The sequence below is a fragment of the Flavobacterium sp. SP2 genome, from assembly GCF_057626655.1.
Window position 1 is genome coordinate 57,672 of the sequence record NZ_JBVHBT010000001.1, and the last position, 57,671, is coordinate 115,342.

A 57,671-nucleotide genomic window follows, 5' to 3' on the forward strand; every position below is an offset into this window, starting at 1 on the left:
GAACATGCGTAAATCACGTTTCTTTCAAAAAGACGCTTACATTTCTGTAGATTATTTAGACAAAATTTGTGAAGTTGTAAAAATGAAAGAAGCTCCAGAAGTTCCAGGTGATTTTGACATGATTTTACAAAATGCAGAAGGCGAAAAGAAACAAATTTATTTCAACAATCCAGATGTTGCTCCAAATAATGCCATTTTGGACGAATTGGAAACTTTTGCTGATGCAATAAATAATAATACCACTCCAATTGTAACTTTAGAAGATGGAACTGAGGCGTTGCGAGTTGCTTACATGATTATTGATTCGATGAACGAAAAGTAAAAATGAATTTATCCCAAAACCTGATACATGAAATAAAATCTTTAATTGCGAAAGCGAAAGAAGGTGCAATTCGTTCGGTTGATCACCATCGAACGGTTATGTATTGGCATATCGGTGAACGAATTTTCAACGAGGAACAACAAGGAAAAGATAGAGCTGATTATGGTAATTATTTAATAAAATATTTATCGGAGCAACTACAACCTGAATATGGTAGTGGGTTTTCTGTAAGGCAATTAGAACGCTATAGACAATTTTATAGAACTTTTCCAATTGCGTCCACACTGCGGACGCAATTGAGTTGGTCGCATTACAAATTACTTTTAGGAGTTGACAATGAAGATAAAAGAGAATATTATATAGCAGAAACCGCAAAAAATAATTGGTCAGTTCGTCAAATGGAACGACAAATAAACAGTCAATTATTTGAACGATTATTATTGAGTAATGATAAAGAAAGTGTTTTGGCTATTGCCAGAAATGAAGTTACTCCTACCAATCCAAATGAAATTATAAAAGATCCATTAGTTTTAGAATTTTTAGGATTAAAACGTGAAAGCGCTTATTACGAAAAAGATTTTGAACAAGCCATAATTACTAATCTGCATGATTTTCTTTTAGAACTTGGAAACGGATTTTCATTTGTTGCAAGACAAAAACGAATTCATTTAGATGGAGATGAGTTTTTTATAGATTTAGTTTTTTATAATCGATTGTTACAATGTTTTGTTTTATTTGAAATTAAAACACACAAATTAACCCACGAAGATTTAGGACAACTTCAAATGTATGTGAACTATTATGACCGCGTTGAAAAAGTAGCACACGAAAAACCAACAATCGGAATTTTACTCTGTGCTGATAAAAACGATGCCGTAGTAAAATACTCATTACCAGAAAACAACAATTCGATTTTAGCAAGTCAATACCAATTATATCTTCCAACAGAAGAACAATTATTAACTGAAATTAGACGAGAAATAGAAATATTAAAAAATACAAACTAAACAAAAATAATGAAAACAATAGCTGTAATAGGCGCAGGAACAATGGGTAACGGAATTGCCCACACTTTTGCACAAAGCGGTTTTACCGTAAAATTAATCGATGTTTCCGAAAAATCTTTAGAAAAAGGAATAGCAACAATTGCTTCCAACTTGGATAGAATGGTTGCTAAAGGAACCATTACTGAAGACGACAAACACAAAACCATCGGAAACATTATCACTTACACCGACATAAAAGATGGCGTTGTTGGAACTGATTTAGTAGTTGAAGCTGCCACAGAAAATGTAACGTTGAAACTAAATATCTTCAAACAATTGAGTGAAATTTGCGATCATAATGTGATTTTGGCTACCAATACTTCATCAATTTCTATAACTCAAATTGCAGCGCAAGTTGTTCATCCTGAGCGTGTAATCGGAATGCATTTTATGAATCCGGTGCCGATTATGAAATTGGTTGAAATCATCCGTGGCTATTCGACATCAGATGAAGTGACTAAAATTATCATGGAACTATCTGTAAAATTAGGGAAAACTCCAACCGAAGTAAACGATTATCCAGGATTTGTTGCCAATAGAATTCTGATGCCAATGATTAACGAATCAATCGAAACATTATACAATGGCGTTGCCGGAGTTTCTGAAATTGATACCGTAATGAAACTAGGAATGGCGCATCCAATGGGACCATTGCAATTAGCAGATTTCATCGGATTGGACGTTTGTCTTTCCATTTTAAACGTAATGTACGATGGGTTCAAAAATCCAAAATATGCTCCTTGCCCACTTTTAGTAAATATGGTAATGGCTGGAAAATTGGGTGTAAAATCGGGTGAAGGTTTCTACGATTATTCTGAAAGCAAAAAAGCAGAAAAAGTTTCTAAACAGTTTAGCAAATAAAAGTCGTTGGTACTTAGAGTCCTCAGTTTATAACTATTACCAACTAAAGACTAAGGACTAAGGACTAAGGTCTAAGTACTAAAAAAACTATAAATGAGCAAAATAATCCCTTTCAAAGCCGTTCGTCCTACGCCAGACAAAGTTGGTTTGGTGACTTGTAGAAACTACGATGATTATTCGCCAGCGGAATTGGCTTCGTGGTTGGATTTCAATCCGTATTCTTTTCTGCATGTCATAAATCCGGCGTATGTACACTCGCAGAAGATTACTTTGGACAAACGTTTTAAAGGAGTTTCGCTAAAATATCAGGATTTTAAAAACGACGGAATTTTTATGGAAGAAGACAAAGCTGTTTTCTTTTTGTATGAAATTGAGACTAAGAATCAGTCGTTCACAGGAATTGTTGCCGGAACCTCGATTGAAGATTACAAAAACAATATCATCAAGAAACACGAAGATACGTTGCAATATCGTGTGGAATATTTTAAGGATTATTTGCAGCAAACCGGTTTTAACACCGAACCCGTTTTGATAACCTATCCAGACAATCTAGAAATAAATTCATGGATTTCTAAAAAGAAAAAAGAACAACCGATTTATCATTTTTCAACTACAAATAAAGAAAAACACACGCTTTGGAAAATTGAAACTGATGCCGAAATAGCTTGGTTAGAAAATCAATTTGAGAACATTCCAGAATTGTATATTGCCGATGGACACCACCGCTCGGCTTCGGCAGAATTATTGTACGATCAAAATGTAGCTTTAGGAAATCAAAATCTAAATAATTTCATGAGTTTTCTAATTGCAGAAAGCAACGTGAAAATCTATGAATTCAATAGAATCATTCGTGATCTAAACGGAAATTCAAAAAAAGATTTTCTTGACAAATTAGAAGAACATTTTATTATTAAATCGAAAGAGCAAGAATTATGGAAACCCCAAGATAAATTTGAATTTGGAATGTATCTTGACGGTAGTTTTTATGCGCTTTTTTACAAGCAAGAAAACAATAACAATTTCAATGGCAACTCCAAAAATCAAAATAAAATATTAGAAAATCTCGATGCTCAAATTTTATACGATAAAGTTTTGCAACCCATTTTAGGAATTGACGATTTACGAAACGACGAACGCATTGAATACATTCCCGGAAAACAATCTATTTTAACGATAAAAGAGCTGGTTGACGAAGGCGAATTTGAAGTAGGATTTATGTTGTTTCCATCGGATATTTCAGAGATTAAAGCATTGGCAGATAATAATTTAATTATGCCTCCAAAATCGACTTACATTGAACCAAAGTTTCGAAGCGGATTGATGGTTTATGAGTTATGATTCATCACGAAAGAAACATATATTTTAAAAAATATAAGGTAATTTTAATTTTTTTTATACCCTTATTTCAATTTGCTTTTGCACTTTTTGGAATATTAAATGGAGTTATTATTACCATTATACCATTTTTGGTATGTATTGGTCCAAACACAATATGGACGTTAAATTTTATCCATTTATTCAAAAAAGACGCTCCATTAATTATTAAAAAAGATGAAATATATTTTTCGGTAATAAATTTAAAAATAAAAATCTCTGACATAAAATTTGTTAGTTACTTTTATGGTAAAAGTTTATTGGTGGAAATCGATTTAAATAATTATTCAAAATATAAAAAACAATTATCTAAAAATGTGATTGGATGGTTATTAATTCTTAATTATAAATTTATGAAGAAAAATTCAATTTTTATTAATGTTTCAATTTTAGACATTGATCGAAGTGAATTAACGAAACTTTTAAAAAAAAGTATACCCAAAACGAAAATAGTATTATAAATGTCAATTAAAGAAAACTTACTCAAAATAAAATCCCAACTTCCAAATCAAGTAACGCTTGTCGCGGTTTCTAAAACCAAACCAGTTACCGATTTAATGGAAGCGTACAATGCTGGTCAACGTATTTTTGGTGAAAACAAGATCCAAGAAATGACCGATAAATGGCAAGAAATGCCCAAAGATATTCAGTGGCACATGATTGGTCACGTTCAAACGAACAAAGTGAAATTCATGGCAGAATATGTGAGTTTAATTCATGGTGTCGATAGTTTGAAATTAGTACAAGAAATCAACAAACAAGCTCAAAAACACAATCGAGTAATTGATTGTCTGCTTCAAATTTACATTGCCGAAGAAGAATCTAAATTTGGATTGGATGAAAAGGAACTTGATGAAATTCTGAATTCTGATGATTTTAAAAATCTGAACAATATCAAAATCGTTGGTTTAATGGGAATGGCAACATTTACCGATAATCATAATCAGATAAAGAAAGAATTTGACAATTTGAAATCGATTTTCGATAAAAACTGTCAGCTGAAAACTGAAAACTGCCAACTGAACACTGTCTCAATGGGAATGTCTGGCGATTACAAACTTGCAATTGAATGCGGAAGTACTATGGTTCGAATTGGAAGTAGTATCTTTGGAAGCAGAAAATAAATTCAAAAATCAATTGCAATTACAATATCAAAAGTCAATTTAAAAAATAGAAATGGAAAAAAACAACGTTTTCAATGATAAAATTTTCAATTTTGAGGATAGATTGGTTCGTTTTGCAGGAGAATGTATTTTCTTTACAAGAAATTTGAATAAATCTTATGAAAACGAATACTATAAAAATCAGCTTATTAGGTCTTCAGGAAGTTCTTCTCTAAATTTTGGAGAAGCTCAAGGTACAATTAGTGATAAAGATTTTGTTTTCAAAGTAGGTTTATCTTTAAAGGAATTAAAAGAATCTAGAAATTCACTAAAAATATTAAATTATATAGCAAGCTGATGAAAATAGTAGATCATCGCTTTTAAAAGAAGTTGAAGAATTAATTGCAATTGCTTCAAAAATGATAATTAACAAAAAATAATTCAATTTCAATAGCAATGGCAGTAGCAAAAATCAATATTTAAACTTTTTATAATTGAATTTGATTTTTGACATTGATATTACTATTGAATTTTGATATTGCCATTGAATATGTACGCAATTCTCGACATAGAAACCACCGGAGGACAATTCAACGAAGAAGGAATTACCGAAATCGCCATCTATAAATTTGACGGTCACGAAATCGTAGATCAATTTATAAGTTTGGTAAATCCCGAAATTCCAATTCAACCATTTGTAATCAAGCTTACTGGAATAAATAATGAAATGTTGCGATTAGCACCAAAATTCCACGAAGTTGCCAAACGAATTATCGAAATAACCGAAGGTTGCATCATTGTGGCGCACAACGCTGTTTTCGATTATAGAATCTTAAAAACAGAATTCCGCCGTTTGGGTTACGATTTTCAGTCGAAAAATCTTTGCACGGTCGAATTATCTCAAAAATTATTACCCGAACAACCTTCGCACAGCTTAGGAAAACTAGTTCGAGCATTGGGAATTCCAATGTCAGACCGCCATCGAGCTAGCGGCGATGCCTTGGCAACAGTAAAATTATTCAAAATTCTACTTGAAAAAGATGTCGAAAAAGTAATTTTAAAAGAACTAATCAAAACCGAAGTCGAAAAAGGAGTCATTCCAAAATTTAGAGACATTATCGACACTTTGCCTTCAAGAACTGGAGTTTATTACATCCACAACGAAAAAGGAACCGTAATTTATATCGGAAAAAGTAGAAACATTAAAAAACGTGTCAATCAGCATTTTACAGGCATCACCAATAAATCTAAGAAAATTCAACGCGAAGTTTTCTCTGTTACCTACGAAGAAACAGGAAGCGAACTCGTAGCACTTTTAAAAGAATCAGAAGAAATAAAGGTAATTAAACCCATACACAATCGTTCGCAACGCAAATCAATTTTTAACATTGGTCTCTATTCGTTCAAAGATCAAAATGGTTATCTCAATTTGAACATTCAAAAAATCGATGGACGAAAAAAAGAAATTACCGCTTTCACCTCATTAAACGAAGCTAAAAACGCATTGTTCAGAATTACTGCGCATTACAATTTATGCCAAAAATTAACTGGATTATACGAAACAAAAAACGAATGTTTTCAACATAAAATAAAAGAATGTAACGGCGCTTGTATAGGAAAAGAAAGTCCTGAATTGTATAACGAAAGAGTGCAAGAATTCATAGATCAAAGTAATTTTGAATACGACAACATGCTAGTAATCGACCGCGGTAGAAACGTAAGTGAACGCAGCGCAATAGTCATAGAAAATGGCGTTTACAAAGGCTATTGTTTCTACGATTTAAACTATCAAATTACAAATATTGCAATTTTACAAACCATTTTAATCCCGATGCAGAACAATCGCGATACTAAAAATATCATTCAGAGTTACATAAGAAAAAGCAAAACCATAAAGATCTTAAAATTTTAATTTTTTTAAGAAGCTAATCCAGCTATACGTTGCAAGTTTTTAAAAAGAAACACTATTTTTCTACAACCAAAAACGTGCTTCTGTGGTCGCAGTTTTTGGTCAAGAAAAATTAGCATTTCTTTCCAAAAAGCTTTCCTCTTCTATCTGGGCTAAACCAATCGAATAAATAACAACAATTGAATTATTTAATAACCATTATCGGTCCAACAGCAATAGGAAAAACAGCCTTAAGTATTGCCTTGGCGCAGCATTTTAAATGCGACATCATTTCTTGCGACAGCCGACAGTTTTTTAAAGAAATGAAAATTGGTACCGCAGTTCCAAGTACTGAAGAACTTCAAGCGGCAACACACCATTTTATTCAAAATAAATCTATTTTTGAAAACTATACCGTAGGCGATTTCGAAAAAGAAGCTATTGCAAAACTAGACGAATTATTCCAGCAAAATAACGTTCAAATAATGGTTGGAGGTTCAGGATTGTATGTAGATGCGGTATTGAAAGGGTTTGATAGTTTTCCAGAAATTAATTCTGATGTGCGAGATCAAGTCAAGCGCGATTACGAAACTTTGGGCATTGACTATTTACAGAAAAAACTACAAGAATTAGATGCTGATTATTTTAAAGTACTAACACAAGACAATCCGCAAACACTTCAAAATCCGCAACGGATGATGCGTTTTTTAGAAGTTTGTGTTGGCACTGGAAAACCGTATTCTTCCTTTTTAAACAAAGACAAAAATAGTAGAAACTTCACTCCTATTATCATTGGATTGGAAGCCGACAGACCAATTATGTACGACCGAATAAACCAACGAGTAGACATCATGATTCGAGAAGGATTGGTTGAAGAAGCTGAAAAATTATATCCATACAAAGATCTAAATGCGCTTCAAACAGTTGGATACCGAGAATTATTCCACTATTTTGAACACGAAATTACCTTAGATTTTGCCATCGAAGAAATCAAAAAAAACACAAGAAGATTTTCCAAACGCCAAATAACTTGGTTCAAACGCACCGAAAATACAACTTGGTTTGACTATTTAGAAGAAAGACAAAACATCATCAAGTATTGCAACAAGGTTATGAAATAATTATATTTTCTATTGCTACGCAACCTTTGAAAATAATAGCCAACTTTAAAGAAAAGTTATGAAAAAAATTGTACTATTTATTTTTATTATTTCGCTCCAATCCTGCACTGTTCCTTATGATGCGGAAACAAGATTACTGTTTGAAACGCAAATGGTCGATTCTAATGAAAACCCAATACCCAATGCTACTGTAGAAATTCAAGTAAGCAATGGAAGCGGATTTGGATCTAGTTCTGAAATAATCAACTCGGGCACAACCAATGAAAATGGTACTATCCGTTTAGGTTTTCCTTCGCCAGTTTTCGACAAAGGATATGAAATTCAAATAAGTTCAAGTAACAATGAAAATTCAGGATTTGTACCATTTTCAATAAACAATCTTCTTTTGGATAATTTTTCAGATTTTAAACTTACGATTCCTAAAATTTATAGATTGACAGTAGACGAAGGCGTTTCTGTAAACTATAGTTTTTTCACCTCAAATCCGAATAGGAAAATAACTTCTTTTACAGTAGTTGGAATTTATACGCCATCATTTTCAAATTATAGTGAAAATGATGAAACGTCCTATTTTGTTGATTTTTATGCTAAGAAAAATCAAGTTGTACAAATCCAATATCAATATGAAGATAAAATAACCGGAGTAATTGAAACGGTAAACCAAGAACTAACAGTAGTTGAAGAATCGTTAAGTATCAACATAAATTACTAGTATGAAACTAAAATATTTAACTTTCGGAATTAGTGTGTTTCTAGTTTTTCAAAGCTGTTTTTCACAAAAAAACAACAATACTGCAACATCAGAATTTATCTTTAAAACCTCTCTTGCTATGGGAGCAATTTATCCAATAGAATTCGGGGAAACTGCTTTATCGGAAGCTCATTCTTCAAACTTAGGATTTACAACAACTGTTGGATTACTTCAATATAAAGGTTTTACAGCAGGTTTAGGACTTGACTATATACAGTATAAAGTTGAAAACAAACAAATTATTGGCGATTATGAAAGTTCAGTCCATAACTCATACTTTATAACAATAAATTATGAGTATCCATTAACAAGTAAGTTTTCCTTAGCACCTAACATTGGTTATGGTACATCCAATTTAACAATTAGAAAAGATGCCAAAAACCGTGGTGCTCAAGATGGCAAAGAATTTCGATTGGGTTCGTCAATAAATTATAATATAAACAATTACAATGCCTTCTGTTTCTCAATACTTTATGTAAACAATACTTATAATGTAAATGCAAATGAAAGTATTAAAGATTATTTTAAAAAATCAAATAGTATTCAGCTGGGAATTGTGTACAGAATTAGATAAAAATTAAAAATACAATTAGATAAAATGCCGATTTCAAATAAATTTACTTCTATCCTATCACAAGATTGGGAAATTAACTTTTTGCAATGTTACCCTAATGGCTATCTAAAATACACCGATTTATGCAATATTTTACAACTTACAGCAGGCACTCATGCCGAACTTGGCGGAATAAGTTTTAGTGATATGCAGCAATTTAATCAAGCATGGGTTTTGAGTAAAATGAGGCTAGAAATCAAAAAACTTCCAAAATGGAAAGACGTAGTTACTGTAAAAACTTGGATTAAAAATTTAGAAAACTCTCGTTCAACACGATGTTTAGAAGTTTATCTTAACGATGAAAAAATTGTAGGTTGTGAGACGTTTTGGGCTGTGTTCAACACCACTTCAAGAAGACCCGAAATTCTAGCTTTACCGCACGAGCATTTTGAAAAGTTTCCTGAAACAAATGCTACCGCAAAAAGTTTTTCAAAAATAGATTTACAACAACAATTTGAAAAAATTGGAGAAAAAGTAGTTTTATTATCAGATTTAGATATTGTAAATCATGCTAATAGCGTGAAATATTTAGAATGGTGTTTGGATTATTTAGACTATGAATTAATCAAAAACCAAATGATTAGCAGTTTAGAAATGAATTATCTAAAAGAAATAGCACTACATGAAAAAGTTACAATTGGAAGAAATGAAACAACATTTGCAATTAGTAAAAATGAAAAAATAGGCTTCGGATTACAATTAGAAATTACTACATAAAAAAAGCTCCAATTTCTTGGAGCTTTCTACTTTATTTCTTTACTACTAGTCTAAATCCTTCACCGTGAATGTTTAGAATTTCTACGTTTTCGTCTTCTTTCAAATATTTTCTTAATTTGGCAATATAAACGTCCATACTTCTTGATGTGAAGTAGTTATCGTCTCTCCAAATTTTGGTTAATGCTAATTCTCTTGGCATCAAATCTTCAACATAAATAGCTAGCATTTTTAGCAATTCATTTTCTTTAGGAGACAATTTGATAGGCTCATTTCCAGGAAAATTCAAGAAACGCAATTTAGAATTTAAGTGGAATTTACCTATTTGAAATTCAAATTGCACGTTCTCAGCTTTGGTTTCAGATGATTTTCTTTGCATAATAGCTTTGATTTTCATCAATAAAACTTCAGAATCAAATGGTTTATTTAAATAATCATCTGCTCCAACTTTATACCCTTTTAAGACGTCTTCTTTCATGGTTTTAGCCGTAAGGAAAACTATAGGCACCTCTTTATTTTTCTCACGAATTTCTTTTGCAAGAGTATAACCGTCTTTGTAAGGCATCATAACATCTAGAATGCACAAATCATACGTGTCTTTTTTGAACTTTTCGAAACCTTCCATACCATTTTTGGCAAGAGTAACATCAAAGTCGTTAAGCATTAAATAATCTTTTAGAATGGCTCCAAAATTTTGATCATCTTCTACAAGTAATATTCTTTTATTTTCTTTTTCCATGGCCTTTTTAATTTATCAATGGGATTTTTATTATAAATGTGCTTCCTTTTCCTTTTTCGCTTTCGACAAAAATTTGACCGTTGTGGTCGTCAATAATTCGTTTAACATACGCTAGTCCTAATCCGTGACCTTTAACGTTGTGAATGTCTCCAGTATGTTCACGATAGAACTTTTCAAAAATTCTTTTTTGAGCTACTTTACTCATTCCTGCGCCTTGATCCTTTATTTTTATAACTATAAAGTCCTTAATATTTTCAGTATAAATATCAATAACGGGTTGTTCTGGCGAATATTTTATAGCATTATCTAAAATATTAACAATAACATTTGTAAAATGAACATCGTTTAACAATATTGTAGTTCGAGTTGCATCGAAATGCGTTGTTATTTTACCTTGTCTATCTTCAACAATTAAATTTACGTGATCAATAGCATCTTCAATAATATCTTGTACGTCTTGCGACTCTTTACTGATATCTAATTCTTTTTTCTCTAATTTTGATATTCTCAATACATTTTCAACCTGAGCATGCATTCGTTTATTTTCGTCACGAATCATCTGTAAATATCTGAATATCTTTTCTTTATCGTCAATTACTTTTGGATTTTTAATAGCATCCAAAGCCAAATTAATGGTTGCAATTGGCGTTTTAAATTCGTGCGTCATGTTGTTAATGAAATCGGTTTTTATTTCAGAAATATGACGTTGTTTTATCAACTGATGCAAAGCATTAGCATAAGCTATGATTATGACTAGTGTAAAAACTATTGATAATAGTGTAATTGCTAGTATTTCAGAGAATAAAAACTTTTTCTTTTGTGGAAACGACATTAATAATTGGTATTTATTATTTCCGTCGTTATCTATAAAAATCGGAATTGAATAGGTTGAATACTTATCAAAGTTAAAACGATCTGACTTAATTTTAGTAGCTAATCCATTGCTGTAAACATTAAATTCAAAGGGTGTTTTAACCCCATATTCGTCCAATTCGGTACTTAAAAGTTTTTGCAGTTTTTCTTTAGAAACGCGTTCCTGTATTGGAAAATCTGATGCTCTATCTTTGTAATAGATTTCAAATTGAGCACTATTTAGTACATCTAACGCGCCAGATTTTTCAATTGTTACATCAGGAATCGCTTTATTTTGGATTCCAGTATTGTCAAATGTATTGTTGTTGAAAATTTCGGTTTTTCGTTTTGCACTAAAATTTTTAAATTTTACACTGTCATTATTTTTGTCAAAGAACGTCGAAAATATATCGTAATCTTCAGAAATTATACTATTAGAATAGATGATTGTTTGATTGGTTTTTGCATTACGCTGGTAATAACCATATTCTAGTAAATCTTCCGTTTTTGGCTGTTTTTTAGTAGAATCTTTAGCTTTATTATATTTATTATAAAAAGCATAATATTCTTGTTTTTGTAGTTTTCTTGCAACATTTCCTAAAACTTGTTTTACGTGAAATTTAAACTGCTCTTCGTTATTTTCTAACGACTTGTTAAACCAGTAAACTTGCACTAATATAATACCCAACAAGGATAGGCTCATTAAAACTACCAGTAATCGAAAAACAAACTTATTCATCACAACAAAATTAGCATTTTAACATTTAGAGTGTTAATGTATTAACCAAACATTAACATTGAATGTAAAAATTATTTATTTTTCAATAAAATAACAATTTCGTCTACTTGTTTTTTAGTTTCGGTAAAATCTAGATTGGAAATTACATAGTGACTTCTTGCAATACGCTCTTCATCAGAAAGTTGGTTGTTTATGCGCTGGAGTATTTTTTCTTTGGTTGTTTTATCTCTTCTCAAAACTCTATCGATACGAGTTTCTAAAGGTGCCGTAACTGTAATAATTTTATCACAATCTTTATAACTTCCGCTTTCAAAAAGTATAGCAGCTTCTTTAACAACTAAAGGAAATTTTTTATGATTTTCAAGCCAAGAATCAAAATGCTTTTTAACAGCTGGATGTACTATTCCGTTAAGGAGTTTTAATTTTTCTGGAGTTGCAAAAACTATTGAGGCTAATTTATCTCTGTTCAATATAGCATTATCGAGTACTTCTTCACCGAAAGCAGTAGAAATTTGCTGAATTATTTCTGGAAACTCCATAACTTTTTTAGCTTCCACATCTGAAATGTATACAGGAATTCCAAGCGAGTGCATATAATTGGCAACTGCTGTCTTACCACTTCCTATTCCACCAGTAAGACCAATAATCTTTGTTTTTACTTGTGTAGGATTTACAATTTTATTTATTGGCGCAATAAGTGTATCCATTACTTTCTCAACCGATTTATGCATAGGTGTTTCTTCTTTAGCATCTGAATGCAAACTTTCAGAAAAAGTAGTAGTGTTATTTATTTTGAAAAATAATTTTGGAAATGCCTCTTGCGGAGATTTTCTTAAAATATGAATTTTAAAAAATGACTCTAAGAAGCCGAACCCATAACCAAAAAATTGTTTCCATACTGCAATTATCGAATACAAACCAATAATTAAACTTTTATTTTGAATACTAGAAACCACAAAAATTACTATAAAATAACCAAAATATAATTTTAGAGGAATGTCAATTAAAAAAATTAGTAAGATTGCAGAAAGTAGGAATCCAAGAACAAAAAGAGTTGGAAACCAAAACGTAATTTTGCTGTATTCTGGATACCATAGGTTTAAAATAGGTCTTGCTTTTCCAAATTTAGAAACTTGAACTGAAAATTTTTCCCAATCAATTCTTCGTTTGTGATAAACGTATGCATTAGTAAACAATCGAGTTTCATAGCCTAATTTCCAAAGTCGTATACTTAAATCGGGATCTTCACCTGGATGAATGTTTCCAAAACCACCTGATTTTATGAAGGCTTGCTTAGAAATTCCCATATTGAAACTTCTAGGTTGAAACTTAGTTAACTTTTCGGAACCACCACGAATTCCTCCAGTTGTAAGGAACGAGGTCATTGCAAAATTGATTGCTTTTTGAATTTTAGAGAATGATTTTAATGCTTTGTCTGGTCCACCAAAACAATCTACGTAGTTTGCTTTCAATTCTGTATTGACTTCTGATAAATAATTCTCAGGAATAATACAATCTGAATCGAATATTAAAAAATAATCTCCTTTCGCTTTTTGCATTCCAAAATTTCGGGAATCTCCTGGTCCTGAATTTTCTTTATAGTAATAGGAAATATTTAATTTTTGTTTAAATAATTCAACAACATCTCTACAATTAATTGTCGATCCATCTTCGACAATAACTACTTCAAAATTTTCTTTATACGTTGATAAAACTAAACTTTCAAGAAGTTCGTTGATTTCGTCTGGTCTATTAAAAACTGGAATAATAATTGAAAAATACATTCATAAAAATTTTAACAAAGATAGTACTTTTATAAAAAACAAAAGTCCCACTTTCGTGGGACTTTAAGTAGATAAGATTATAAAAAATTATTCTTTTATAACTTTAATTGTTTTTGTTAATCCTTCAGCAGTCACATTTACCAAGTACGTTCCTTTCGGAAGGCTTGACATATCAATTTGACTTTCATTAGCATTAATTACTTTAGACAACACTTCTTGTCCTAACAAATTATTAATTTGAACTTTAGAAATAGTTTGAACGTAAGATAAATTCAACACATCTCTAACTGGATTAGGGTAATAGCTAAAGTTATTGGTGTCAAAAGAATTTGTTGCTAATGTATTAGTAGACGCTCTTAAACAAAACGTTCCAACAGCGCTTGCAGAATAACCAGATACTCTAACATAATAGGTTTGCCCTGCAGTTACAGCAGCATTAGTTATCAATGAATTATATGAAGAGCCATTAGATAAAACTGTATTTCCACTATCTTGATCGCAAGCAATCAAATTAAAAGATCCACAAGTACCTGAATATAAAGCAATTTCAGTATCAACTAGCGTTCCTCCTGTAAAGTCTGTAGAAACATCTATTGTACCTACACCAGCTGGAACAACGAATGAAAACCAAACATCATTTTGACCATAGTTAAAACAAGTAGGATTTGCAACCCCAGAATTTGTAGCAGAAACGTTCGTTCCGTTATTATTAGTTCCGTTACAGAAACTATCATCAAATGTCAAAACGCTTGCATTCGTGCACTCATCATTTACTGGTGGCGGTGGTGGAGTTCCAACACAAATATTAAATGTAGCAGTTGTAGGTGTTGTACCGTATGAATTTACTCTTACATAATAAGTTTGACCTATTACTAATCCTGATGGATTACTAGTATCTGGATCAGAACAAGAATTTGGAACTAGAGTCAAAGTACCACAATTTCCAGTCCAAAGAGAATGAGCCATATCAGTAAAGTTACTAACACCGTTTAATTGTATTCTATGAGTTGTTGCTGTTGCTACAAAAGAAAACCAAACATCATCATCTTCTGCACCAAAACATGACGCTGCATCAACATTAGATGGAGTTGCAGCATTAATAGTTCCTGCAGTTTGAGAAGTACAAGCTAAATCAGTGTTAACCGTTAGTGCGATTGCACCAGAACATTCGTCATTTGCAGGAGGATTTGGTGTAGTTGTAAATGTAAACGGACCAGTTAATAAACTAACACCATTTGTTGTACAGTCTGCTGCAATGTAAATATCATAAGTAGTTGAAGCAGTTAAATTACCTATTACAAACGGATTAACTTGAGTTACGTAAGTTGGCGTTCCTGTTGGAGCTGGCGCACCTGTAGGAACCACATACAAATTCCACGACAATTCAGCACAACCAGTTGTCCAACCAATTGTTGCAGAATTAGCGGTAACTGCAGTAGCTGTTAAAGCAGATGGTTGCGGACAAGCAACTGCCGCTGAAACTGTTACATCGTAATCTTCTGTTTCTCCGTAACCATAAGAAGCACATGGATTAATTGCATTTCCATCTGTAAAAAATACATCTCTAACTCGCATTCTATGAGTTCCCAATGCAGGGTTACAAGCAAGTGTAATAGGAAATGTTGCACTACCGTTAGCCCCAATTGCGGTTGTTGTAAAACCAACTCTTTCCGACGTTCCAAAAACTCCGTCATCATTGTAATCAATCCAAACTGCCACATTTTGACTACCATAGGTACCAACAGAGACACTAATATTGTAGGTAGACCCAGCTTGTAAGGTACCAGTATAATTTGGTTGTCCTGTAAAATAAGTGTATGCAGGATTTACCGCACTAGTACCGGTATTATTTGATAATGTTGTACCTGAAATTACAATATTAGAAATTAAGTCTCCACCCGTTTTACCAATTGTATATACTGGAAGACAGTAGCATGAAGTTGGAGAAGAAACACCCACCATAACTGGTGTACTAGTTCCTACAGCAGAAGTTGTAGCACAAGTAACAAGACATCTGTAGTATGTAATAGCGGTTTGAGTTGCTGTATAAGTACTTGACGTTGATGCTCCAGTTGCATTAGAATAAGCTATCCCATCAGCAGAAGTTTGCCATTGATAGGAAACCCCTGAACCATCTGTCAAGTTTTGTAACGATAGCGTAAATGGTACATTTGAACACGCTGTAGCTTGTGGTGCGATTGTATTTCCTGGTGTTGGAGTTCCAGTACATGCCGCTGGTGGTGTCCAAATGTAAGTTAAACCTGATGCTGGAAAGATTGTCGCTGTTAATGTGCAATTTGAGTTATTAGCAGTACCTGAAGTACTGTTCGTCCAATCTGCAGTAGTTGTTCTATTATTAAAAATAGTATTTGATGTACCTCTTAATCCAACCTGACGCGTTCTTCCAGTTGCATTTTGAGTCATCGAACCATAAACTACATTAATTTCATTAGATGTTTCGAAGAGTCTAATTTGGAAATTATAATCATCTCCACCTGGATTTGTAAAGTCATAACTCTTGTAACTTTTCCATTGTACAGTAAAGACTCTGTCTGGTGCAGTACCAGAGGTAATATAGCTCAATTCACCTGTAGTAGTGTTTCCTTGTAAATCTCCATTAAAAGCTGCAATTACATTATTACTTCCAAATTCATCTGAAATGGTAGTATAACTATTATTTACAGTTCCACCAAGTGCAATAAAACCATTTGATTGAATACCTACTTGAGTGTAAGTAGTACCTCCAAAAACAAAACTAAAACCAATTGGGATGTTATTGAAAGACGAGTCATCATTGGTAGCAGTTCCTAAAACTGTACCACCTGTAACTGGATCATATAAATCTACTGTTTGTACGAAAGAATTTAAATTGATATCCTGACTGTAACAGTAATTAATATATCCAATTAATAAAAAACATAAAAGGGTAATTTTTTTCATGAATAATGAATATTTAGTTAATTGGCGCTAAAAGTACACAATTTTTATATTTTTTTAGAAAAATTTAGCAAACAAATTTTATAAAAACAAAAATCTTATGATTTTGCTTGATTATGAAAAAATCAAATTACTTATAAAATTGAATAGAAATTATTACAGTATTTTAGAATACTAATTCTAATAACTTATTTTTATTAGTTAATTTTAGCAAAAAAAACTCGCAATGATGTTGCGAGTTTTTTAATTTATTTTTTTTATAATCTGAATCGATTATTTACGAGTAGTAAATTCTTAGGTTATGCTTTCAATGGAAACTACTTCATTAGTATCTTTTAAATAATCAACACCTTCAAATCCAAATCCAAACAGATTAAGGAAATCCTGCTTGTAACCATTTAAATCTCCAATTTCTGGCAAAGATTCGGTCGTTGCTTTTTCCCATAACGCAGCAACTTGTTCTTGCACATCAGATCGCATTTCCCAATCATCAATTCGTATTCTACCATTTTCATCGGTTGGAATAGCGTTACCAGTAAAAACTCTTTCTTGATATAAACGCTGAATTTGTTCAATACACCCTTCATGAATTCCTTCAGCTTTCATAATTTTGTATAACAACGAGATGTATAAAGGGATAACTGGAATAGCTGAACTTGCTTGGGTAACCAATGCTTTATTCACCGACACATAAGCTTTACCCTCAATAGATTTTAAACTATCTGAAATTTGAAATGCGGTAGCTTCAAGATGATCTTTCGCTCTACCGATTGTTCCTTTCCTATAAACAGCTTCAGTTAAGGATGGTCCGATATAAGAGTAAGCAATAGTTTGCGCTCCATTAGCTAATAGATTTTCAGTTTTTAAAGCTTCCATCCACATAGCCCAATCTTCTCCGCCCATTACCGCTACAGTATTGGCAATATCTTCTTCGTTGGCAGGTTCAATAGAAACTTCTGTAACGTTTCCTGTATGAAAATCAACTGTTTTATTAGTATATTTTTGTCCAATAGGTTTTAAGGTTGATCGATGTAAAACACCTGTTTCTGGATGCAATCTAACAGGTGAAGCCAAACTGTAAATTACTAAATCTACCTGACCTAGATCTTTTTTTATTAAATCTAGAGTTTGTTGTTTAATTTCTTTAGAAAATGCATCTCCATTAATACTTTTAGCATATAAACCAGCTTTTTTAGCTTCTTTTTCAAATGCTGCAGAATTATACCAACCTGGTGAAGCCGTTTTTCCTTCTGTTGGAGGTTTTTCAAAGAAAACACCTATTGTTGAAGCGTTAGAACCAAATGCACTTGTAATTCTAGATGCCAATCCAAATCCAGTCGATGCTCCAATTACTAGTACTTTCTTAGCACCATCGATTGCTCCTTTTGATTTTATATATTCGATTTGATTTTTTACATTCTGTTCACATCCGTCGGGATGAGATGTTAAACAAATAAATCCTCTCATTCTTGGTTCAATAATCATATATTAAATTTTTAGATAATTAAATTTTACTTCTATACAAATATACTTGTATTTTTTAGTTCAGCAATTCCTTGGCATGAATTAAAGCCGAATCAGAAACATTTGATCCAGAAAGCATTTGTGCAATTTCGATGATGCGTTCTTGTGGTGATAGCAGTTTTAATTCTGACTGTGTCTGATTATCTGTTACTGTTTTAAAGACTTTAAAATGTGATTTTCCTTTTCCTGCTATTTGCGGTAAATGGGTAATTGCAAAAACTTGCATATTGAGACTCATTTGTTTCATTATTTCACCCATTTTATGAGCAATTTCACCTGAAACCCCAGTATCAATTTCGTCAAAAATTATAGTCGGCAACATTGAATATTGTGACAAAACTGCTTTTACTGCCAACATAATTCTAGACATTTCTCCACCTGAAGCCACTCTTTTAAGCAATCCAAAACTTGAACCCTTATTGGCAGAAAATAAAAATTGAAGTTCGTCTTTTCCATTCGCAAAAAAATCTTCACTTGGCAAAATTTGAATATCAAATCGTGCATTTTCCATTCCTAACAGTTTCAAAATATCAGTTAGTTTTGACACTAAAATAGGAATTGCATCAATCCGTTTTGACCTAATATTTATAGCTAAATTATTAAGTTCTTCCTCTATTTGTGAAATTGAGGTTTGTAGCTTTTCAATTTCAGATTCTAATGTAACTACCGATACTGCTTTAGAATCCAACTCATTCTGTATTTCCAATAATTCGGAAACTGTGGTCACCTGATGCTTTTTTTGCAACGAATAAATCAATTGCAGTTTTTGATTTGCCGCTTCTAAAGCTTCTGGATTACTGAAAATAGTCTCTGATAATTGATTTAACTCTTTTTCGATATCATCAAACTCAATTAAAACACTCGAAATTCGTTCGGATATTTGTTGATAATCAGGCGAAAAACTAGCTATTTTTTGAATAGAATTTTTGATTTCTTTTAAATTTTCAAGAATGCCAATTTGTTCATCATTTGCAATTGCTAACGATTTAATTAGATTTTCTTTTATAAATTCAACATTATTAAGTTTTTCAAATTCGCTTTCTAGCTCTTCTTGATCGTTGACTTTCAAATTGGCAGAAAGTAATTCTTCTAATAAAAAAGCATTGTAATCTTGCTCTTTTAGAACTGTGGAAAGAAATTCTTTTTTGGCTTTTAGTTCAGAATTTGCTTTTTTATATTCTTTTAACTTTGATGAATATTCTGAAATTAATTCAAAATTTGATGCTACTGCATCAATAATTTGAAATTGCATTTTTTCTTCAGAAAGTTCATGCGTTTGGTGTTGCGAGTGAATATCTAATAAAAAATCGCTTAAAGATTGGAGTTCTGCTAAATTTACAGGAGTATCGTTTATAAAAGCTCTAGATTTACCTGAAGGCAAAATTTCTCTACGAATGATGGTATCATTTTCATAATCCAAATCATTGGCATCAAAAAAAGATTTCAAACTATAATTTTCAATATTAAAATGTGCTTCAATCACACATTTTTCTTCTTTATTTTTTAAGGAAGTAAGATCAGCACGTTTTCCTAAAACCAAACCTAAAGCTCCTAAAAGAATTGATTTTCCCGCACCTGTTTCGCCTGTAATAACAGAAAATCCATCGGAATAATCGACAGATAATTTTTCAATTAATGCAAAATTTTCGATGGATAAAGATGTAATCATTTCCTAAGTTTATGTATTCTATTATAATTTAATTTTAGACCATTTACTAGAATTGGTAGGAGAAATTCGATTTAAATTATCAATTAGATTTGAAATTGGCACAACTGGACCACCTGAAAATATGGCAACTATTTCATCTGATTTTGCATCAAAAAAAGTTCGTAATAAGTAGGAATTGGGTCTTACTGTGTATAAAGCAGTAAGCATATCTAATGATTCAAGTATTCCAGTCTTAGCTATTTTTACATCATTAGCCATTTGATCAATTCCATTAAAATGATATTGAAACAATGCCTCACGATAGGATTTAAAACTTGGTGACAAAATATCTGTAATAATAAAATAACGGTTTTGATTTCCATCTGCTTGACTCCAACCTTTATAACCGCCTTGAGCAGCTACATTAAGAATGTTTTGAGTAATTTGAAAAACTTCGTCTCCGCCATTTAGTTTAAAAGTTTCTAAATCCAATCCAATAATTAAGGTACTGTAAAAAGCGATAACTGAAACCAAATTAGATTCGTATCCGTTCGGATTGTAATTTAAATTTTCAAATTCAACATACTTAAAGTTGAAGTCTTTATCATTTACATTCAATACCGGTGTTGAAAAAGTGGAATTATAACCCGGTCGAGACGATTGTACTTGAATTGAAGCGCTAAAATTATTAGAATTGTACTCGTTTATCGTAATAAACATGGAGCAATTTATTTTCTCGCTATTTTTAAATTTCAAATCGGTCCATGCCGTTTTATTAACTAAATCGTTAAGCGAAGTTTCTAAATTTTTAAATATCTGATTGTTTACATTGGTAACTTTTGCTGCATTAACAGTTACCTTACATTCAAGTTCTTGAGCAAAAACTGAATTGAAACAAATAAATAGAATAAAAATTAAATAACTACGCATTAAAATGTTGTATTACTTTGTTAAGAATATCATTTGAAACCTCTTCCTTACTTTTCAAATCCATTGGTTCAATATTAAAATTAGAATCAATGAAAGTAATTTTGTTTGTAGGCTTACCAAAACCTGCGCCTTCATCTTGCAATGAATTTAAAACTATCAAATCTAAGTTTTTTTTCTGAACTTTTAACTTAGCATTCTCAATTTCATTTTCTGTCTCTAAAGCAAAACCAATCAAAAACTGATTTTTTTTAATTGCTCCCAGTGAAGCTAAAATATCTTTCGTTTTTTCTAGTTCAATAGTAAAATCACAATCGTTCTTTTTTATTTTCTGATTGCTTACATTTTTAGGTCTGTAATCAGCAACCGCTGCTGCTGCAATTGCGACATCAACGTTGTTGTAATGAAGATGACAAGCATCATACATATCTTGAGCTGAAACAACTCTAATCAACGTAATATTTGAATTTGAAATAGTCAAATTGCTTGGTCCAGAAATTAAAATTACCTCTGCTCCATTTTTGGCTGCTGCATTTGCTATATCAAAACCCATTTTACCAGACGAATGATTTCCTATAAAACGCACAGGATCTATTGCTTCGTATGTTGGACCGGCAGTAATTAGTATTTTTTTTCCTTTTAAGGGTAATTTACTTTCTACATCGGCTTCCAAAAAAGCAATAATATTTTCTGGTTCAGCCATTCTTCCTTCGCCTGAAAGTCCGCTCGCAAGCTCTCCAGATTCTGCTGGAATGATGTGATTTCCAAAATCTTGTAATGCTTTGAATGAGTTAAGAGTTGAAGGATGTTTGTACATATCCAAATCCATTGCTGGAGCGAAATACACCGGACACTTTGCCGATAAATAAGTTGCAATTAAGAGATTATCACAATTACCATTTACCATTTTAGACATCGTATTTGCAGTTGCCGGAGCAATTACAATTAAATCTGCCCACAGACCAAGTTCAACGTGATTATTCCATTCTGCATTTTCATCGTTTTCATCGTAAAATGTGGAATGAACCGGATTTTTAGACAAAGTAGATAATGTTAACGGAGTTACAAAATCCTTAGAAGCAGGTGTCATGATCACTTGGACATGTGCACCTGCTTTTATAAAAAGTCGTACCAACGAAGCTGTTTTGTATGCAGCAATTCCACCAGAAACTCCTAGTACTACTTTTTTGCCGCTTAAAACTGACATTGAATAGCTATTATTTATTAGTATCTCTGTGGTAAATCTTACCATCCATCCACTCTTGCACCGCTAGTGCGTGTGGTTTTGGAAGTTTTTCATAAAATTTAGATACTTCGATTTGCTCTTTGTTTTCAAAAACTTCTTCTAAACTATCGTTATAAGTAGCAAACTCTTCTAACTTATCAATTAATTCTTTTTTAATTTCAGAATTAATTTGGTTTGCTCTTTTAGCCATTATAGTAATTGCTTCGTAAACATTACCGGTCGGTTCTTCAATAACTGTTTTATTATAAGTTATTGTATTTACAGGAGCATTTGTTTTTTTTAAATCCATGATTTATTATTTAGAAAATTGTTTTAAATCGTTCTCAATCTTAGCCAATTTTTGGTCGACTTCTTTTTTATATTTAGTATCTGCTTTAAATTTAATCAATCCTTGATACGCATTTTGGGCGTTCAATAATCTTTCTTTCATTTTATCTGGTACGCTATTGATTGCTAAAAGGTAGGCTGAATCAAATTTATAATACAAAGCGTCTTCTTTGTAAGGTGTTCCAGGATAATCAGAAACAAAATTATCTAAGGCAATTATAGCCGACTTATAATCGGAAATAGTATTGTATTGCTTTGCGTTTTCAAATACTTTTTTCTCAAGCTTATTTCTTAACTCTTTAGCGATAACATTAGCTTCAGCAGTATATGAAGACTCTGGATATCGATCAATAAATTCTTGTAACTTATCAATAGCTTTGAAAGTATCTACTTGATCAATGCTGTATACTGGCGATAGCTTTGAGTGACTTTTGGCTCCCAAAAAGAAGGCTTCTTCTGATTTCTCACTTTTTGGATAACTCGAAGCAAAACTTTCAAATTGATAGGCTGCAGTATAATATTGTTCGGTTTTGTACAAAGCCTGAGAATACATATAAAACATTTTTTCTGCTTGAGGCTTTCCTTTGTAGGCAGGTGAAATCTGCTCAAACAATCGAATTGCTTTTTCGTATTTTCCTTTTTCGTATAATTTTGTAGCTACGTCAAATTTTACAGCCACATCTTCTGACTTTATTGCCTTTTGGTATTCGTTACAAGACGAAAACACTAGTAAAACCGTTAATAATGCAAAAAATTTCTTCATTTTTTTATTTAAGTGGGCTACTTTTATTGACACGAAGTCTTTAAAAAAGCAACTGCAAAATTAGTTAATAATTAGTTACAACAAAATATTTTTTTTACTTGTTTTATTTTAATGATTAATTCATCAATTTATTAGTGAAATCAGCTAATTTATTTGCCAAATTTTCATCAACATTAACAAGCGGTAAACGCACTGTATTTTCTGAAAGTCCCAATGTTTTATGCACTTCTTTGATACCAGCCGGGTTTCCCTGTTCGAAAATCATGTCAATAGCATCAGCTAATAAATAGTGTAATTTATAAGCTTCATCAACCTTGCGCTGTAATCCTAATCGTACCATATCTGAAAATTGTCTTGGAAATCCTTCGCCAATTACAGAAATCACTCCGCTTCCACCAGCTAAAATCATTGGTAAAGTAATCATGTCGTCACCAGAAATTACTAAAAAATCTTTTGGAGTTCCATGAATGAGCTTCATAGCTTGCACAATATCGCCTGCCGCTTCTTTTATAGCGACAATATTTTTAAAATCAGTAGCCAATCTAATTACAGTACTAGGCAACATATTACTTGAGGTTCTACCTGGAACATTATAAAGTATTATTGGAAGTTTTGAAGCTTGAGCAATCGCTTTAAAATGTTGGTAAATTCCTTCTTGAGTTGGTTTATTGTAATAAGGTGAAACAGACAATATGGCTTCAAAACTAGATAAATCTCTAGTTTTAATTTCTTCTACAATTTCATGAGTATTATTTCCTCCTATTCCTAAAACTAGCGGCAAACGTTTATCATTGGCTTTTACAACTGTTTCAATAACAAGTTCTTTTTCATCTTTAGACAGCGTAGCATTTTCGGCAGTGGTTCCAAGAACTACTAAATAATCTATTCCGTTATCAATTTGAAAATTCACAATTCGACGAAGAGCGTCAGTATCAACTGAAAAATCTGTTTTGAATGGTGTTACAAGTGCAACTCCAGTTCCAATTAATGATTGCATGTTTAAAGTTTGTTTAGTATTTTTAAATATTTAAATAATTCTTCTGTAAAGATTTTATAATTTTCGGCATTAGTATCAATCATGAAATGGTTCAGTCGTTTATCAACAGATGAAAAACCAACTTTAAAATCGGCTTTCGAATGGTGAGTAACTAACAATAATGCAGCTTTTTCAGTATCATAATAACTTATCAGCATGTCAAAATTTTGATTTATAAAATCAGTAACTACTGCTGTTTCAAATGAGGCATTCCATTTCAAATCTTTAAAACTAAATGCTGGATAATCTATAACTTCGTTTTTCTTTATGGTGTTTTTAAATACCAAAATAGAAATTGCTTCTTCTTTTATTCCATTTGAAACCAACTGTTTTATAAGACTTTCCTTTTCATAAAAATAGGTTTCGTCAAATACTATTCCTATTTTTTTTATCGAACTTGTTGAAGCAACATGATTTACATTTGATAACCTTTTCTTAACATTTTTTTTTGTCAAAAAATCCTTTATTTTACTCAAAAACATAGTACTTTTACTTGGTTGACAAATTTAATTAAAATAAGTTGCATTACAGATGGTAAATCTAAAAAACTATAACGTTGTACCGAAACATTTTGTTTTATTATTAACATTTATACTGCTAGTTTCTTGTGGAAAACAAAACTACACTATTTCTAAAATTGAAGGGACAAAAGTATCCATTACAGAGAAACAACCTACGAACACTACCATTGAAAATTTCATAAAACCTTACCGAGAACACATCGACAAAGATTTAAGCGAAGTTTTGGCCTATTCGCCTGAAACATTAGAAAAAGCTAAAGGTGAATGGCAAACTAATATTGGCTCATTTTTAGCAGATATTACATTAGAAAAAAGCAACAAGATTTTTACATCCAGAGAAAAAAAGACAATTGATATTTGCTTACTAAATCATGGTGGAATACGAAGTATTATTCCAAAAGGTGATGTTACGGCACGAACTGCTTTCGAAATAATGCCCTTTGAAAATAGTGCAATTGTAGTTGCATTAGAAGCTGAACAAATAAAAGAGATTGCAAATTATATTGTAGCCGAAAAAAAACCACATCCACTATCCGGTATGAGTTTCACTATTGATAAAAATAATGAAGTAAAGACTATTTTGATTCAAGGAAAACCATTAGAAAACAATAAGATATATTATGTAGTAACTTCAGATTATCTATCGAATGGTGGCGATAATATGAATTTCTTTAAAAAAGGAAGTCAAAAATTCGACTTAGATTACAAACTTAGAAATATTGTTATTGATTATTTCAAAGATGTTGATACTTTAAAAATCAATAAAGACATCAGAATTACTAAGGAAAACTAAGCTTTTAAAGTTATAAAAACATGAAAAGAAGAGACTTTATACAAAAAACTACAGCAACAACAGCTTTACTTGCATCAGGATTATCACTTAGTAGTTTTGCAAAAACAGAAGACATTAAACACATTACCATTCTTCATACCAACGATGTTCACAGTTATATTGATCCATTTCCTGTCGATCATCCGAGAAATCCAAATATGGGTGGTGTAGCTAGAAGAGCAACTTTAATTGACGCCGTTAGAAAAGAAAATCCGAACGTGCTGTTACTCGATGCAGGCGATATTTTTCAAGGAACTCCGTATTTTAATTACTATGGTGGTGAATTGGAATTTAAACTGATGAGTATGATGCAATACGACCTTGCCACCTTAGGAAATCATGATTTTGATAACGGTATCGACGGTTTTCTAGCACAATTACCTCATGCTAAATTCGATTTTGTCTCAGCAAATTATGATTTTAAAAATACCGTTTTGGACGGAATTGTAAAACCTTACAAAATTATCGTCAAAGACGGTGTAAAGATTGGAATTTTTGGGCTAGGAATTGAATTGGAAGGATTGGTTGATAAAAAAAATTACAAAGAAACAATTTATCTTGATCCGGTTGAGAAAGCTACCGACATGTCTAGAATACTTAAAGAAGAACAAAAATGTGATATTGTAATTTGCTTGTCGCACATTGGTTTCAAATACAAAGAAGATCCTAACAAAATCTGTGATATTTTGCTTGCCCAAAAAACAAGAAATATTGATTTAATTCTTGGTGGACACACACACACTTTTTTAGACAAACCTGTAATTGAAAAAAACCTTGACGGAAAAGAGGTTCTAATTAACCAAGTAGGTTGTTATGGATTAAACTTAGGTAGAATTGATTTTTACTTAACGAACGACAAACAAATTGTAGCCAATGGTAAATCAATTATTGTAACGTAATTATATATTCATTTTACTTAATTGATTTTTTTCTTCACCAAGAATGTAGTGTACCAAGAAAAAGTACGAAACCATTTGTACCGAAAAATGAATAATATCAAATGTAACTAACTTGAATTCAAAAGTATAAATAACGTAAAAAATATCTGATAATAAAATACAGATAACATATATAAATAAACACAAGTTTGCTATTGTAATTCGGTTGATGCACTTATAGGCAACTACAAAAACCAAAAGCAATATAGAAATACCAAAAGTTCCTATTTGAAAACGAAGTCCAATGGACAAATCTTGCAATAAATCCATTATTGAAAACCACAAATAAGTTAGCAAACTAGCGGTTAATGCAAGTGATACTGAATTCAATAAATTGTATTTAAAATTTACTTTATTTTTTAATACTATATAAATTAAGATGCAATTACTAATAAAAAACGGTACTAACATAAAATATAGTTCGCGATTCAAACCCAATAAGGTAATTGATTCTCCAACATAGCAAACAAACATCAGTACAGAAAAAAGAATCGAAATTTTCTTGGATTTTACAAAATAGTAAAAGTAAATAGACGGAATAATAAATGGTTTTGATAGCAGCATCAATGTAGCATCACCAATAATATTTGCGATTATTGCTAAAGTACAGACTGAGAAAAAAACTAGTATTCCAATTTTACTACTACTCATTAATCATTGTTATAAATTCATTTTCTGATACAATTCGAATACCAAGCTGCGTCGCTTTTTCAAGTTTGGCTGGACCCATATTTTCTCCTGCAACTACAAAATCAGTTTTGCTAGAAATCGAACTTCCCACTTTACCACCATTATCTTCAATAGATTTTTTTAAATCATCACGAGAAAATTGTTCAAAAACGCCCGAAACCACAAATGTTTTTCCAACAAATTTATCGGTCGCGTTTGGATTATGCTTTTCAATAATTTCAAATTGAACTCCAAAATTCTTAAGCCTTTCAATTATTAGTTTGTTGGCATCATTCTCGAAAAATTCAATGACACTCTGCGCAATACGCTCTCCTATTTCGTCAACTAGAACCAAATCCAATAACGAAGCTTTACCTAATGCATCGATATTTTTATAATGTTTAGCCAACTTTTTAGCAACCGTTTCACCAACATATCGAATACCCAAAGCAAACAATACATTTTCAAACGGAATGTTTTTAGAATTCTCAACACCTTTTACCAAATTTTCAGCACTTTTTTGAGCCATTCGTTCCAACGGCAAAATATCTTCAACCGTCAATTCATACAAATCGGCATAATCTTTTACTAAACCATTATTAAAAAGCAATGCTACAGTTTCGCCACCAAGACCGTCTATATCCATCGCTTTACGTGAAATAAAATGCTGAATTCTACCAATTATCTGCGGTGGGCAACCATAAAAATTAGGGCAAAAATGATTGGCTTCACCCTCTTTTCGAACCAATGCTGTAGCGCATTCTGGACAGTGTGTAATATATTGAGTAGGTTCTGCTTGATTTCCACGCTCGGCAACTGCTATTATTTTAGGAATAATTTCACCACCTTTTTCTACAAAAACACTATCGCCTACTCTTATATCTAATTTTTCAATTTGATCGGCATTGTGCAACGAAGCACGTTTTACAATAGTTCCAGCTAGTTGAACCGGCTGTAAATTAGCCACTGGAGTGATTGATCCTGTACGTCCAACCTGATACGAAATAGAATTTAATATTGTGGTAACTTGTTCAGATTTAAACTTATATGCAATTGCCCAACGTGGCGATTTTGCAGTATAACCTAATTCATCTTGATGATTAAAATCGTTTACCTTAACCACAACTCCATCAGTTTCATAAGGAAGATTGTGACGGTGTTCATCCCAGTAATTTATAAATTCAAATACTTCATCGAGATTATTAGCGAGTCTAGACTCTTTTGGAACTTTAAAACCCCACTTTCGAGCCAATTCAAGTCCTTCAAATTGTGTGGAAAAAGGAAGATTATTTCCTGTAATAAAATATAACAAACATTCCAACGGACGTTTTGCCACTTCAGCACTATCTTGTAATTTTAAACTTCCTGATGCCGTATTTCTCGGATTTGAATAAGGAGTTTCTCCAATTTCTATCAAATCCTGATTCATTTTTTCAAAACCGTCAAATGGCAAAATTATTTCACCGCGAATATCAAATTTCGTAGGAAAATTGCCTTTTAATTGTAACGGAATTGACTTAATAGTCTTGATATTACTCGTCACATCATCACCTTGAAAACCATCACCACGAGTAACTGCACGTAGTAACTTTCCGTTTTCATAGGTTATTGAAATTGATGCGCCATCATACTTAAGTTCGCAAGTGTATTGCAAGTTTACGTTTCCTAAAACTTTCTGAATTTTAACTTCCCAATCCTGTAAATCTTCTTTGGAATACGAGTTGTCCAAGGAGTACATTCGATGTTCATGAACAACTGTATTAAAATTTTTAGTAATTGCACCACCAACACGCTGTGAAGGAGAATTTTCATCAAAAAATTCTGGATGTTTGGCCTCTAATTCTTGAAGTTGCTTAAGCTTTAAATCAAACTCAAAATCGGAAACCGTTGGTAAATCCAGCACATAATAATTGTGGTTGTGTAGATTAAGTTCCTCACGTAAATCCTGAATGATTTTTTGAATATCCATAAAATTAAAATAGATCAGTAAACAATATTTGAGACCAATTTAGCTATTTTATTTTAAAAAAATGTAGTTTTATTTTTGAATAATTCCATTAATTTGATTGTACAATTGTCCATCACTTAAAATCGCACCATCGTTAATTAATTTAAAAATAGATTCTTCACGTTCCTCATTATAGTCTTTTTTTCCTACTACTATTTCTACACTATCGGTAAAAATGTTATCGCTCAACCATTGTAAACCATCTTTATTAAGAAAATCTACATTTGTATCCAACGATTTCAAAATAATAGAACGTAACTGTACTTCTTGACAATGAAAAAGAAAAATATGATTTTTAGAAAAGTGCTCTAAAAACTGAGCGCTTTTTAAAACTCCTTGCCAAACCAAGTCAGAGAAAACGTCCAATTCCTGTTCAGCAACTTCGGGCTTGTTACATTTAATCTCGTCCCATTCTTTTTTATCAATAGCTTGTGACGCCAAGAAGTTGGCAAATTCTTGATGTAAAGCTTCAAATTGTTCTTTGGTAAGTCTTTTGTATTTCATATATTGTATTTCTGAATTGAACATTCCAAGTTGAATATTCAACATTTTTAATTTAAAATTTTAAACTTAGAATATTCAACTTGGAATATTGAATATTGAAGTTTTTAGAACATAAAAAAATCCCGACTTTCATCGGGATTTATATACTATATAGTGAAATATTAAACTTCAGCTACAATTTCGTAAGGTAATTCAACCACTACATCTCTGTGTAATCTTACAGATGCAGTATATTTTCCAGTACGTTTTACAACGCCACTAGTAATGAATTTTCTGTCAACAGATTGCCCACCTTTTTCTAATGCTGCAGCGATATCAATATTGGTAACTGAACCAAATAATTTTTCACCACCTGCTTTAGAAGAAATTTTAATTTCAATTGCTTTAAGTTTTTCAGCCAATTCTTTAGCGTCATTTACAACTTTAGCTTCTTTGTGTGCTCTTTGTTTTAAGTTTTCAGCCAATACTTTCTTTGCAGAAGGTGTAGCCAATGTTGCAAAACCTTGAGGAATTAAATAGTTACGACCGTATCCAGCTTTTACTGATACGATATCATCTTTAAATCCTACGTTTTGAACGTCTTGTTTTAATATAAGTTCCATGTTGTTGTCCTTATTATAGAAGTTAGGTTTCCTTTATTGGAAAACCAACAACTGCTTGTTTAAAAATTATTTTAATAAATCGGCCACGTATGGCATTAAAGCTAAATGTCTTGCTCTTTTCACAGCTACTGACACTTTTCTTTGGTATTTTAACGAAGTTCCTGTTAAACGTCTTGGTAAAATTTTACCTTGCTCGTTAACGAATTTCAATAAGAAATCAGCATCTTTATAATCGATGTATTTGATTCCAGATTTTTTGAAACGACAATACTTTTTAGTTTTGTTAGTTTCTATGTTCAAAGGCGTTAAATATCTAATATCTCCGTCTTTTTTTCCTGAAGCTGATTGTTGTAATGTTGCCATAATTAAGATTTTGCTACTTTAAGTTTTTCTCTTCTTCTTTCTGCCCATGAAATTGCGTGTTTGTCTAAACTAACAGTTAAGAAACGCATAACACGTTCGTCACGTCTAAATTCAGTTTCGAAAGCAATTAAAACTTCTGGAGTTACGTTGAATTCAAATAAATGGTAAAAACCACTTTTTTTGTTTTGGATTTCGTAAGCTAATTTTTTTAAGCCCCAATCCTCTTTAGATACCATTTTTGCTCCTCTAGTAGTAAGAAAATCTTCAAATTTGCTTACTGTTTCCTTTACCTGAACTTCAGATAAAACGGGATTTAAAATGAAAACAGTTTCGTAATGATTCATATTAATATGTTTAAATTATAAAATTGGGTGCAAAAGTACATTTTTTATTTTCTAAAACAACTACAAAAAGAAAAAAATCGCCTAAATGCAAAAAAATACTGCTAAAAAGCAAAAAACATCGATGAAAGTTATTTTTATCAAAAAAAAGTGTATATTTGTAATTCCAAATCTATAATACAATATTATTATGAAACTAAATTGTGTAGTTGTTGATGACAGTTCGCTTCAGCGAATGGTCATTGCAAAGTTAGTAAATAATCATCCAAATTTACATTTAGTTGGTGATTTTTCTAATGCAATTGAAGCAAAAAATTGCATGACAGTTCACACAGTGGATTTAATTTTCCTTGATGTTGAAATGCCGGTTATTAGTGGTTTTGATTTTATTGATGGTTTAAAAATTAAACCTCAAGTAATTTTTATTACCTCAAAAGCAGAATATGCACTAAAAGCATTTGATTACGATGCTACAGATTACCTTCAAAAACCTATTGTTTTAGAGCGTTTTAATGCTTCTGTAAAAAGAGCGTTGGATTTTCATATGATGAAACGCGAAAATCATGAAGAAGAAGGTGAGCATATCTTTATCAAAAGTAATTTGAAGAAACTTAAAGTTTTTACAAACAAAATTAAATGGATTGAAGCGTATGGCGATTATGTAAAAGTAGTTACCGAAGAAGACACCAATCTTGTTTTATCTACCATGAAATCGTTCGAGAAAGATTTATCGAGAGATAAATTCATTAGAGTTCATAAATCCTACATTATAAACATTGATAAAGTAGAACGTTTCAACAGTAAATTTGCCGAAATTGGGATTACCAAAATTCCGTTAAGCAGAAACAAAAAAGAAGATTTGATTAAAGCGCTTGCAATTGCTTAATCGAAATTAATAAAAATCAATATTGGCAGTTACTTTAATTGATCGATATTGCGCAATAACCTCAAAACTATTTAGAATTTTCTGGATAGTTTTTTTTGTGCTTGCCAACGGCTGATTTTGCGGAATTTTAATCATAATAGTTTTAATGTATTCATTTCTAATACGATTAATTCCAGGTTCTTCAGGTCCTAAAACAGGTAGTTGCAAATTTTGTTGAAATACTTGGTACAACCACATCGAACCTTCTTTCAACTTCTCAAAATCCCGATGCTTTAAGGTCAGTTTGATCAAACGAAAATAAGGTGGATATTTGTAAATCTGTCGTTCATACAATTGCTCTTTATACATTCCCAGATAATCATTATTAGTTACTTGCTGAATAACATTATGATTAGGATTATAAGTTTGAATAATTACTTTTCCTATTTTATCCGACCTTCCTGCGCGTCCTGCAACTTGTGTCATCATTTGAAAACTACGCTCAAAAGCTCTAAAATCGGGATGATACAACATATTATCAGCATTCATAATGCCAACTAACGAAACGTTATCAAAATCCAAACCTTTAGCCAACATTTGAGTTCCAACCAAAATATCAATTTCTCTGTTTTTGAAACTATCAATTAGTTTTTCAAAACTATATTTACCGCGCGTGGTATCTTGATCCATACGCTTGATGTTTTTTGTTGGAAATAATTCTGCCAATTCCAATTCTATTTGCTCTGTACCAAATCCTTTGGTAGAAATATCGATACTCGAACAAGAATGACAATTAGTAGGTTTGGCAATTGCATACCCACAATAGTGGCAACGCAACTGATTTTTAAATTTATGATACGTCAAACTCACATCACATTGCTGACATTGCGGTACATGACCACACGTCATACATTCTAAAACTGGCGAAAATCCACGACGGTTTTGAAACAAAATAATTTGTTCACCAAGAGCTAACGATTCGGTTATGGCATCAACTAGCGCTAAAGAAAAATGACCTTTCATTCGTTTCTTAAAATAACTTTCTTTCAAATCTACCAATTCGACGAGTGGTAATTGCGCTTTTCCGAAACGTTCAAACAATTCTACCAATCCAAACTTTCCAGATTGCGCATTAAAATAAGTTTCAATACTCGGTGTTGCCGAACCTAATAGTACTTTAGCTCTGCTCAGTTCGCCCGTGGCTTGTGTAGATTTATGAGAATTTGCCAACACAATTGCTGCATCTCTGGCGTGATATCTTGGCGCTGGATCTTGCTGTTTAAAGGTTTGCTCGTGCTCTTCGTCAACAATTATCAATCCTAAATTAGAGAATGGAAGGAATAATGCCGATCGCGCTCCAATTACAATTTTAGCTTTTTCAGAATGCTCTAAAACTTGTTGCCACACTTCTACCCGTTCATTATTAGAATACTTAGAATGGAAAACGGCAACTTGATTTCCAAAATACCGTGTCAGTCTAGAAACGAGTTGTGTTGTTAAAGCAATTTCGGGAAGCAAATACAAAACCTGTTTGCCGTTATTTATTTGCTCTTCAATAAGTTTAATATAAATTTCTGTTTTACCAGATGATGTTACGCCGTGAAGCAAACACACCTCTTTCGATTCAAAATTGATTTTAATATTTTCATACGCCAAATTTTGAGCATCACTTAAAACAAGTAAATTATCAGTTTTATTTTTGTCAAAATTTACACGATCTTCCTGAATATAATATTCTTCAAATATTTTTTTATCAATTAACGCCTTTACGATTGCGCTAGACGATTGTGATTTCTCTATTAATTGCTTAACCGAAATCGGTTTCTTTTCTTGTGCATTCAACTGAAAATAATGCATCAATAAATCCTTTTGTTTATTGGCTTTCATAACTTCCAAAAGCTGCATCAAACTTTCGTTAGAAGAATAATCTTCTTGCAAACGAATGTATCTAATAAGTTTGGGCTTGTATTCTTCAACTAGTTCCTCATTTAATAAAATAAGACCTTTGTTGATTAATTTCTGAACTATTGGAAAAATATTTTTCTTATTCAGAATCGACATTATATCCTGAACTTTCAATGAACTTTGTTGTTGCAACGCATCCACTATCAAATATTCATCATCCGATAATTCGGAAACCACAACATCCGAATCTTTTTTCTGAGAAATTATCGTTTCGGTTTCAAGCAAAAAAGCAGATGGCAATGCACCACGAAAAACCTCGCCGATGGAACACATATAATACGACGAAATCCATTGCCAGTGTTGCAACTGAAACTCATTTACAACCGGTTTTTCATCTAATATTTGATGGATTTCTTTGGCATCGTATAAAGCTGGCGGATTTTGATGTTTATCTAAAACCAATCCAGTATAAATTTTACTTTTACCAAAAGGTACAGCAACTCGCATTCCGTTTTGAATGTAATTGTATTCCGCTTCAGAAACCAAATAGGTAAAAGTTTTAGGTAATGAAAGCGGCAAAATAACTTCTATAAAATGCATTTTTTTGTTCAAGTTGAAAGTTTAGATTCAAAAAAAATTAATACAGGTTTTCAACTATTTACTTTACTCTATACCAATACTGTGTTCTTCCAAATAAAGAAACGCCAATGTAACCACGAACTTTCAGTTTATCTTTATTTACTAAGGTGATGTAGCATTTATACAATTTTCCGTTTTTAGGATCTAAAACCTTTCCTCCATTGTATTCTTCACCATCTTTTTTCAAACCTTTTATAAAAGTCAATCCTAAAATGGGTTTGTTTTTATCTTCGCCTTCGCACAAGGTACATTTTTTATGACGGTGTTCATCTTCAAGAATTTCTAAAATTTTGCCGTAAACCTTGCCGTTTTTTTCATAGATTTCAACAATTCCTTTTTCTTTACCGGTTTCATCATCTACAGTCTTCCAACGTCCAATTACCGTTTGTGAAAACGAAATTTGAAAAAACAAAACTAATCCTATAATAAATTTACTATTCATTTTCTTGTCTGTTTTTGGTGTCTTTTTGAATTTCTATCAACTTAATTTTATTAATTGTTGCATTTAAATCAAATCCTAATAATAATATCATCGAGTTAATCCAAATGTAAAACATTACTACTAACAGCGTTCCGATAGAACCGTAAAGCTCGTTGTATTTGGAGAATTTAACCACCCAAATTCCAAAGAAATAAGACGAAATAATAATTAAAACAGTAGTGAAAACCGATCCGATTGAAATAAATGCTATTTTTCGTTGCTGCTTGATTCCGTATCGAAATAAAAGTGATGTTGTGACTAAAATCATTGCGATTACAAACGCGTATCTACCGTATTCTATTAAATGTATTCTGTCCGACAGCACATCTTGAATTTTGGTTTTTTGTATCAAAACTTCAAAAATAATTATTGCCGCCACAGTAATTATCAATATCAGCGATAATATAATAGATAACGCCACAGAAATAAAATATTGCCTAAAAAAGCGTCGTTTGTGAACAATATGACGTGAATTTTCAAAACCTCCAAGAACGGCATTTACGCCATTTGCCATTAAGAAAATTGCCATAAAAAAACCAGTGGAAATCAATCCCGAGTTACTGTTATGAAGAATATCATTGATGATTTTAAAAATAGCCTCGTAAGTTGTTGGCGGAACACTTTGCTGGACAAATCCAAGAAAGTCATCCTGAAAACCAGCAATTGGAATGTACGGAATTAAATTCAGAATAAATAATGCAAACGGAAATAGCGCCATAAAAAAACTGAAAGCAATTGCAGTAGCTCGATAAGAAACCGCACCATCAATTATTCCTACAATATACATTTCTAATAATTCATATAAAGACAAACCATGAAGCCACGGCAACTTTATCGACTGCGAGAAACGCACGATGTTCCTTACAACAGGAATTTTTAAAAGTTTATCTTCTATTTCTATACTCATAGTTAGGTTGCTACTTAGTTGCTGAGCTTCTCAGATACTCAGTTACTCAGACTTATTCAATCTGCCATCTTAAAAAGCCTTCAAACTCAAATCCATATTATAAACAGAGTGTGTTAACGCGCCTGATGAAATATAATCTACACCGCAATTAGCGTATTCACGGATGGTATTTTCATTAATATTTCCCGACGATTCTGTCAAACAGGTATTTCCAATTAACTCGACTGCTTTTTTGGTGTCTTCAAAGTTAAAATTATCAATTAGAATTCGGTAAATTCCGTCCGATTTTAAGATTTCTTTAATTTCAACTAAGTTTCTAGCCTCTACAATTATTTTTAAATCTTTTTTGTTTTTCTTAAGATATTCTTTCGTTTTATTGATGGCATTTGTAATTCCGCCAGCAAAATCATTGTGATTATCTTTTAACATAATCATATCGTACAATGCAAATCGATGGTTTTCACCACCACCAATTTTCACCGCCCATTTTTCGCATGCTCTAAAGCCAGGTGTGGTTTTTCTGGTGTCCAAAATTTTGGCTTTCGTACCTTCCAATAAATCAACGTATGCTTTGGTTTTGGTTGCAATAGCACTCATTCGTTGCATGGAATTTAAAACCAATCGCTCGGCTTTTAGAATAGATTGTGAACTTCCTGAAACATGAAAAACAATATCACCATGTTTAACTTCACTCCCATCGTTTATAAATGTTTCTACTTTCAGATTTTTATCAACGTAATTAAAAACCATTTTGGCAAAGGCAACGCCGGCAATTATACCGGAATCTTTTACTAAAAGTTTCGCTTTTCCTTGAGCATCGTCAGGAATACAAGCTAAAGATGAGTGATCACCATCGCCAACATCTTCTCTAATAGCGTTTTGAATTATAAGTTGTAATTCGTTTTGAAATTGTGTTTCTGAAATCATAATCTAAAAAATTGAAACGCTAAAATAAGGAAAATTGTTTGTTTAAATTCACATACATTGCAAACTAAATTTCTATTAATGTAATTATAAAAATAACCCAAAATAAATATATTTTCAATATTTTAGCCGAATGATTTCAATCGTACTTTTAGGCTCGGGAAATGTGGCACACCACCTTATTAATGCTATTAAAAATAGTGATGGGTTGCAATTGCTTCAGGTTTTTGCAAGAAATCCCGAAAGCATTTCAGGCTTAATGCCTTATGACAAAATAACCTCCAGTTTTGATGCTATTCTCGATGCTGATTTGTATCTAATTTCAGTATCCGACAATGCTATTTCTGAAGTTTCAAGTAGTTTAAAATTTAAAAATAAATTAGTTGCGCATACTTCGGGAAGCTTTTCTATGTTCGATTTGGATTCAAAAAATCGAAAAGCTGTTTTTTATCCGTTACAAACTTTTTCAAAAAATAAAGAAGTTAATTTTAAAGAAGTTCCGATTTGCTTGGAATCCCAAAATGAAACCGATTTTAAAATTTTAGAAAAAGTAGCACATTGCATTTCAGACAAAGTATTTAAAATTAATTCGTCTCAACGAAAATCACTACATGTTTCAGCGGTATTTGTAAGCAATTTTGTAAACCATCTTTATGCCATTGGAAACGATATTTGTAAAGAAAATAACGTTGATTTTGATATTTTGAAACCTTTAATTCAAGAAACGGCACACAAAATTGTATCGCTTACGCCCAAAGAAGCCCAAACTGGACCAGCAAAACGAAATGACACCCTAACAATAAATTCGCATTTACAATTTATTTCAGATGAAAATCAGAAAGAAATATATAAAATGTTAACCAAATCAATTATAGATAATGGCAAAAAGTTATAAAGAAATATTAAATGACATCACTACGTTTATTTTTGATGTAGATGGCGTTTTAACCGACAGTTCGGTTCACGTAACCGAAGCAGGTGAAATGCTTCGCATCATGAATATTCGTGACGGATTTGCAATGAAAGCTGCCTTAGAAAGTGGCTATAATGTCTGTATTATTTCTGGTGGAAACAATGAAGGCGTTCGTATCAGATTGCAAAATTTAGGTATTAACGACATCCATTTAGCCAGTCCAGACAAAGTAAAAACGTTTGCAGAATATACCGAAAAATATTCCATAAAACCCGAAAAAGTATTGTACATGGGCGATGATATTCCCGATTATCATGTGATGCAATTGGTAGGAATGCCTACTTGTCCGCAGGATGCAAGTCCCGAAATTAAAGCCATTTCAAAATATATTTCGCATAAAAATGGCGGAAAAGGAGCTGTAAGAGAAATCATTGAACAAGTGATGAAAGTACAGGGAAAATGGCATTTGTACTATAATGGAAAACACGACTAATATTTTTGATTTAAAATGAAATACTTAAAGTTAATACGATATCAAAATTTAATTTTAATTGCTATAATGCAACTTATTGTTCGTTTTGGTTATCTTGAACAAATAGATATTCCGTTGTCACTGTTTTATTGGCAATATACTTTGTTGATTCTAGCAACTCTATTGATTGCTGCTGGTGGCTATGTTATTAACGATATTTTTGATCAAGAAATTGATTCTGAAAACAAACCAAAAAAAACAATTGTTGGAAATAGTATTTCTGAAAACACCGCCTATACTATTTACGCATCACTAACAATTGTTGGAGTTGGACTTGGTTTTATCTTAGCCAATTCGGTACAGCATCCAAATTTTGCCGTGGTTTTTGTGGTTATCGCAACACTTCTTTATTTTTACGCCAGTACAATCAAAAAAATAGCTGTTGTTGGTAACTTACTTGTTGCATCGTTTTTAGCGTTAAGTGTTTTGATTACTGGAGTTTTTGACATTGTTCCAAATACATTTGAGGTGAATAGAAACCAAATGAGTGTGGCTTTTTCGATACTTTTTGATTATGCAAAATTTGCTTTCATCATCAATTTTATTCGTGAAATAATTAAAGACATGGAAGATATTGAAGGCGATAAAAATGCCGACTGCAAAACGCTTCCTATACTTTTAGGAATTCCAAAAACAACAAAAATTGCCTTTGGAATAATAGTCATTTCAATACTTTACCTACTCTATTATTGCAATTACTATTTGATGCAAAACGATTTGTATTACGCCACTATTTACCTTTTATTATTTGTAGTTGCACCACTACTTTACAGCGCAATAAAAACATTTAATGCTTCAGAAAAGAACCAATTTCACCACATAAGCACAGTTCTAAAATGGATTTTATTTTTCGGAATACTGTCAATTGCAATTACCAATTACAACATTCATCACCATGTTTAACGAAAACTTAAAACAATATAAAATCATTTTGGCATCTGGTTCGCCACGACGTCAGCAATTTTTTAAAGATTTAGATTTAACTTTCGAAATTCGATTGAAAGACATTGAAGAAGTATATCCCGAAAGTTTAAAAGCTAATGAAATTACTAGTTATTTATCAGAACTCAAAGCCAGCGCATTTGAAAATGAATTAGCCGAAAACGAATTGTTAATAACCAGTGATACAATAGTTTGGCTCAACGGAAAAGCGTTGGGTAAACCAAAAGATTACGAAGACGCTTTCCAAATTTTAAAATCGCTATCCGATCAAACGCACGAGGTAATTACATCAGTAACTTTTAAAACTAAAACTAGTTTACAAACACTTTTTGACGTTACTAAAGTTACTTTTAATGCGCTTTCAGATAACGCCATTCATTACTATTTGGAACATTACAAACCATTTGATAAAGCTGGCGCCTACGGAATTCAAGATTGGATTGGTCTTATCGGAATATCAAAAATTGAAGGTTCTTACACCAATGTTGTAGGATTGCCAACAGAAAAAGTGTACCACTATTTAATGAATTTTAAATAAATCAGTATGAGTTTTTTAAACCTCTATTCTCAAGAATTATTTGCCACTGGAATTGTTATTTTCTTAATAATTGTGTTACGATTAGTAGTCTTTCGATTGGTAAAAAGATTTGCAAGAAGTAGTGAAATTATAGAGCATCGATCTAATTTGGTTATAAAATACATCCATTTATTAATCAATATCCTAGCCACAATTGCATTAATTATAATTTGGGGTGTCAAAAAAGATGATATTTTTCTAACCATTTCATCAATAACGACAGTAGTTGGCGTAGCACTATTTGCACAATGGTCAATATTGAGCAACATTACATCTGGTGTAATTTTGTTTTTCTTTTTTCCGTTTCGAATTGGTGATACGATCAAAATTCACGACAAAGATTTCCCAATTCAAGGCGAAATCGAAGATATTAACGCCTTTCACATCAATTTAAAAACGGTATCGGGCGAAAAGATCACGTATCCTAATAATCTGTTGTTGCAAAAAGGAATTTCAATTGTTAACGATACCTTCGAAGATAAAGAATTCATGGATTAAACGAATTATATAAATTTCATAGAAAATTGTGTAATGCAATAAATTGCAGTGCTAGTATTTTTGTAGCATCCAATTTAGTAATCTAATCTTCTATGAACGAAACAATTAAACTTCCATTTTACGCTAAACTTACATTTGTACTTCTCGGACTTATAGCAATTACCTATATTTTTTATGTAGGACAAGGAATAATCGTTCCAATAATGATGTCGTTTCTAATTGCAATTCTTTTACGTCCTATAGTCACTTTTTTAAACAAGAAATTACGACTTCCAAATGTAATTGCAGCAATGATTGCCGTTACCGTTTTTGTAATAGTTATTTTAGGTATTTTTACTGCGCTATCCTTTCAAATTACCGATATGGTAAGCGACTTCGACAAAATCGAAAAAAACCTTAACATACATTTGCAGCACTGTCAAGATTTTATTCGCGATAATTTTAATTTAAGTTCTAGAGAACAAAAAAAATATATCGATGAAGCTACCAACGATTCACTTACTAAAGGCAAAGAGTTGCTTGGAACAACATTAGTTTCATTTTCAGATACCTTACTAAATTTGATTTTAATTCCGATTTATATTTTCTTAATATTACTATATAAATCATTATTCGTAAAATTTTTTACCAAACTTATAAAGCCAGAGAATCACGGAAAATTATTTGATATTTTAGAACAAATCAAAGTTGTGGTAAAAAGTTATTTGGTAGGGTTAATTCTTGAAATGATTTTTATATCCGTTTTAACTGCAGCAGGATTAATGATCATAGGAGTAAAATATGCAATTCTACTGGGTATCATAACAGGAATTTTAAACATCATACCGTATATAGGTATTCTATTTGCTGGAATATTGACAATTGTTGCATCTTTAACCGGTTCAGCAGATTTATCGGTAATTCTAGGAGTTATTATAGTAAATGTAATTGTACAACTTATTGACAATAACATTTTGGTTCCACTAGTAGTAAGCTCTAAAGTAAAAGTTAATGCATTAGTATCCATTATTGTAATCATTATTGGTGGTGCTTTGGCAGGAATATCAGGTATGTTTTTAGCCATACCAATTGTAGCTATATTTAAAGTGATTTTTGACAGAATAGAATCTTTAGAACCGTGGGGTTATTTAATTGGAGACGATTTACCCAAGAGTTATGAATGGAAAGGAATTAAATTACCCTTGTACGATTTCGGTACTCCTACCGATACTACTCCAACAAATTCAGAAATCAATTTTGAAATTGTAAAAGCTCCAGAAGAAAAAAATACTGAAGAATAAAAGTAAACCAATACAGTATTAATAGGTTCTTTTTTGTCCTTACTAGTAAGACAATTAAGAACCTTTTTTTATTAAGAAAAATAGTAAGTGTGAATAATATAAAATTTACGAAAATTTATATAACACTAGATGTTCATTGCCATCGCATCTTTGTATTATAATATTTAAACAAATAAAATTTAATTAAAAAAGAAAAATTATGAAAACAGTTTCAAGAAAAATTGCTTTAGTTGCTGCACTTTTTGTAGGTGCAATTGGTTTCGCTCAAGATTCAAGTATTCCATCAACAGATTCTCGCGAATCAGTACAATTTGGTGTTAAAGCCGGTGTAAATTTCGCTAATGTGTATGATGAAGAAAACCAAGATTATGTTGCCGAAGGTAAAGCAGGTTTTGCTGCTGGTGCATTCGTATCGATTCCATTAGGTAAATTTATTGGTTTTCAACCAGAGGTTATGTATTCTCAAAAAGGATTTAAAGCAACCGGTTCAGTTTTAGGTGCAGATTATGAATTTAAAAGAACATCAACGTTCATTGATATTCCGTTGCAATTACAAATCAAACCTATCGAACAATTAACGCTTTTAGTAGGTCCACAATTTTCTTATTTATTAGAAACTAAAAACGAATTTAATGGAAACTCTACCACTGCCGAAGAAGATGCAGTTAACGACGAAAACTACAAGAAAAATATCTTTGGATTTGTTGTTGGTGCTGATATCAACCTTGAAAACTTCGTAATTTCAGGTCGTGCAGGTTGGGATGTTAGTAAATCAGATTCTGATGGAAATGATACTGACCCAAGATACAAAAATCAAGTAGTTCAAGTAACACTAGGTTACAGATTCTAATATAAACTTACAAATTGGGTTTCATGGTTTATGAAACCCAATTTTATAACTTAAAAAAAAACACTATGTCAAAAGGAAACACAGTAGTCGGATTACTAGCAGGTCTAGCAGCTGGCGCAGCATTAGGAATTTTATTTGCACCTGAAAAAGGTTCTGATACCAGAAAAAAAATCGCAAATAAAGGGAAAGATTCTTTAGAAGATTTAAAAAACAAATACAACAATGCAATTGATCAACTTACTTCTAAACTTGACCGAGCTAAAAATAACGGCTTAGAAATGTATGAAGAAGGTAAAGCAATTGTTGAGAATACTAAAAAATAAATTCTAAATAAGATGAAAGATAAAGTAATTTTAGTCGAAATGCTACTCGAAAAACTAGAACAATATGGTAAAACCAATTTCGAGTTGTACAAGTTACATGCCATAGATAAGTCGACAGACGTATTTGCATCGATAACTACACGAGCTGTATTAATCTGCTTAATTGCTTTATTTTTCTTCTTACTTACCATCGGTTTATCACTTTATTTAGGCGATGTTTTAGGAAAATCCTATTTAGGTTTTTTTGCAGTAGCAGCAATATATATGGTAATAATCTTATTATTTCTAATTATTAAAAAACCGTTAGAAGAAATTTTTAATAATTACTTAATTAATCAAATTTTTAAAGAAAAGAAAAATGCAAGTAATTAAAGATAATAAATCATTAGCTCAAGCAATTGCTCATTTAGAAAATGTAAAAAAATCGGAAGCCAATCTGCTTAAAGAACATTTTAATTTCACGGTTTACAGCTTAAATCCTGTGAATATGGTGAAAGAAAAATTTAACGAAGTACTACATGCGCCAGGAATTAAAGGTAAAATCTTTAATACTGTTTTTGGTCTTGCAACAGGATATTTTACTAATAATTTAATTGTAGGTTCATCAAGCAATCCAATTAAAAAAATGATAGGCTCTTTTGTACAAAGTAAAGTGGCTACTATGTCGGTTGATACTGAAGAAGTGAAAGAAAAAAGTCTTTCATTTCTAACTGATACTTTACAAAAATTAAAAATTAAATAGGCCAATTTTTCTGTAATGCCTTAATTTCTATTAAATGAAAAAAAAACTACCTATTCAAGATTTCAAAAAATATGCTGTCGATAAAACTATCAAGATTAGCGAAAAATCAATTGAAAAAACTTCAAAATTTTCATTGTTTTTAGTTGACACTGCCAATGTTTTTTTGTTCTTGGTACGTGTTTTTAAGAATACATTCTCTAGAGGATTTGAATTTAAAGAATTTATAAAACATTGTTTTCAAATTGGAAATAAATCGTTCACTTTAATATCCATAACTGGTACTATAATCGGATTGGTTTTAACCATTCAGTCGCGACCAGTTTTAATAAAGTTTGGCGCAGTAAACATGCTTCCCAATATGGTTGCAATTTCTTTGATACGAGAAATGGGACCAGTTATTACAGCCTTAATTTGTGCAGGAAAAATAGGTTCGAGTATGGGCGCAGAACTAGGTTCTATGCGTGTTACTGAACAAATTGATGCACTAGAAGTATCGTCTGCCAATCCCATAAAATATCTAATTGTTCCAAGAGTTTTAGCAGCAACGCTCATGATACCTTTATTGAGCATTTTTGCGATTTCTATGGGAATTTTTGGAGGATGGATAGGCGCCAATATTAAAGGTGATTTAAACTTTGTTTTATATATTTCGCAAGCCTTTGGAAAAGTAGAATTTATGGACTTCATTCCAGCAGTTATTAAAACTTTCTTTTTTGGAGCAGTTATTGGTTTAGTAGGTTGCTACAAAGGATTTAATGCCGGACGCGGAACTGAAAGCGTAGGAATTGCAGCTAACACAGCAGTAGTAACTGCTTCGTTCCTTGTGATTTTGGTAGATTTAATTGCAGTTCAAATAACTGATTTATTTTTATAATGGAAAACACTATTAAACAGCAATCAGTTATCGATATTCAAAATTTAAAAATAAGTTTTGGAACTCTTCACGTGTTAAAAGACATTTCACTTCAGCTAAAACCACAAGAAAATCTGGTTGTTTTAGGAAAATCTGGTACAGGAAAATCTGTTTTAATAAAATGTATTGCCCGCTTACTTAAAGCCGATGAAGGTACCATAAATGTATTAGGACAAGAGGTTAACGCACTTAAAGTTGCCGAATTGAACGACATTCGAAAAAAAATCGGATTTCTGTTTCAAAGTGGCGCTTTATATGATTCTATGACCGTGAAAGAAAATTTAGAGTTTCCACTAAAACGATTAAAAAAAGAATTAACACAGTCTGAAATCGATACCAAAGTAAATGAAGCGCTTACCAATGTTGGTCTAGAAGATGTTTTAAACAAAATGCCGTCTGAACTTTCTGGCGGTATGCGAAAACGAATTAGCCTAGCCAGAACCATAATTGTCGATCCCGAAATCATGCTTTATGACGAACCTACCACAGGCTTAGATCCAGTAACAGCAGAAGAAATAAGCGAACTTATAAACGCTATTCAAAAAAAATATAAAACTGCATCCATTATTATTACGCACGATATGGAATGTGTTCGAACTGTTGCCGATCGAATTATTATGCTAAAAGAAGGTCTTGTGTACAAAGAAGGTTCTCTCGCAGAATTTGAAAGCTCAACTGACGAATATATAAGTTCATTTTTTAAAACTAAAAAAATATCATAACCATGGAAAGTACAAAACAAGGATTCAAAATCCGATTGGGAATATTCATCATAGCAGGATTAACGTTGTTCTTACTTGCCATTTTTATTATCGGAAAACAAAAAAACCTGTTCGATCCTGTATTTAACATTTCGACAAAATTCAAAAATGTAAGTGGTTTACAAGTTGGAAGTAGCATTAGATTTTCTGGAATTAATGTTGGAACTGTAGATAATATTGAAATCATCAACGATTCGACAGTTAAAGTTGATATGATTTTAAAACAAGATATTCAAAAATTTATTCGCGCCGATTCTAAAGCTGGAATAGGTTCAGAAGGAATAATTGGCGACAAACTTATTGTAATTTCGCAAGGCAATCCAAATTCAAAATTGGTAAAAAGCGGTCAGTACATTCAAGCAATAGAACCAATCGAAACCGATGCAATAATGAGAAGTTTAGAAACAACCGCAGGTAATGCAGCAATTGCTACTGGTGAAATTGGAGAAATACTAATCAAAATTAATAACGGTGAAGGTACTTTAGGAAGACTTATGAATGACAAATCAATGGCTAATAATATTGATAAAACCTTAGTGAATTTAAAAAACGGTTCCAAAAAATTGGATGAAAATATGGAAGCTGCCAAAAGTAATTTTCTTTTAAAAGGCTATTTTAACAAGAAAAAAAGAGCAGAAGAAAAAAAGAAAAAAGAAGCTGAAAAAGCAGCAGAAAAATTAAAAAATAAATCCTAACTTTCAAGTTCTTAAAAACAACTAAAAAAAATATAAGAACAGTGGAAACCGAAGAAGAATTAAATGCTAAAATCATGAAAGTCACAATGGTAATTCAAGAAAATTATCCTGAACTTTCTAAGTATTTAAATGAAATGCCTATTACGCTTCCTGTAGACACACATCCAGAAGTAAACATAAAAAATCTTCAAAAATATTACGATTCACTACTAACCTTATTTAGAAATTATGTTGCAGAACATCAATTGATAAATGTAAATAGACGAAGCGATAACCACCACTTGTAAGCTAATGTACGTGTGAATCTTATAAAATGTTGTGCCAGTTGTATAACATTTAAAAATATAATTTGAAGAATTTTACCGAACTTAATTGTATAACCAAATTATTTTAAAAATGAAAAAAATCACAACAATCTTAATGGTATGTTTATTATCATTAATCGTGTTTCCAACCAACTCTTTCGGAAACACTATCGAAACAACTACAATTCCAGCATCTTCTAAAGAAGTTCCAGCAGAGGTTAAAACAATGCTTAACCGTTTAGAAGAAATTAAAAAAATGGATAAATCAGCACTATCACGTGTTGAGAAAAAAGAATTACGTAAAGAAGTTAAAACAATTAAAAAAACATTACGCTCAACAGGAAATGGGGTTTACCTATCTGTTGGTGCAATCATCATCATTGTTTTATTATTGATTTTATTACTTTAATTTTTTGCTAATAACTGTTAATTGCTTCTTAAAATAATCATTCTGGCATAGTAGTTGGATTTAGTATAAAAAACTGATAAACATTTTTTATCATAAATTAAATTATTATGAAAACGTTAAAACTATTTGTATTTGGACTTATGTTCATTGCAACAACACAATCTCAGGCACAAGTATCGGTAAACATAAATTTTGGAACACCGCCAGTTTGGGCACCAGCCGATCGAGTTGAAGTTCAATACTATTATCTTCCAGAAGTTGACACCTATTATGATGTTCCTGCCGAACGATTTATTTACATCAGTAATGGCGGTTGGGTACGCTCAGAAAGACTTCCAGCACGATATAGCGGATATAATCTTCGCGGCGGACGAGTTGTATATTTAACGGATTATAGAGGTAATTCACCCTATGTTTACCATAAAAAACACAAGGTAAAATATGTAACTACCAGATACAGACAACCTGAACGAGTAGTTTATGTAAAAAAACACGATGACAGAGGCAAACATAAAGGTCATGGAAAAGGAAGAAAACATGATGATTAATTAAAATTAATTGTATTGTTGAATAATATAAAGAGTAAAGACTAGTAGTTTTTACTCTTTTTTTTGTTAAAGAAATTCCAAAATTTAAGAAAATATTTATAGTCCGTTTTATTATTACTACTTTTGAAACTATTGCCAAAACTACTTTACCAATGCAACATTTCAAATTCAAAGCTTTTCTTATACTGTTATTTACAATTCAACTTGTAAATGCACAACAACCAAACAAACCCAACTCGGTAGAAATTTACCATCAAATAGAAAAACTAAATTTTCTTGGAACAGTGCTCTACATTGCTGCACATCCCGATGATGAAAATACTAGATTAATATCCTATTTATCCAACGAGAAAAATGCAAGAACTGGCTATTTATCATTAACTCGTGGCGATGGTGGACAAAATTTAATTGGACCTGAGCTCAGAGAATTACTCGGAGTAATACGAACTCAAGAACTTATTGAAGCACGAAAAATAGATGGTGGCGAACAATTTTTTACAAGAGCCAACGATTTTGGTTTTTCTAAAAATCCAGATGAAACCCTACAAATTTGGGATAAAAATCAAGTTCTCAGTGATGTAATTTGGGTAATACGAAACTTTAAACCCGATGTAATCATCAATCGCTTTGATCATCGTTCTCCGGGAACTACGCATGGTCATCACACATCATCGGCCATGTTGAGCGTAGAAGCTTTTGATAAAGTCAACGACGCTTCAATCCTTCCTGAACAATTAAAACTTACCACAGCTTGGCAGCCTAAACGATTGTTTTTCAATACATCGTGGTGGTTCTACGGAAGTAAAGAAAAATTTGATGCAGCCGATAAAAGTAATTTAAGCAACTTACAAATTGGTGTTTACTACAATCAATTTGGTAAATCCAATCAAGAAATTGCCGCTTTAAGCAGAAGTCGCCATCAGTCGCAAGGTTTTGGAAGTACAGGCACGCGTGGTGAAGAAGTAGAATATTTAGAGTTTTTAAAAGGAGATGCCTTACAAGATAAAACCAATATTTTTGAAGGAATTGACACCACTTGGAACCGAGTAAAAAACGGCAAAGAAATTGGAACTATTTTATCCAACGTACAACAAAATTTCGATTTTAAAAATCCTTCAGCAAGTGTTCCTGCATTGCTAAAAGCTTATGTTTTAATAGAAAAATTAGAAGATGAACATTGGAGAACTATTAAACTAGAAGAACTAAAAAAAATCATTGCTGCATGCACCGGATTGTATCTTGAAGCAGTTGCCGACAATCAAGAAGTTGCTGCTGGAAATAGAATAAAGGTGAAATCAGAGGTTATCAATCGAAGCACAATAAAAATGAATTGGATTTCTAATCATTCTAAAAAGGATAAAAAAGAATTACCTTTCAATAAAGTAGTAAACGATACTTTTGAAATTGAGGTAGAAAACAATGATCCGTATACACAACCGTATTATCTGGAGAATAAAGGCACGGTTGGAATGTATCGAGTGGACAACCAAGCAAACATCGGAAAACCCGATATTATTACACGTTTACCAGAAACTTTTCTTATCGAAATCAACGGTATTACCATTCCTTTTGAAAAAAAGATTGTTTACAAATATAATGACGATGTAAAAGGCGAAGTCTATCAACCGTTAGATGTTGTTCCAGTAGTAACCTCAAATTTTCAAGAAAAGGTTTATATTTTTCCAAAAAATAAAGAGAAGGTTATTAGTGTGAAAATAAAATCAGGAAAAGAAAATGTTGCCGGAACTATTAGATTAGATCTTCCCGATAATTGGAAAGTTTCTCCAGCAACGATTCCGTTTTCATTACAAAATAAAGGCGAGGAACAAATTGCTGTTTTCACCGTTACACCATCAAAAGAAGCGTCAGAAATTGTAATTAAAAGCATTCTAACCGTTGACGGAATTACATACGATAAAGAAAAAATAGATATTAATTATCCACACATTTACAAACAAATGGTTTTAAAACCAGCAGAAGCAAAAGCCATAAAGCTGAATATTAAAACTAACAACGAAAAAATTGCTTACATAATGGGCGCTGGAGATGAAGTTCCTAAAAGCTTAAAGCAAATGGGTTACGACGTTACGATTGTAAAACCAGAAGATATTTCGACTGAAAAATTAGTCCCTTTTGATGTCGTCATCACAGGAATTCGTGCCTATAATGTGGTTTCAACTTTAGCAATTAAGCAAAATGTACTATTAGATTTTGTAAAAAATGGCAAAACCATGATTGTGCAATACAATACTATGGACGAATTTGTTAGCAAAGATTTTTCACCATTTCTACTTAAAATTTCTAGAGATCGCGTTACAGAAGAAAATGCTGAAGTTCGATTTTTAGCACCACAACACCCAATATTGAATGTGCCGAACAAGATTACAAATACCGATTTTGAAGGTTGGACTCAAGAGCAAGGTTTGTACTATCCAAATGAATGGGACAAAAATTTTACAGCCATAATCTCTTCAAACGATAAAGGTGAAAAGGCAAAAGATGGAGCAATTTTAGTTGCAAATTATGGAAAAGGAAAATATATCTATACGGGTTTGAGCTTTTTTAGAGAATTACCCGAAGGCGTTGCTGGAGCTTTTAGACTTTTGGCCAATATGATTTCCTATTAATTATTTCTTTTTTTGTCATTTCGACGAAGGAGAAATCACATAAAGTTGATTTTAGATTTGTTTAAAAAAAAGATAGAGTGTAAAGCAGGACAAAAAGTGATGAAATACAATAAATTTCTGCTGCAAAAAATAAAAAAAATATGAGTATTGACAAACCAAAAAAAATGAAAAATAGTTATACTTGGCTTCTGGTTATGAACGTCATTTACATCATTATATTTTTTATTCTAATGCAAATTTTCTCCTAATATGCAACAAATAGACTGGATAGTTTTATCGGTAACACTTTTATTTATAGTTTTTTACGGTGTTTACAAGACCAAAGGAAGTAAAAATGTTGAAGACTACATTTTGGGTAATAAACAGACCAATTGGTGGACGGTTGGACTTTCGGTTATGGCGACCCAAGCGAGTGCAATTACATTTTTATCCACACCAGGTCAAGCCTATCATGACGGAATGGGATTTGTGCAATTTTATTTTGGATTACCAATTGCCATGGTGGTTATTTGCGTGACTTTTATTCCTATTTACCACCGACTTAAAGTTTTTACAGCATACGAATATTTAGAACAACGTTTCGATTTAAAAACCAGAACCTTAGCTTCGATCCTATTCATGATTCAACGTGGATTGGGTACTGGATTGACCATTTATGCGCCTTCTATCATTCTTTCTACATTATTAGGTTGGAATCTAACAATGCTGAACATCATCATCGGAATTCTGGTGATTATTTACACCTATTCAGGTGGTACAAAAGCAGTTAACGTTACTCAAAAGCAACAAATGTTTGTGATAATGAGTGGCATGATCATTACTTTTTTCTTGATTTTACATTTGCTTCCCAACGAAATGACGGTTTCTAACGCACTACATATTGCTGGTGCTAATGAAAAAATGAACATTGTAGACTTCTCCTATAATCCTGAAACACGATACACTTTTTGGAGTGGTATTGCCGGTGGATTTTTCTTGAGTTTGGCTTATTTTGGAACCGATCAATCACAGGTTGGTCGCTATTTATCTGGAAAATCGGATAGAGAAAGCCAAATGGGATTAATCATGAACGGATTTCTAAAAGTACCCATGCAATTTTTTATTCTGTTAATTGGAGTAATGGTTTTTGTTTTTTTTCAGTTCAACGATGTGCCATTAAATTTTAACCCTGTCAATAAAGAAGCGATAGAAAAATCGGTTTATGCCGAAAAATATCATGGATTAGAAAAGCAGTTGAAGGATTTAACCGAAGAAAAAAAGGAATTCAACTTGTTGTATATGGATCATTTGAATCAAAATTATGATAATCCAATTTTAAGAAGTCGATTGGTTGCCATTTCTGGAAAAGAAAAAGATTTGCGCGATCAAGCCAAAGAGTTAATTACCAAAGCCGATCCAAAAGCCGAAACCAATGATAAGGATTATGTCTTTTTATATTTTATATTGAATTATTTGCCAAAAGGCTTAATCGGATTATTGTTGGCGGTAATACTTTCAGCGGCAATGTCGTCATCGGCTTCCGGACTTACGGCATTGGCTTCTACAACTGCAATAGATATCTACAAACGCAATTTGAAAACTCCAAAATCGGACAAACATTTTGTAAATGCAACTAAATATTTCACATTACTTTGGGGAATCATTGCAATATTATTTGCTTGTGTAGGTACTTTATTTGAAAACCTAATTCAATTGGTAAATATTGTCGGTTCGATATTTTACGGAACAGTTTTGGGAATATTCTTGGTTGGATTTTATTTGAAATACATTAAGGCAGCATCGATTTTTTACAGTGCCGTAGTAAGTCAATTATTAATTTTTTACATCTACTACCTTGATGTTGTCAGTTTCCTATGGCTTAATTTTATTGGTGCTTTACTCACAGTTACCTTGTCATTCTTGGCACAATTTATTTTAAACCAACGTAAAAGAATTGAAGTATAAACAAACCTGCTTAAAATAAAAAAGCCACAAATTCTTTGAGAAAATGTGGCTTTATTATTTAAAGTAAACTGAATTTATTTCTTAGACCATTCAGCAATACTATCATTGTTCATTTTAACATAATCATCATTTTTAGCTTTTGTAGCTGCAGCTAATGATAATTTTGCTGTTTCAATAGCACCTTTTTTATCGTTCAATTTTGCTTGTATCAAAGATTTTTGACGTAAGTACCAAAATGGAACATCCTCACCAGTTTTAGTCATTCCAACAGCTTTGTTTACATACTCCAACGCTTTATTCATATCACCATTTGATTGATAAAAATATTGAGCAGAAGAAAAATAATCACCTGCAGTTGGTCCAGCCAACGCTTTAGTAATACTTGCAATTGCAGTTTTTTGAGTAGGAACTTCAAATTTTAATGCCACAACTGTTTTCTCCCATGCAATTTCTAAATCGGCAGAATCATTAGTTACGTTATTAATTGCGATTGTAAATGTCTCAACATTTCTGTTTGTTAATACAGGCTTTGCATTTGCTCTTAATGCTACATTGCTTTCTAACCATTCTTCTGGATTACCCCAATTATCGGTAGTTTTATAAAAAATAATTTCCCAATTATCCGCTTTTGGCAACGTATATAACGAGTATTTTCCTTTAGGTAAAGTCTTACCGTCAACAGTAATGTCATCACTAAATGAGATAATGGTATTAGCATTAGCACCTGTTCTCCAAACTTTCCCGAAAGGTACTAAATCTCCAAAAATAATTCTTCCTTTTGCACTTGGACGAGAATATTCTAAATCAACTGTTGTAAGACCAACTATCTGTTCTACAGTTGATTTTGGACTAGATTGTGGAGTTTTAACTTGTGCTTCAATAGCAAAATTGGCAATCATAAAAGCCAATAAAACGATAACTTTTCTCATAATTTTTATTTTAGTTCGGTCAAAATTACAAATAGTATTCTTTTCAAATGTTAATATAAACTTAAATCAAATCATTTTTTGTTTAACTTATAATAGAATTACTTAAACATTTTGTACTTTTACAAAAAATAAAGCATGAAAATTTACAACTACCGTGGAGTTCAAAAATTACCAATATCAATTGATGAAGCTTGGGCATTTTTCTCAAATCCCAAAAACCTTAAAATAATTACTCCAGACTACATGGGATTTATTACCAAATCGGGTGATGACAAACCATTGTATGCCGGACAACTCATTCAATATATTGTAACACCTTTACTAGGAATTCCGCTAAAATGGGTTACTGAAATTACCAACGTGCAAGAGAAAAAATATTTTGTAGATCAACAACTTTACGGACCATATGCATTATGGCATCACAAACACTTTTTTAAAGAAATTCCAGGTGGCGTCGAGATAGAAGATGTAGTAGATTACGAAGTTCCAATGGGATTTTTAGGACAATTAGTACATCCCTTTTTAGTAAAACCTAAGCTTAATGAAATATTTGATTACCGAACTAAAAAATTAATCGAATTATTCGGTGAATATAAAAATCCAAATAACTAAAATTCCAAAATAATAAAAATGAAAAACATACTACTAATTGGCGGTTCATACGGTATAGGACTTGCTATAGCTGAAGAATTACAAGCAGGAAACAACGTTTTTGTAGCGTCAAGAAGCAATGAAAATTTATCAGGTTTACATGTAACTCATATTCCATTTGATGCCTTAACAGAAACTTTAGACACTTCAAAATTACCAGAAGTTATTGATGGTTTAGTGTATTGTCCTGGAAGCATCAATTTACGTCCGTTCAAAGCTTTGAAAATAGAAGCGTTTGAACAAGATTTACAAATAAATTTCATCAGTTTAGTAAAAGTCATCCAGACAGTTTTACCAAACTTAACCGCTTCAGCACAATCAAGTATAGTAGTATTTAGCACCGTAGCTGTAAAAATGGGAATGCCCTTTCATAGTAGCGTTTCAGCTTCTAAAGGCGCTATTGAAGGCTTTGCTAAAGCATTAGCCGCAGAATATGCTCCTAAAATTCGAGTAAATGTAATTGCTCCATCGTTAACCGATACGCCATTGGCAAACAAATTCTTAAATACTGATGAGAAAAAAGAAAAATCGGCATTAAGAAATCCGTTGAAAAAAGTAGGAACGTCTAACGACGTAGCTCAAATGGCAAGTTTCTTGTTATCTGAAAAAAGCAATTGGATTTCAGGACAAATTTTTCATGTAGATGGAGGAATGTCATCACTATTGGTTAATGCATAAAATAGCAAAAATCAATTGCAATAGCAATGTCAATATCAATTTCAATGTCAAAAAGCAATTACAATGTCATATGACAATATGACGAATTGCACTTTTCAATTATAAAATTAAAGATTAAATTTGAATTTGATTTTTGATATTGATTTTTGAATTTGACTTTTGAAATTGATTTTTGAATTTGATTTTTGAAATTGATTTTTGATATTGATATTGACATTGAATTTGTTATAGAAAAAAGAAAAAAAATGAACATATTCTGGTTTAGAAGAGATTTAAGAATAGACGACAACGCCGGACTTTTTCACGCCCTAAATAGTGGTGAAGAAGTGCTTCCTATATTTATATTTGACGATTCGATTCTGTCGCAATTACCCAAAGACGACGCGCGCGTAACGTTCATTCACCATCAATTGGAGAAAATACAAAATCAACTTCAAGAAATTGGAAAATCATTGGCTATTTTCCACGGAAAACCGATTGATATCTATAAAAAACTCATTTCTGAAAATAGAATAAATACAGTTTACACCAATTCTGATTACGAACCGTATGCACGGAAGCGTGATTTAGAACTATTTCATTTATTTAAGGAAAACAACATCGAATTTAAAACGAGTAAAGATCAAGTAATTTTCGAAAAAGCGGAAGTTGTAAAAGAGGATGGAACGCCTTACGTAGTTTACACTCCGTACTCTAATAAATGGAAAGAAAATTTCAAGAAAATTCAATTAGCACATTACAAATCAGAAGATTACCTTTCTAACATTGCACTTCACTCCTATCCGTTTCTGAGTTTAGAGGCTATCGGATTTGAAACTTCTAAAATAAAGGTTACGCCTTTCGATGTTTCCAACAATTTAATAGATAATTACGAAGCAACTCGAAATTTTCCAGCTCAAAATAAAACGTCTTACCTTGGAATTTATCTAAGATTTGGTGCCGTTTCCATTAGAAAGATGATTGCAAAAGCCATTGCAAGTAAAAATGAAACCTTTTTTAAGGAACTAATCTGGCGCGAATTCTTCATGCAAATTCTATGGCATTTCCCACATACAACCAAGTCGAGTTTCCGACCGAAATATGACGCAATCGAGTGGGAAAACAATGAAGATTTATTCCAAAAATGGTGTGAAGGAAAAACAGGCTATCCCTTTGTTGACGCTGGAATGCGCGAACTAAATAAAACCGGACACATGCACAATCGTGTGCGCATGATTACGGCAAGTTTCTTGTGCAAACATTTACTAATTGACTGGCGTTGGGGCGAAACCTACTTTGCTCAAAAATTATTAGATTACGAGCAAGCAAGCAATGTTGGAAATTGGCAATGGGCTGCAGGAAGTGGCGTTGATGCTGCACCGTATTTCAGAATTTTTAATCCGACAGAGCAAGTAAAAAAATTCGATAAAGAACTAAAATACATCAAAAAATGGATTCCTGAATTGGAAACATTACACTATCCAAAACCAATTGTAGACCATAAAGAAGCAAGAGAAAAATGCTTGAAAGTTTATAAAGAAGCCGTTGGATAATTGGATTTCAGTATTCAATTAATAGTCTTCAACTTTAAGTATAATTTTTGGAATTGGGACTTAAAATAATTACAGAGTTAAAAACTTAGAATCTTAGGAACTTAGAATCTCAGGAACTTAGAATCTTAGCAACTTAGAATCTTAGCAACTTAGAATCTTAGCAACTCAGCAGCTATCAAAAAATTAGCTATAAAAAAATGAAAATAGTTTGGTTTAAAAGAGATTTACGATTACTTGATAATGAAGCACTTCACACTGCTTTGTCCTCGTCAGGTAAAGTCTTGCTGCTTTACATTTTCGAACCTTCGTTGATGAATGACTACCATTACAGTCAGCGCCATATTGATTTTATAAAACAATCACTAGAAGCATTACAAAAGGAAGTTTCCCAATTTCACACCCAAATACTTATTGTTGAAGGTGAAGCAGTTGATGTATTTGAAAAACTAAATAATTTACTACCCATAACAGCCGTTTTTTCGAGTCAAGAAACCGGAATTAAACTGACTTATGATCGTGATATTGCTGTTGCAGAACTTTTAAAACAACATGGCATTGTTTGGCACGAGTTCATAACAAATGGTATCATTCGTGGACTCAAAAACAGACAGTCTTGGAAAGAAGATTGGTACGATTATATGGATAAAGATCCTTTACCGTTAAATGCTAATGGTCGAAGTTTCATGAAATATAAAGATTTAGAAGATATTGAAAATCAGTTTTACATACCTTCGCTAAAAACTGATACTAATCTACCTTTTCAAAAAGGCGGAACACCAACGGCAATGCGCTATTTACAAAGTTTTTTAAAAGAACGTGTCGATAATTACAGCCGTCACATATCCAAACCCGAATTAGGAAGAAAAGGTTGCAGCCGTTTATCGCCTTATATTGCTTGGGGAAATTTATCCATACGACAAGTTTACACTGCCGCTTGGGAAACACGTAAAGACAGTAAATACAAACGTCAAATTGATAATTTTGCCGCTCGACTTCGCTGGCAAGCCCATTTTATTCAAAAGTTTGAAATGGAAAGTTCAATGGAATTTGTTGCGGTTAATAAAGGTTTTAGAAAACTAAACCAAATGATAAATGAGCGCTATCACAAAGCTTGGATTACAGGTAAAACTGGTGTTCCATTGGTCGATGCTTGCATGCGGTGTTTAAATACTACTGGGTATCTCAACTTTAGAATGCGCGCTTTGGTCGTGTCATTTTATACGCACCATTTGTTTCAGCCTTGGCAAAATTGCAGTCCGCATCTGGCACAACAGTTTCTTGATTTTGAACCCGGAATTCATTATCCGCAAATTCAAATGCAAGCTGGTGTTACAGGTGTCAATACTTTACGGGTTTACAATCCTGTAAAAAATTCCTACGAACATGATGCTGATGGAACTTTTATCAAAAAATGGGTTCCTGAATTGAGTAAAATTCCAGTTGAATTTATTCACGAACCTTGGAAACTTACTCCAATTGAGCAAATGTTGTACGACTTTGAAATTGGAGCTGATTACCCATTTCCGATAGTAAACTTAGAAGAAGCAAGAAAGTTCTCCAGTGATTTCTTTTGGTCACTTAGAAAAAGAGAAGATGTAAAAAAAGACGGAAAACGAATTGTAGAAAAGCACACCTTACCCGATAGAGAAGCAAGTTAATTTGGCGCAATACAATTTAACCACTTATTAGCTGTACATTTACAATCAATTCTAAATTAATTGATTATGAAATTTACTAAACTATTTGTAGTTCTTTTTGCTGTAACAGTTTTTATATCTTGTAAAAAAGAAGAAAAACCAGCAGAAACTATTGAAACTACCACTGTCGAAAAAGAAACTGTTATTATCAAAGATACTGTAAAGGCGAATCCAGAGGAAACTAAAGGTACATCTGTAAAAGTAAATAGCGATGGCGTAGACGTGGAAACCAAAAATGTAGAAGTTGAAATAAAAAAATAATTGCTATAAACTTTATTTACTAAAAGTCACCCACAAGTGGCTTTTTTTATGGCTTTATTTCAGATAAAACTTTAAAATTTACTTCTTTATAATCGTGAATAATTCTGTCGGCCAACGATTGATCTTGGGTGTCAACTCCTTCACTTTTGTAAGCAATACAATAAATTCCTGCCGCATTTGCAGCTTTTATTCCATTAGTACTGTCTTCAATAACTATACAATTTTTAACCGCAGTTTGCGCCAATTCAGC

Annotated in this window: 62 protein-coding genes and 1 pseudogene (2 of these 63 cut by a window edge); 38 read left to right on the forward strand and 25 right to left on the reverse strand. The window is 32.0% G+C overall.

Going from position 1 to position 57,671, the window contains the following annotated elements; translation table 11 throughout:
- From ACZ098_RS00315 to ACZ098_RS00370, 12 genes are all read left to right on the forward strand, one after another.
- Window positions 1-322 carry the final stretch of a Gfo/Idh/MocA family protein gene (locus ACZ098_RS00315; protein WP_487309736.1) on the forward strand. Its footprint begins 647 nt before the window's first position, so only the last 322 of its 969 coding nucleotides appear in the window; the start codon falls outside the window, past its left edge; it ends in the stop codon at window positions 320-322.
- Window positions 323-324: 2 nt separating this feature from the next.
- Window positions 325-1,329 (forward strand): PDDEXK nuclease domain-containing protein, encoded by a 1,005-nt coding sequence (locus ACZ098_RS00320; RefSeq protein ID WP_487309737.1) that lies wholly within the window; start codon window positions 325-327, stop codon window positions 1,327-1,329.
- 9 nt (window positions 1,330-1,338) lie between these two features.
- On the forward strand, window positions 1,339-2,229 hold the full coding sequence (locus ACZ098_RS00325) for a 3-hydroxyacyl-CoA dehydrogenase family protein (protein ID WP_487309738.1): 891 nt from the start codon (window positions 1,339-1,341) through the stop codon (window positions 2,227-2,229).
- Between the two features lie 93 nt (window positions 2,230-2,322).
- On the forward strand, window positions 2,323-3,567 hold the full coding sequence (locus ACZ098_RS00330; protein ID WP_487309739.1) for a DUF1015 domain-containing protein: 1,245 nt from the start codon (window positions 2,323-2,325) through the stop codon (window positions 3,565-3,567).
- Window positions 3,564-4,064 carry a hypothetical protein gene (locus tag ACZ098_RS00335; protein WP_487309740.1) on the forward strand — a complete coding sequence of 167 codons (501 nt, stop codon included), beginning with the start codon at window positions 3,564-3,566 and terminating at the stop codon, window positions 4,062-4,064. Before ACZ098_RS00330 ends, ACZ098_RS00335 begins: the two co-directional genes overlap by 4 nt.
- On the forward strand, window positions 4,065-4,727 hold the full coding sequence (locus ACZ098_RS00340) for a YggS family pyridoxal phosphate-dependent enzyme (RefSeq protein ID WP_487309741.1): 663 nt from the start codon (window positions 4,065-4,067) through the stop codon (window positions 4,725-4,727).
- A 52-nt stretch (window positions 4,728-4,779) separates the two neighbouring features.
- Entirely contained in the window at window positions 4,780-5,064 is a 285-nt protein-coding gene (locus ACZ098_RS00345; protein ID WP_487309742.1) for a four helix bundle protein, read from the forward strand.
- 192 nt (window positions 5,065-5,256) lie between these two features.
- A complete protein-coding gene (locus ACZ098_RS00350; RefSeq protein ID WP_487309743.1) occupies window positions 5,257-6,618 on the forward strand; it encodes an exonuclease domain-containing protein in 1,362 nt (453 codons plus the stop codon).
- A 176-nt stretch (window positions 6,619-6,794) separates the two neighbouring features.
- On the forward strand, window positions 6,795-7,715 hold the full coding sequence (gene miaA, locus ACZ098_RS00355; protein ID WP_487309744.1) for a tRNA (adenosine(37)-N6)-dimethylallyltransferase MiaA: 921 nt from the start codon (window positions 6,795-6,797) through the stop codon (window positions 7,713-7,715).
- Window positions 7,716-7,773: 58 nt separating this feature from the next.
- Window positions 7,774-8,427, forward strand: coding sequence for a hypothetical protein (locus ACZ098_RS00360; protein WP_487309745.1), 654 nt, complete (start codon window positions 7,774-7,776; stop codon window positions 8,425-8,427).
- A 1-nt stretch (window position 8,428) separates the two neighbouring features.
- The gene (locus ACZ098_RS00365; RefSeq protein WP_487309746.1) at window positions 8,429-9,040 is read left to right on the forward strand and encodes a hypothetical protein; all 612 of its coding nucleotides are present in this window, start codon (window positions 8,429-8,431) and stop codon (window positions 9,038-9,040) included.
- A 24-nt stretch (window positions 9,041-9,064) separates the two neighbouring features.
- The gene (locus ACZ098_RS00370) at window positions 9,065-9,796 is read left to right on the forward strand and encodes an acyl-[acyl-carrier-protein] thioesterase (protein ID WP_487309747.1); all 732 of its coding nucleotides are present in this window, start codon (window positions 9,065-9,067) and stop codon (window positions 9,794-9,796) included.
- Window positions 9,797-9,827: 31 nt separating this feature from the next.
- Here the strand turns inward: ACZ098_RS00370 and ACZ098_RS00375 are convergent, their stop codons facing one another.
- The 13 genes and pseudogenes from ACZ098_RS00375 to ACZ098_RS00435 form a co-directional block, all read right to left on the reverse strand.
- Entirely contained in the window at window positions 9,828-10,532 is a 705-nt protein-coding gene (locus ACZ098_RS00375) for a response regulator transcription factor (protein WP_487309748.1), read from the reverse strand.
- A gap of 7 nt (window positions 10,533-10,539) precedes the next feature.
- Window positions 10,540-12,123 (reverse strand): sensor histidine kinase, encoded by a 1,584-nt coding sequence (locus ACZ098_RS00380; RefSeq protein WP_487309749.1) that lies wholly within the window; start codon window positions 12,121-12,123, stop codon window positions 10,540-10,542.
- Window positions 12,124-12,194: 71 nt separating this feature from the next.
- Entirely contained in the window at window positions 12,195-12,854 is a 660-nt protein-coding gene (gene coaE, locus ACZ098_RS00385) for a dephospho-CoA kinase (RefSeq protein ID WP_487310518.1), read from the reverse strand.
- A 57-nt stretch (window positions 12,855-12,911) separates the two neighbouring features.
- Window positions 12,912-13,907 (reverse strand): annotated as a pseudogene (locus ACZ098_RS00390) (glycosyltransferase family 2 protein); the annotation flags it as partial.
- An 87-nt stretch (window positions 13,908-13,994) separates the two neighbouring features.
- Window positions 13,995-16,847 (reverse strand): GEVED domain-containing protein, encoded by a 2,853-nt coding sequence (locus tag ACZ098_RS00395; protein WP_487309750.1) that lies wholly within the window; start codon window positions 16,845-16,847, stop codon window positions 13,995-13,997.
- 291 nt (window positions 16,848-17,138) lie between these two features.
- Window positions 17,139-18,329, reverse strand: a complete 1,191-nt coding sequence (fabV, locus tag ACZ098_RS00400) for an enoyl-ACP reductase FabV (protein ID WP_487309751.1) — start codon at window positions 18,327-18,329, stop codon at window positions 17,139-17,141.
- 55 nt (window positions 18,330-18,384) lie between these two features.
- Complete coding sequence (recN, locus tag ACZ098_RS00405) at window positions 18,385-20,037, reverse strand: DNA repair protein RecN (RefSeq protein WP_487309752.1); 1,653 nt, start codon at window positions 20,035-20,037, stop codon at window positions 18,385-18,387.
- Window positions 20,038-20,058: 21 nt separating this feature from the next.
- The gene (porD, locus tag ACZ098_RS00410; RefSeq protein WP_487309753.1) at window positions 20,059-20,946 is read right to left on the reverse strand and encodes a type IX secretion system protein PorD; all 888 of its coding nucleotides are present in this window, start codon (window positions 20,944-20,946) and stop codon (window positions 20,059-20,061) included.
- A complete protein-coding gene (gene coaBC / locus ACZ098_RS00415) occupies window positions 20,939-22,150 on the reverse strand; it encodes a bifunctional phosphopantothenoylcysteine decarboxylase/phosphopantothenate--cysteine ligase CoaBC (protein ID WP_487309754.1) in 1,212 nt (403 codons plus the stop codon). The genes porD and coaBC overlap by 8 nt, the downstream gene beginning before the upstream one ends.
- A 10-nt stretch (window positions 22,151-22,160) precedes the next feature.
- Window positions 22,161-22,478 (reverse strand): DNA-directed RNA polymerase subunit omega, encoded by a 318-nt coding sequence (locus ACZ098_RS00420; protein ID WP_487309755.1) that lies wholly within the window; start codon window positions 22,476-22,478, stop codon window positions 22,161-22,163.
- A gap of 6 nt (window positions 22,479-22,484) precedes the next feature.
- Window positions 22,485-23,279: an outer membrane protein assembly factor BamD gene (locus ACZ098_RS00425; protein ID WP_487309756.1), complete on the reverse strand. Its 795-nt coding sequence runs from the start codon at window positions 23,277-23,279 to the stop codon at window positions 22,485-22,487.
- Between the two features lie 115 nt (window positions 23,280-23,394).
- Window positions 23,395-24,276: a 4-hydroxy-tetrahydrodipicolinate synthase gene (gene dapA, locus ACZ098_RS00430; protein WP_487309757.1), complete on the reverse strand. Its 882-nt coding sequence runs from the start codon at window positions 24,274-24,276 to the stop codon at window positions 23,395-23,397.
- A gap of 2 nt (window positions 24,277-24,278) precedes the next feature.
- The gene (locus ACZ098_RS00435) at window positions 24,279-24,770 is read right to left on the reverse strand and encodes a DUF6913 domain-containing protein (RefSeq protein ID WP_487309758.1); all 492 of its coding nucleotides are present in this window, start codon (window positions 24,768-24,770) and stop codon (window positions 24,279-24,281) included.
- A 76-nt stretch (window positions 24,771-24,846) separates the two neighbouring features.
- Between ACZ098_RS00435 and ACZ098_RS00440 the strand changes: the two genes are divergently transcribed.
- Together ACZ098_RS00440 and ACZ098_RS00445 are read left to right on the forward strand one after the other, a co-directional pair.
- Entirely contained in the window at window positions 24,847-25,629 is a 783-nt protein-coding gene (locus ACZ098_RS00440) for a 5'-nucleotidase C-terminal domain-containing protein (RefSeq protein ID WP_487309759.1), read from the forward strand.
- Window positions 25,630-25,649: 20 nt separating this feature from the next.
- Window positions 25,650-26,567: a bifunctional metallophosphatase/5'-nucleotidase gene (locus ACZ098_RS00445; protein WP_487309760.1), complete on the forward strand. Its 918-nt coding sequence runs from the start codon at window positions 25,650-25,652 to the stop codon at window positions 26,565-26,567.
- Here ACZ098_RS00445 and ACZ098_RS00450 read toward each other — a convergent pair whose 3' ends face one another.
- From ACZ098_RS00450 to rpsF, 6 genes are all read right to left on the reverse strand, one after another.
- Complete coding sequence (locus ACZ098_RS00450) at window positions 26,568-27,257, reverse strand: hypothetical protein (RefSeq protein ID WP_487309761.1); 690 nt, start codon at window positions 27,255-27,257, stop codon at window positions 26,568-26,570.
- Window positions 27,250-29,244, reverse strand: coding sequence for an NAD-dependent DNA ligase LigA (gene ligA, locus ACZ098_RS00455; protein WP_487309762.1), 1,995 nt, complete (start codon window positions 29,242-29,244; stop codon window positions 27,250-27,252). The genes ACZ098_RS00450 and ligA overlap by 8 nt, the downstream gene beginning before the upstream one ends.
- A gap of 69 nt (window positions 29,245-29,313) precedes the next feature.
- Entirely contained in the window at window positions 29,314-29,787 is a 474-nt protein-coding gene (locus ACZ098_RS00460) for a DUF6495 family protein (protein WP_487310519.1), read from the reverse strand.
- A 161-nt stretch (window positions 29,788-29,948) separates the two neighbouring features.
- Window positions 29,949-30,389: a 50S ribosomal protein L9 gene (gene rplI, locus ACZ098_RS00465; RefSeq protein ID WP_487309763.1), complete on the reverse strand. Its 441-nt coding sequence runs from the start codon at window positions 30,387-30,389 to the stop codon at window positions 29,949-29,951.
- Window positions 30,390-30,455: 66 nt separating this feature from the next.
- Window positions 30,456-30,752, reverse strand: coding sequence for a 30S ribosomal protein S18 (gene rpsR, locus ACZ098_RS00470; protein ID WP_007138295.1), 297 nt, complete (start codon window positions 30,750-30,752; stop codon window positions 30,456-30,458).
- Between the two features lie 2 nt (window positions 30,753-30,754).
- The gene (gene rpsF / locus ACZ098_RS00475; RefSeq protein WP_487309764.1) at window positions 30,755-31,096 is read right to left on the reverse strand and encodes a 30S ribosomal protein S6; all 342 of its coding nucleotides are present in this window, start codon (window positions 31,094-31,096) and stop codon (window positions 30,755-30,757) included.
- Between the two features lie 187 nt (window positions 31,097-31,283).
- Between rpsF and ACZ098_RS00480 the strand changes: the two genes are divergently transcribed.
- Window positions 31,284-31,979, forward strand: coding sequence for a LytR/AlgR family response regulator transcription factor (locus tag ACZ098_RS00480; protein WP_487309765.1), 696 nt, complete (start codon window positions 31,284-31,286; stop codon window positions 31,977-31,979).
- Window positions 31,980-31,985: 6 nt separating this feature from the next.
- On the opposite strand, the gene priA is transcribed toward ACZ098_RS00480, so the two are convergent.
- The 4 genes from priA to nadC all read right to left on the reverse strand — a co-directional run bounded on the left by priA (window position 31,986) and on the right by nadC (window position 36,817).
- Window positions 31,986-34,463 carry a replication restart helicase PriA gene (priA, locus tag ACZ098_RS00485; RefSeq protein ID WP_487309766.1) on the reverse strand — a complete coding sequence of 826 codons (2,478 nt, stop codon included), beginning with the start codon at window positions 34,461-34,463 and terminating at the stop codon, window positions 31,986-31,988.
- A gap of 58 nt (window positions 34,464-34,521) precedes the next feature.
- Window positions 34,522-34,944 (reverse strand): DUF2147 domain-containing protein, encoded by a 423-nt coding sequence (locus ACZ098_RS00490; protein ID WP_487309767.1) that lies wholly within the window; start codon window positions 34,942-34,944, stop codon window positions 34,522-34,524.
- The gene (locus ACZ098_RS00495; protein WP_487309768.1) at window positions 34,937-35,890 is read right to left on the reverse strand and encodes a YihY/virulence factor BrkB family protein; all 954 of its coding nucleotides are present in this window, start codon (window positions 35,888-35,890) and stop codon (window positions 34,937-34,939) included. Before ACZ098_RS00495 ends, ACZ098_RS00490 begins: the two co-directional genes overlap by 8 nt.
- A gap of 69 nt (window positions 35,891-35,959) precedes the next feature.
- Window positions 35,960-36,817: a carboxylating nicotinate-nucleotide diphosphorylase gene (gene nadC / locus ACZ098_RS00500; RefSeq protein WP_487309769.1), complete on the reverse strand. Its 858-nt coding sequence runs from the start codon at window positions 36,815-36,817 to the stop codon at window positions 35,960-35,962.
- Window positions 36,818-36,947: 130 nt separating this feature from the next.
- Here nadC and ACZ098_RS00505 point away from each other — a divergent pair, with 130 nt between their 5' ends.
- The 18 genes from ACZ098_RS00505 to ACZ098_RS00590 all read left to right on the forward strand — a co-directional run bounded on the left by ACZ098_RS00505 (window position 36,948) and on the right by ACZ098_RS00590 (window position 51,673).
- Window positions 36,948-37,709 carry a Rossmann-like and DUF2520 domain-containing protein gene (locus ACZ098_RS00505; RefSeq protein ID WP_487309770.1) on the forward strand — a complete coding sequence of 254 codons (762 nt, stop codon included), beginning with the start codon at window positions 36,948-36,950 and terminating at the stop codon, window positions 37,707-37,709.
- Entirely contained in the window at window positions 37,693-38,220 is a 528-nt protein-coding gene (locus ACZ098_RS00510) for a KdsC family phosphatase (protein WP_487309771.1), read from the forward strand. The genes ACZ098_RS00505 and ACZ098_RS00510 overlap by 17 nt, the downstream gene beginning before the upstream one ends.
- A gap of 15 nt (window positions 38,221-38,235) precedes the next feature.
- Window positions 38,236-39,162 carry a geranylgeranylglycerol-phosphate geranylgeranyltransferase gene (locus ACZ098_RS00515; protein WP_487309772.1) on the forward strand — a complete coding sequence of 309 codons (927 nt, stop codon included), beginning with the start codon at window positions 38,236-38,238 and terminating at the stop codon, window positions 39,160-39,162.
- On the forward strand, window positions 39,155-39,739 hold the full coding sequence (locus ACZ098_RS00520) for a Maf-like protein (protein WP_487309773.1): 585 nt from the start codon (window positions 39,155-39,157) through the stop codon (window positions 39,737-39,739). The genes ACZ098_RS00515 and ACZ098_RS00520 overlap by 8 nt, the downstream gene beginning before the upstream one ends.
- A 6-nt stretch (window positions 39,740-39,745) precedes the next feature.
- Window positions 39,746-40,276, forward strand: a complete 531-nt coding sequence (locus ACZ098_RS00525) for a mechanosensitive ion channel domain-containing protein (RefSeq protein WP_487309774.1) — start codon at window positions 39,746-39,748, stop codon at window positions 40,274-40,276.
- A gap of 92 nt (window positions 40,277-40,368) precedes the next feature.
- The gene (locus tag ACZ098_RS00530) at window positions 40,369-41,556 is read left to right on the forward strand and encodes an AI-2E family transporter (protein WP_487309775.1); all 1,188 of its coding nucleotides are present in this window, start codon (window positions 40,369-40,371) and stop codon (window positions 41,554-41,556) included.
- Window positions 41,557-41,755: 199 nt separating this feature from the next.
- Window positions 41,756-42,406 (forward strand): porin family protein, encoded by a 651-nt coding sequence (locus tag ACZ098_RS00535; RefSeq protein WP_487309776.1) that lies wholly within the window; start codon window positions 41,756-41,758, stop codon window positions 42,404-42,406.
- 65 nt (window positions 42,407-42,471) lie between these two features.
- Window positions 42,472-42,729, forward strand: coding sequence for a YtxH domain-containing protein (locus tag ACZ098_RS00540; protein WP_487309777.1), 258 nt, complete (start codon window positions 42,472-42,474; stop codon window positions 42,727-42,729).
- A gap of 12 nt (window positions 42,730-42,741) precedes the next feature.
- Complete coding sequence (locus tag ACZ098_RS00545; protein WP_487309778.1) at window positions 42,742-43,101, forward strand: hypothetical protein; 360 nt, start codon at window positions 42,742-42,744, stop codon at window positions 43,099-43,101.
- A complete protein-coding gene (locus ACZ098_RS00550; protein WP_487309779.1) occupies window positions 43,088-43,471 on the forward strand; it encodes a hypothetical protein in 384 nt (127 codons plus the stop codon). Before ACZ098_RS00545 ends, ACZ098_RS00550 begins: the two co-directional genes overlap by 14 nt.
- A 34-nt stretch (window positions 43,472-43,505) precedes the next feature.
- Entirely contained in the window at window positions 43,506-44,345 is an 840-nt protein-coding gene (locus ACZ098_RS00555) for an MlaE family ABC transporter permease (protein WP_487309780.1), read from the forward strand.
- Window positions 44,345-45,106 carry an ABC transporter ATP-binding protein gene (locus tag ACZ098_RS00560; RefSeq protein WP_487309781.1) on the forward strand — a complete coding sequence of 254 codons (762 nt, stop codon included), beginning with the start codon at window positions 44,345-44,347 and terminating at the stop codon, window positions 45,104-45,106. Before ACZ098_RS00555 ends, ACZ098_RS00560 begins: the two co-directional genes overlap by 1 nt.
- Before the next feature lie 2 nt (window positions 45,107-45,108).
- Complete coding sequence (locus ACZ098_RS00565) at window positions 45,109-45,840, forward strand: MlaD family protein (protein ID WP_487309782.1); 732 nt, start codon at window positions 45,109-45,111, stop codon at window positions 45,838-45,840.
- Window positions 45,841-45,881: 41 nt separating this feature from the next.
- Window positions 45,882-46,127 carry a hypothetical protein gene (locus ACZ098_RS00570; protein ID WP_487309783.1) on the forward strand — a complete coding sequence of 82 codons (246 nt, stop codon included), beginning with the start codon at window positions 45,882-45,884 and terminating at the stop codon, window positions 46,125-46,127.
- 109 nt (window positions 46,128-46,236) lie between these two features.
- Window positions 46,237-46,554, forward strand: a complete 318-nt coding sequence (locus tag ACZ098_RS00575; RefSeq protein ID WP_487309784.1) for a hypothetical protein — start codon at window positions 46,237-46,239, stop codon at window positions 46,552-46,554.
- Window positions 46,555-46,661: 107 nt separating this feature from the next.
- Window positions 46,662-47,102 carry a hypothetical protein gene (locus ACZ098_RS00580; protein WP_487309785.1) on the forward strand — a complete coding sequence of 147 codons (441 nt, stop codon included), beginning with the start codon at window positions 46,662-46,664 and terminating at the stop codon, window positions 47,100-47,102.
- A 152-nt stretch (window positions 47,103-47,254) separates the two neighbouring features.
- Window positions 47,255-49,729: a PIG-L family deacetylase gene (locus ACZ098_RS00585; protein WP_487309786.1), complete on the forward strand. Its 2,475-nt coding sequence runs from the start codon at window positions 47,255-47,257 to the stop codon at window positions 49,727-49,729.
- A 249-nt stretch (window positions 49,730-49,978) separates the two neighbouring features.
- Window positions 49,979-51,673 carry a sodium:solute symporter family protein gene (locus ACZ098_RS00590; RefSeq protein ID WP_487309787.1) on the forward strand — a complete coding sequence of 565 codons (1,695 nt, stop codon included), beginning with the start codon at window positions 49,979-49,981 and terminating at the stop codon, window positions 51,671-51,673.
- A 74-nt stretch (window positions 51,674-51,747) separates the two neighbouring features.
- Here the strand turns inward: ACZ098_RS00590 and ACZ098_RS00595 are convergent, their stop codons facing one another.
- Entirely contained in the window at window positions 51,748-52,602 is an 855-nt protein-coding gene (locus ACZ098_RS00595; RefSeq protein WP_487309788.1) for a DUF2911 domain-containing protein, read from the reverse strand.
- Window positions 52,603-52,737: 135 nt separating this feature from the next.
- Between ACZ098_RS00595 and ACZ098_RS00600 the strand changes: the two genes are divergently transcribed.
- The 5 genes from ACZ098_RS00600 to ACZ098_RS00620 all read left to right on the forward strand — a co-directional run bounded on the left by ACZ098_RS00600 (window position 52,738) and on the right by ACZ098_RS00620 (window position 57,421).
- The gene (locus ACZ098_RS00600; RefSeq protein WP_487309789.1) at window positions 52,738-53,214 is read left to right on the forward strand and encodes an SRPBCC family protein; all 477 of its coding nucleotides are present in this window, start codon (window positions 52,738-52,740) and stop codon (window positions 53,212-53,214) included.
- An 18-nt stretch (window positions 53,215-53,232) separates the two neighbouring features.
- Window positions 53,233-53,931 (forward strand): SDR family NAD(P)-dependent oxidoreductase, encoded by a 699-nt coding sequence (locus tag ACZ098_RS00605; RefSeq protein WP_487309790.1) that lies wholly within the window; start codon window positions 53,233-53,235, stop codon window positions 53,929-53,931.
- Between the two features lie 245 nt (window positions 53,932-54,176).
- A complete protein-coding gene (locus ACZ098_RS00610; protein WP_487309791.1) occupies window positions 54,177-55,463 on the forward strand; it encodes a cryptochrome/photolyase family protein in 1,287 nt (428 codons plus the stop codon).
- Between the two features lie 197 nt (window positions 55,464-55,660).
- Window positions 55,661-57,121, forward strand: coding sequence for an FAD-binding domain-containing protein (locus tag ACZ098_RS00615; protein WP_487309792.1), 1,461 nt, complete (start codon window positions 55,661-55,663; stop codon window positions 57,119-57,121).
- Window positions 57,122-57,187: 66 nt separating this feature from the next.
- Window positions 57,188-57,421 (forward strand): hypothetical protein, encoded by a 234-nt coding sequence (locus ACZ098_RS00620; protein ID WP_487309793.1) that lies wholly within the window; start codon window positions 57,188-57,190, stop codon window positions 57,419-57,421.
- A gap of 46 nt (window positions 57,422-57,467) precedes the next feature.
- On the opposite strand, the gene ACZ098_RS00625 is transcribed toward ACZ098_RS00620, so the two are convergent.
- On the reverse strand, window positions 57,468-57,671 hold the 3' end of the coding sequence (locus tag ACZ098_RS00625; RefSeq protein ID WP_487309794.1) for an HAD family hydrolase. Its footprint extends 456 nt past the window's final position; only the last 204 of its 660 coding nucleotides appear in the window; its start codon lies beyond the right edge, outside the window — the gene reads right to left on this strand; its stop codon occupies window positions 57,468-57,470.

Bases quoted from the DNA above. Each gene is read 5' to 3' on its own strand.
- ACZ098_RS00320 (WP_487309737.1), top strand. From the start codon at position 325: ATGAATTTATCCCAAAACCTGATACATGAAATAAAATCTTTAATTGCG.
- ACZ098_RS00325 (WP_487309738.1), top strand. From the start codon at position 1,339: ATGAAAACAATAGCTGTAATAGGCGCAGGAACAATGGGTAACGGAATT.
- ACZ098_RS00330 (WP_487309739.1), top strand. From the start codon at position 2,323: ATGAGCAAAATAATCCCTTTCAAAGCCGTTCGTCCTACGCCAGACAAA.
- ACZ098_RS00335 (WP_487309740.1), top strand. From the start codon at position 3,564: ATGATTCATCACGAAAGAAACATATATTTTAAAAAATATAAGGTAATT.
- ACZ098_RS00340 (WP_487309741.1), top strand. From the start codon at position 4,065: ATGTCAATTAAAGAAAACTTACTCAAAATAAAATCCCAACTTCCAAAT.
- ACZ098_RS00345 (WP_487309742.1), top strand. From the start codon at position 4,780: ATGGAAAAAAACAACGTTTTCAATGATAAAATTTTCAATTTTGAGGAT.
- ACZ098_RS00350 (WP_487309743.1), top strand. From the start codon at position 5,257: ATGTACGCAATTCTCGACATAGAAACCACCGGAGGACAATTCAACGAA.
- ACZ098_RS00360 (WP_487309745.1), top strand. From the start codon at position 7,774: ATGAAAAAAATTGTACTATTTATTTTTATTATTTCGCTCCAATCCTGC.
- ACZ098_RS00365 (WP_487309746.1), top strand. From the start codon at position 8,429: ATGAAACTAAAATATTTAACTTTCGGAATTAGTGTGTTTCTAGTTTTT.
- ACZ098_RS00370 (WP_487309747.1), top strand. From the start codon at position 9,065: ATGCCGATTTCAAATAAATTTACTTCTATCCTATCACAAGATTGGGAA.
- ACZ098_RS00375 (WP_487309748.1), bottom strand. From the start codon at position 10,532: ATGGAAAAAGAAAATAAAAGAATATTACTTGTAGAAGATGATCAAAAT.
- ACZ098_RS00380 (WP_487309749.1), bottom strand. From the start codon at position 12,123: ATGAATAAGTTTGTTTTTCGATTACTGGTAGTTTTAATGAGCCTATCC.
- coaE (WP_487310518.1), bottom strand. From the start codon at position 12,854: ATGCATAAATCGGTTGAGAAAGTAATGGATACACTTATTGCGCCAATA.
- ACZ098_RS00395 (WP_487309750.1), bottom strand. From the start codon at position 16,847: ATGAAAAAAATTACCCTTTTATGTTTTTTATTAATTGGATATATTAAT.
- fabV (WP_487309751.1), bottom strand. From the start codon at position 18,329: ATGATTATTGAACCAAGAATGAGAGGATTTATTTGTTTAACATCTCAT.
- recN (WP_487309752.1), bottom strand. From the start codon at position 20,037: ATGATTACATCTTTATCCATCGAAAATTTTGCATTAATTGAAAAATTA.
- porD (WP_487309753.1), bottom strand. From the start codon at position 20,946: ATGCGTAGTTATTTAATTTTTATTCTATTTATTTGTTTCAATTCAGTT.
- coaBC (WP_487309754.1), bottom strand. From the start codon at position 22,150: ATGTCAGTTTTAAGCGGCAAAAAAGTAGTACTAGGAGTTTCTGGTGGA.
- ACZ098_RS00420 (WP_487309755.1), bottom strand. From the start codon at position 22,478: ATGGATTTAAAAAAAACAAATGCTCCTGTAAATACAATAACTTATAAT.
- ACZ098_RS00425 (WP_487309756.1), bottom strand. From the start codon at position 23,279: ATGAAGAAATTTTTTGCATTATTAACGGTTTTACTAGTGTTTTCGTCT.
- dapA (WP_487309757.1), bottom strand. From the start codon at position 24,276: ATGCAATCATTAATTGGAACTGGAGTTGCACTTGTAACACCATTCAAA.
- ACZ098_RS00440 (WP_487309759.1), top strand. From the start codon at position 24,847: ATGGTAAATCTAAAAAACTATAACGTTGTACCGAAACATTTTGTTTTA.
- ACZ098_RS00445 (WP_487309760.1), top strand. From the start codon at position 25,650: ATGAAAAGAAGAGACTTTATACAAAAAACTACAGCAACAACAGCTTTA.
- ACZ098_RS00450 (WP_487309761.1), bottom strand. From the start codon at position 27,257: ATGAGTAGTAGTAAAATTGGAATACTAGTTTTTTTCTCAGTCTGTACT.
- ligA (WP_487309762.1), bottom strand. From the start codon at position 29,244: ATGGATATTCAAAAAATCATTCAGGATTTACGTGAGGAACTTAATCTA.
- ACZ098_RS00460 (WP_487310519.1), bottom strand. From the start codon at position 29,787: ATGAAATACAAAAGACTTACCAAAGAACAATTTGAAGCTTTACATCAA.
- rplI (WP_487309763.1), bottom strand. From the start codon at position 30,389: ATGGAACTTATATTAAAACAAGACGTTCAAAACGTAGGATTTAAAGAT.
- rpsR (WP_007138295.1), bottom strand. From the start codon at position 30,752: ATGGCAACATTACAACAATCAGCTTCAGGAAAAAAAGACGGAGATATT.
- rpsF (WP_487309764.1), bottom strand. From the start codon at position 31,096: ATGAATCATTACGAAACTGTTTTCATTTTAAATCCCGTTTTATCTGAA.
- ACZ098_RS00480 (WP_487309765.1), top strand. From the start codon at position 31,284: ATGAAACTAAATTGTGTAGTTGTTGATGACAGTTCGCTTCAGCGAATG.
- priA (WP_487309766.1), bottom strand. From the start codon at position 34,463: ATGCATTTTATAGAAGTTATTTTGCCGCTTTCATTACCTAAAACTTTT.
- ACZ098_RS00490 (WP_487309767.1), bottom strand. From the start codon at position 34,944: ATGAATAGTAAATTTATTATAGGATTAGTTTTGTTTTTTCAAATTTCG.
- ACZ098_RS00495 (WP_487309768.1), bottom strand. From the start codon at position 35,890: ATGAGTATAGAAATAGAAGATAAACTTTTAAAAATTCCTGTTGTAAGG.
- nadC (WP_487309769.1), bottom strand. From the start codon at position 36,817: ATGATTTCAGAAACACAATTTCAAAACGAATTACAACTTATAATTCAA.
- ACZ098_RS00505 (WP_487309770.1), top strand. From the start codon at position 36,948: ATGATTTCAATCGTACTTTTAGGCTCGGGAAATGTGGCACACCACCTT.
- ACZ098_RS00510 (WP_487309771.1), top strand. From the start codon at position 37,693: ATGGCAAAAAGTTATAAAGAAATATTAAATGACATCACTACGTTTATT.
- ACZ098_RS00515 (WP_487309772.1), top strand. From the start codon at position 38,236: ATGAAATACTTAAAGTTAATACGATATCAAAATTTAATTTTAATTGCT.
- ACZ098_RS00520 (WP_487309773.1), top strand. From the start codon at position 39,155: ATGTTTAACGAAAACTTAAAACAATATAAAATCATTTTGGCATCTGGT.
- ACZ098_RS00525 (WP_487309774.1), top strand. From the start codon at position 39,746: ATGAGTTTTTTAAACCTCTATTCTCAAGAATTATTTGCCACTGGAATT.
- ACZ098_RS00530 (WP_487309775.1), top strand. From the start codon at position 40,369: ATGAACGAAACAATTAAACTTCCATTTTACGCTAAACTTACATTTGTA.
- ACZ098_RS00535 (WP_487309776.1), top strand. From the start codon at position 41,756: ATGAAAACAGTTTCAAGAAAAATTGCTTTAGTTGCTGCACTTTTTGTA.
- ACZ098_RS00540 (WP_487309777.1), top strand. From the start codon at position 42,472: ATGTCAAAAGGAAACACAGTAGTCGGATTACTAGCAGGTCTAGCAGCT.
- ACZ098_RS00545 (WP_487309778.1), top strand. From the start codon at position 42,742: ATGAAAGATAAAGTAATTTTAGTCGAAATGCTACTCGAAAAACTAGAA.
- ACZ098_RS00550 (WP_487309779.1), top strand. From the start codon at position 43,088: ATGCAAGTAATTAAAGATAATAAATCATTAGCTCAAGCAATTGCTCAT.
- ACZ098_RS00555 (WP_487309780.1), top strand. From the start codon at position 43,506: ATGAAAAAAAAACTACCTATTCAAGATTTCAAAAAATATGCTGTCGAT.
- ACZ098_RS00560 (WP_487309781.1), top strand. From the start codon at position 44,345: ATGGAAAACACTATTAAACAGCAATCAGTTATCGATATTCAAAATTTA.
- ACZ098_RS00565 (WP_487309782.1), top strand. From the start codon at position 45,109: ATGGAAAGTACAAAACAAGGATTCAAAATCCGATTGGGAATATTCATC.
- ACZ098_RS00575 (WP_487309784.1), top strand. From the start codon at position 46,237: ATGAAAAAAATCACAACAATCTTAATGGTATGTTTATTATCATTAATC.
- ACZ098_RS00580 (WP_487309785.1), top strand. From the start codon at position 46,662: ATGAAAACGTTAAAACTATTTGTATTTGGACTTATGTTCATTGCAACA.
- ACZ098_RS00585 (WP_487309786.1), top strand. From the start codon at position 47,255: ATGCAACATTTCAAATTCAAAGCTTTTCTTATACTGTTATTTACAATT.
- ACZ098_RS00590 (WP_487309787.1), top strand. From the start codon at position 49,979: ATGCAACAAATAGACTGGATAGTTTTATCGGTAACACTTTTATTTATA.
- ACZ098_RS00595 (WP_487309788.1), bottom strand. From the start codon at position 52,602: ATGAGAAAAGTTATCGTTTTATTGGCTTTTATGATTGCCAATTTTGCT.
- ACZ098_RS00600 (WP_487309789.1), top strand. From the start codon at position 52,738: ATGAAAATTTACAACTACCGTGGAGTTCAAAAATTACCAATATCAATT.
- ACZ098_RS00605 (WP_487309790.1), top strand. From the start codon at position 53,233: ATGAAAAACATACTACTAATTGGCGGTTCATACGGTATAGGACTTGCT.
- ACZ098_RS00610 (WP_487309791.1), top strand. From the start codon at position 54,177: ATGAACATATTCTGGTTTAGAAGAGATTTAAGAATAGACGACAACGCC.
- ACZ098_RS00615 (WP_487309792.1), top strand. From the start codon at position 55,661: ATGAAAATAGTTTGGTTTAAAAGAGATTTACGATTACTTGATAATGAA.
- ACZ098_RS00620 (WP_487309793.1), top strand. From the start codon at position 57,188: ATGAAATTTACTAAACTATTTGTAGTTCTTTTTGCTGTAACAGTTTTT.